Annotated in this window: 63 protein-coding genes and 1 riboswitch (2 of these 64 cut by a window edge); of the genes, 13 read left to right on the forward strand and 50 right to left on the reverse strand. The window is 43.6% G+C overall.

The window, feature by feature from the left end; all coding sequences use genetic code 11:
* The 12 genes from HCJ54_RS09635 to HCJ54_RS09690 form a co-directional block, all read right to left on the reverse strand.
* On the reverse strand, positions 1–1100 hold the 5' portion of the coding sequence (locus tag HCJ54_RS09635) for an immunoglobulin-like domain-containing protein (protein ID WP_187137486.1). 64 nt of this gene lie to the left of the window's left edge; 1100 of the gene's 1164 nt are visible here — the first part of the coding sequence; its start codon is at positions 1098–1100; the stop codon falls past the left edge of the window.
* Positions 1097–1327, reverse strand: a complete 231-nt coding sequence (locus HCJ54_RS09640; RefSeq protein WP_187137487.1) for a hypothetical protein — start codon at positions 1325–1327, stop codon at positions 1097–1099. The genes HCJ54_RS09635 and HCJ54_RS09640 overlap by 4 nt, the downstream gene beginning before the upstream one ends.
* A gap of 387 nt (positions 1328–1714) precedes the next feature.
* The gene (locus HCJ54_RS09645) at positions 1715–2482 is read right to left on the reverse strand and encodes a DeoR/GlpR family DNA-binding transcription regulator (RefSeq protein WP_187137488.1); all 768 of its coding nucleotides are present in this window, start codon (positions 2480–2482) and stop codon (positions 1715–1717) included.
* A gap of 169 nt (positions 2483–2651) precedes the next feature.
* Positions 2652–4655 carry a transketolase gene (tkt, locus tag HCJ54_RS09650; protein ID WP_187137489.1) on the reverse strand — a complete coding sequence of 668 codons (2004 nt, stop codon included), beginning with the start codon at positions 4653–4655 and terminating at the stop codon, positions 2652–2654.
* Between the two features lie 13 nt (positions 4656–4668).
* Positions 4669–5424 (reverse strand): SDR family oxidoreductase, encoded by a 756-nt coding sequence (locus HCJ54_RS09655; RefSeq protein WP_187137490.1) that lies wholly within the window; start codon positions 5422–5424, stop codon positions 4669–4671.
* Between the two features lie 24 nt (positions 5425–5448).
* Positions 5449–6096: a dihydroxyacetone kinase subunit DhaL gene (gene dhaL, locus HCJ54_RS09660; protein ID WP_187137491.1), complete on the reverse strand. Its 648-nt coding sequence runs from the start codon at positions 6094–6096 to the stop codon at positions 5449–5451.
* 9 nt (positions 6097–6105) lie between these two features.
* A complete protein-coding gene (locus HCJ54_RS09665) occupies positions 6106–7104 on the reverse strand; it encodes a dihydroxyacetone kinase subunit DhaK (RefSeq protein ID WP_187137492.1) in 999 nt (332 codons plus the stop codon).
* Positions 7101–7568 carry a ribose 5-phosphate isomerase B gene (gene rpiB, locus HCJ54_RS09670; protein ID WP_187137493.1) on the reverse strand — a complete coding sequence of 156 codons (468 nt, stop codon included), beginning with the start codon at positions 7566–7568 and terminating at the stop codon, positions 7101–7103. The genes HCJ54_RS09665 and rpiB overlap by 4 nt, the downstream gene beginning before the upstream one ends.
* Before the next feature lie 20 nt (positions 7569–7588).
* Positions 7589–8836, reverse strand: coding sequence for an MFS transporter (locus HCJ54_RS09675; protein ID WP_222713007.1), 1248 nt, complete (start codon positions 8834–8836; stop codon positions 7589–7591).
* Positions 8837–8854: 18 nt separating this feature from the next.
* Positions 8855–9967, reverse strand: a complete 1113-nt coding sequence (locus HCJ54_RS09680; RefSeq protein ID WP_185409921.1) for an MDR/zinc-dependent alcohol dehydrogenase-like family protein — start codon at positions 9965–9967, stop codon at positions 8855–8857.
* A gap of 210 nt (positions 9968–10177) precedes the next feature.
* Positions 10178–10612, reverse strand: a complete 435-nt coding sequence (locus HCJ54_RS09685; protein ID WP_187137494.1) for a hypothetical protein — start codon at positions 10610–10612, stop codon at positions 10178–10180.
* Positions 10613–10643: 31 nt separating this feature from the next.
* Positions 10644–10784, reverse strand: a complete 141-nt coding sequence (locus HCJ54_RS09690) for a hypothetical protein (protein ID WP_187137495.1) — start codon at positions 10782–10784, stop codon at positions 10644–10646.
* 449 nt (positions 10785–11233) lie between these two features.
* On the opposite strand from HCJ54_RS09690, the gene HCJ54_RS09695 reads away from it, so the two are divergent.
* Positions 11234–12106 carry a helix-turn-helix domain-containing protein gene (locus HCJ54_RS09695; protein WP_187137496.1) on the forward strand — a complete coding sequence of 291 codons (873 nt, stop codon included), beginning with the start codon at positions 11234–11236 and terminating at the stop codon, positions 12104–12106.
* A 239-nt stretch (positions 12107–12345) separates the two neighbouring features.
* Here HCJ54_RS09695 and HCJ54_RS15715 read toward each other — a convergent pair whose 3' ends face one another.
* From HCJ54_RS15715 to HCJ54_RS09715, 4 genes are all read right to left on the reverse strand, one after another.
* Positions 12346–12669, reverse strand: a complete 324-nt coding sequence (locus tag HCJ54_RS15715) for a VanZ family protein (protein WP_425324804.1) — start codon at positions 12667–12669, stop codon at positions 12346–12348.
* A gap of 131 nt (positions 12670–12800) precedes the next feature.
* Positions 12801–14459, reverse strand: coding sequence for a sugar phosphorylase (locus HCJ54_RS09705; RefSeq protein ID WP_187137560.1), 1659 nt, complete (start codon positions 14457–14459; stop codon positions 12801–12803).
* Between the two features lie 4 nt (positions 14460–14463).
* Positions 14464–17040: a glycoside hydrolase family 38 N-terminal domain-containing protein gene (locus HCJ54_RS09710; protein WP_187137498.1), complete on the reverse strand. Its 2577-nt coding sequence runs from the start codon at positions 17038–17040 to the stop codon at positions 14464–14466.
* A 68-nt stretch (positions 17041–17108) separates the two neighbouring features.
* Positions 17109–19112 (reverse strand): fructose-specific PTS transporter subunit EIIC, encoded by a 2004-nt coding sequence (locus tag HCJ54_RS09715; RefSeq protein ID WP_187137499.1) that lies wholly within the window; start codon positions 19110–19112, stop codon positions 17109–17111.
* A 182-nt stretch (positions 19113–19294) separates the two neighbouring features.
* On the opposite strand from HCJ54_RS09715, the gene HCJ54_RS15625 reads away from it, so the two are divergent.
* Positions 19295–20053: an SIS domain-containing protein gene (locus HCJ54_RS15625; RefSeq protein WP_187137500.1), complete on the forward strand. Its 759-nt coding sequence runs from the start codon at positions 19295–19297 to the stop codon at positions 20051–20053.
* 5 nt (positions 20054–20058) lie between these two features.
* Here the strand turns inward: HCJ54_RS15625 and HCJ54_RS09725 are convergent, their stop codons facing one another.
* A complete protein-coding gene (locus tag HCJ54_RS09725; RefSeq protein ID WP_187137501.1) occupies positions 20059–20892 on the reverse strand; it encodes a class I SAM-dependent methyltransferase in 834 nt (277 codons plus the stop codon).
* Positions 20893–21010: 118 nt separating this feature from the next.
* On the opposite strand from HCJ54_RS09725, the gene HCJ54_RS09730 reads away from it, so the two are divergent.
* Positions 21011–21904 carry a tyrosine-protein phosphatase gene (locus HCJ54_RS09730; RefSeq protein ID WP_187137502.1) on the forward strand — a complete coding sequence of 298 codons (894 nt, stop codon included), beginning with the start codon at positions 21011–21013 and terminating at the stop codon, positions 21902–21904.
* Between the two features lie 65 nt (positions 21905–21969).
* Here the strand turns inward: HCJ54_RS09730 and HCJ54_RS09735 are convergent, their stop codons facing one another.
* From HCJ54_RS09735 to HCJ54_RS09750, 4 genes are all read right to left on the reverse strand, one after another.
* Positions 21970–22227 carry a hypothetical protein gene (locus HCJ54_RS09735; RefSeq protein ID WP_187137503.1) on the reverse strand — a complete coding sequence of 86 codons (258 nt, stop codon included), beginning with the start codon at positions 22225–22227 and terminating at the stop codon, positions 21970–21972.
* Between the two features lie 49 nt (positions 22228–22276).
* Positions 22277–23092: a Cof-type HAD-IIB family hydrolase gene (locus tag HCJ54_RS09740; protein ID WP_187137504.1), complete on the reverse strand. Its 816-nt coding sequence runs from the start codon at positions 23090–23092 to the stop codon at positions 22277–22279.
* 142 nt (positions 23093–23234) lie between these two features.
* Complete coding sequence (locus HCJ54_RS09745) at positions 23235–23570, reverse strand: DUF1433 domain-containing protein (protein ID WP_187137505.1); 336 nt, start codon at positions 23568–23570, stop codon at positions 23235–23237.
* Positions 23571–23641: 71 nt separating this feature from the next.
* Positions 23642–23962 carry a DUF1433 domain-containing protein gene (locus HCJ54_RS09750; protein WP_187137506.1) on the reverse strand — a complete coding sequence of 107 codons (321 nt, stop codon included), beginning with the start codon at positions 23960–23962 and terminating at the stop codon, positions 23642–23644.
* A gap of 116 nt (positions 23963–24078) precedes the next feature.
* Between HCJ54_RS09750 and HCJ54_RS09755 the strand changes: the two genes are divergently transcribed.
* The 3 genes from HCJ54_RS09755 (at position 24079) to HCJ54_RS15585 (ending at position 27450) form a co-directional block, all read left to right on the forward strand.
* Positions 24079–25212, forward strand: coding sequence for a Tle-like phospholipase domain-containing protein (locus tag HCJ54_RS09755; RefSeq protein WP_187137507.1), 1134 nt, complete (start codon positions 24079–24081; stop codon positions 25210–25212).
* 27 nt (positions 25213–25239) lie between these two features.
* On the forward strand, positions 25240–25629 hold the full coding sequence (locus tag HCJ54_RS09760; RefSeq protein WP_187137508.1) for a hypothetical protein: 390 nt from the start codon (positions 25240–25242) through the stop codon (positions 25627–25629).
* Between the two features lie 297 nt (positions 25630–25926).
* The gene (locus HCJ54_RS15585) at positions 25927–27450 is read left to right on the forward strand and encodes an LPXTG cell wall anchor domain-containing protein (protein WP_187137509.1); all 1524 of its coding nucleotides are present in this window, start codon (positions 25927–25929) and stop codon (positions 27448–27450) included.
* A gap of 42 nt (positions 27451–27492) precedes the next feature.
* Here the strand turns inward: HCJ54_RS15585 and HCJ54_RS09770 are convergent, their stop codons facing one another.
* Positions 27493–27996 (reverse strand): hypothetical protein, encoded by a 504-nt coding sequence (locus HCJ54_RS09770; protein WP_187137510.1) that lies wholly within the window; start codon positions 27994–27996, stop codon positions 27493–27495.
* 121 nt (positions 27997–28117) lie between these two features.
* Here HCJ54_RS09770 and HCJ54_RS09775 point away from each other — a divergent pair, with 121 nt between their 5' ends.
* Together HCJ54_RS09775 and HCJ54_RS09780 are read left to right on the forward strand one after the other, a co-directional pair.
* The gene (locus tag HCJ54_RS09775) at positions 28118–28534 is read left to right on the forward strand and encodes a MarR family winged helix-turn-helix transcriptional regulator (RefSeq protein ID WP_187137511.1); all 417 of its coding nucleotides are present in this window, start codon (positions 28118–28120) and stop codon (positions 28532–28534) included.
* Positions 28527–29399, forward strand: coding sequence for an NmrA family NAD(P)-binding protein (locus tag HCJ54_RS09780; RefSeq protein WP_244966934.1), 873 nt, complete (start codon positions 28527–28529; stop codon positions 29397–29399). Before HCJ54_RS09775 ends, HCJ54_RS09780 begins: the two co-directional genes overlap by 8 nt.
* A 40-nt stretch (positions 29400–29439) precedes the next feature.
* Here HCJ54_RS09780 and fdhD read toward each other — a convergent pair whose 3' ends face one another.
* The 4 genes from fdhD to HCJ54_RS09800 form a co-directional block, all read right to left on the reverse strand.
* Positions 29440–30231: a formate dehydrogenase accessory sulfurtransferase FdhD gene (gene fdhD, locus HCJ54_RS09785; protein WP_187137513.1), complete on the reverse strand. Its 792-nt coding sequence runs from the start codon at positions 30229–30231 to the stop codon at positions 29440–29442.
* Positions 30232–30294: 63 nt separating this feature from the next.
* Positions 30295–30771 (reverse strand): helical membrane plugin domain-containing protein, encoded by a 477-nt coding sequence (locus HCJ54_RS09790; RefSeq protein WP_187137514.1) that lies wholly within the window; start codon positions 30769–30771, stop codon positions 30295–30297.
* On the reverse strand, positions 30771–33758 hold the full coding sequence (gene fdhF, locus HCJ54_RS09795) for a formate dehydrogenase subunit alpha (RefSeq protein ID WP_187137515.1): 2988 nt from the start codon (positions 33756–33758) through the stop codon (positions 30771–30773). Before fdhF ends, HCJ54_RS09790 begins: the two co-directional genes overlap by 1 nt.
* 275 nt (positions 33759–34033) lie before the next feature.
* Positions 34034–34603 (reverse strand): NAD(P)H-dependent oxidoreductase, encoded by a 570-nt coding sequence (locus HCJ54_RS09800; RefSeq protein WP_187137516.1) that lies wholly within the window; start codon positions 34601–34603, stop codon positions 34034–34036.
* Positions 34604–34785: 182 nt separating this feature from the next.
* Between HCJ54_RS09800 and HCJ54_RS09805 the strand changes: the two genes are divergently transcribed.
* Complete coding sequence (locus HCJ54_RS09805; protein ID WP_036060470.1) at positions 34786–35184, forward strand: BlaI/MecI/CopY family transcriptional regulator; 399 nt, start codon at positions 34786–34788, stop codon at positions 35182–35184.
* A 2-nt stretch (positions 35185–35186) separates the two neighbouring features.
* Complete coding sequence (locus tag HCJ54_RS09810) at positions 35187–36590, forward strand: M56 family metallopeptidase (RefSeq protein ID WP_187137517.1); 1404 nt, start codon at positions 35187–35189, stop codon at positions 36588–36590.
* Positions 36591–36679: 89 nt separating this feature from the next.
* Here the strand turns inward: HCJ54_RS09810 and HCJ54_RS09815 are convergent, their stop codons facing one another.
* On the reverse strand, positions 36680–37729 hold the full coding sequence (locus HCJ54_RS09815; RefSeq protein WP_187137518.1) for a hypothetical protein: 1050 nt from the start codon (positions 37727–37729) through the stop codon (positions 36680–36682).
* An 11-nt stretch (positions 37730–37740) separates the two neighbouring features.
* On the reverse strand, positions 37741–38361 hold the full coding sequence (locus HCJ54_RS09820) for a hypothetical protein (RefSeq protein WP_187137519.1): 621 nt from the start codon (positions 38359–38361) through the stop codon (positions 37741–37743).
* 647 nt (positions 38362–39008) lie between these two features.
* Positions 39009–39180, forward strand: a riboswitch (M-box (ykoK) riboswitch).
* A gap of 275 nt (positions 39181–39455) precedes the next feature.
* Here HCJ54_RS09820 and mgtA point away from each other — a divergent pair.
* Genes mgtA through HCJ54_RS09835 form a run of 3 tightly spaced genes read left to right on the forward strand, consistent with a single transcriptional unit; the run spans position 39456 to position 44308 of the window.
* On the forward strand, positions 39456–42053 hold the full coding sequence (gene mgtA / locus HCJ54_RS09825) for a magnesium-translocating P-type ATPase (RefSeq protein ID WP_187137520.1): 2598 nt from the start codon (positions 39456–39458) through the stop codon (positions 42051–42053).
* Positions 42054–42057: 4 nt separating this feature from the next.
* Positions 42058–43212: an FtsW/RodA/SpoVE family cell cycle protein gene (locus HCJ54_RS09830; protein WP_187137521.1), complete on the forward strand. Its 1155-nt coding sequence runs from the start codon at positions 42058–42060 to the stop codon at positions 43210–43212.
* Positions 43196–44308: an FtsW/RodA/SpoVE family cell cycle protein gene (locus HCJ54_RS09835; protein WP_187137522.1), complete on the forward strand. Its 1113-nt coding sequence runs from the start codon at positions 43196–43198 to the stop codon at positions 44306–44308. The genes HCJ54_RS09830 and HCJ54_RS09835 overlap by 17 nt, the downstream gene beginning before the upstream one ends.
* Positions 44309–44311: 3 nt before the next feature.
* Here HCJ54_RS09835 and HCJ54_RS09840 read toward each other — a convergent pair whose 3' ends face one another.
* The 22 genes from HCJ54_RS09840 to rpsQ all read right to left on the reverse strand — a co-directional run.
* Positions 44312–45628: an MFS transporter gene (locus tag HCJ54_RS09840; protein ID WP_244966935.1), complete on the reverse strand. Its 1317-nt coding sequence runs from the start codon at positions 45626–45628 to the stop codon at positions 44312–44314.
* A gap of 106 nt (positions 45629–45734) precedes the next feature.
* Positions 45735–46502: a type I 3-dehydroquinate dehydratase gene (gene aroD / locus HCJ54_RS09845; protein WP_187137523.1), complete on the reverse strand. Its 768-nt coding sequence runs from the start codon at positions 46500–46502 to the stop codon at positions 45735–45737.
* Positions 46503–46538: 36 nt separating this feature from the next.
* Positions 46539–47408, reverse strand: coding sequence for a shikimate dehydrogenase (locus HCJ54_RS09850; protein ID WP_187137524.1), 870 nt, complete (start codon positions 47406–47408; stop codon positions 46539–46541).
* A gap of 443 nt (positions 47409–47851) precedes the next feature.
* Complete coding sequence (gene rplQ, locus HCJ54_RS09855; protein WP_036065525.1) at positions 47852–48259, reverse strand: 50S ribosomal protein L17; 408 nt, start codon at positions 48257–48259, stop codon at positions 47852–47854.
* A gap of 27 nt (positions 48260–48286) precedes the next feature.
* Positions 48287–49231 carry a DNA-directed RNA polymerase subunit alpha gene (locus HCJ54_RS09860; RefSeq protein ID WP_036060308.1) on the reverse strand — a complete coding sequence of 315 codons (945 nt, stop codon included), beginning with the start codon at positions 49229–49231 and terminating at the stop codon, positions 48287–48289.
* Positions 49232–49325: 94 nt separating this feature from the next.
* Positions 49326–49715: a 30S ribosomal protein S11 gene (gene rpsK, locus HCJ54_RS09865; RefSeq protein WP_036065522.1), complete on the reverse strand. Its 390-nt coding sequence runs from the start codon at positions 49713–49715 to the stop codon at positions 49326–49328.
* Positions 49716–49745: 30 nt separating this feature from the next.
* Positions 49746–50111: a 30S ribosomal protein S13 gene (gene rpsM / locus HCJ54_RS09870; RefSeq protein WP_036060303.1), complete on the reverse strand. Its 366-nt coding sequence runs from the start codon at positions 50109–50111 to the stop codon at positions 49746–49748.
* Positions 50112–50129: 18 nt separating this feature from the next.
* Positions 50130–50243, reverse strand: coding sequence for a 50S ribosomal protein L36 (gene rpmJ / locus HCJ54_RS09875; protein ID WP_003156543.1), 114 nt, complete (start codon positions 50241–50243; stop codon positions 50130–50132).
* Positions 50244–50345: 102 nt separating this feature from the next.
* Positions 50346–50564, reverse strand: coding sequence for a translation initiation factor IF-1 (infA, locus tag HCJ54_RS09880; protein WP_036060296.1), 219 nt, complete (start codon positions 50562–50564; stop codon positions 50346–50348).
* A 381-nt stretch (positions 50565–50945) separates the two neighbouring features.
* Positions 50946–51593, reverse strand: coding sequence for an adenylate kinase (locus HCJ54_RS09885; RefSeq protein ID WP_187137525.1), 648 nt, complete (start codon positions 51591–51593; stop codon positions 50946–50948).
* A gap of 68 nt (positions 51594–51661) precedes the next feature.
* A complete protein-coding gene (secY, locus tag HCJ54_RS09890; RefSeq protein ID WP_185409891.1) occupies positions 51662–52963 on the reverse strand; it encodes a preprotein translocase subunit SecY in 1302 nt (433 codons plus the stop codon).
* On the reverse strand, positions 52963–53403 hold the full coding sequence (gene rplO, locus HCJ54_RS09895; RefSeq protein ID WP_036065517.1) for a 50S ribosomal protein L15: 441 nt from the start codon (positions 53401–53403) through the stop codon (positions 52963–52965). Before rplO ends, secY begins: the two co-directional genes overlap by 1 nt.
* 55 nt (positions 53404–53458) lie before the next feature.
* Complete coding sequence (gene rpmD / locus HCJ54_RS09900) at positions 53459–53638, reverse strand: 50S ribosomal protein L30 (RefSeq protein WP_003720933.1); 180 nt, start codon at positions 53636–53638, stop codon at positions 53459–53461.
* Between the two features lie 16 nt (positions 53639–53654).
* Entirely contained in the window at positions 53655–54158 is a 504-nt protein-coding gene (gene rpsE, locus HCJ54_RS09905) for a 30S ribosomal protein S5 (RefSeq protein ID WP_036060286.1), read from the reverse strand.
* A gap of 21 nt (positions 54159–54179) precedes the next feature.
* Positions 54180–54539 (reverse strand): 50S ribosomal protein L18, encoded by a 360-nt coding sequence (rplR, locus tag HCJ54_RS09910; protein WP_036065516.1) that lies wholly within the window; start codon positions 54537–54539, stop codon positions 54180–54182.
* A 33-nt stretch (positions 54540–54572) separates the two neighbouring features.
* Complete coding sequence (gene rplF / locus HCJ54_RS09915) at positions 54573–55109, reverse strand: 50S ribosomal protein L6 (protein WP_187137526.1); 537 nt, start codon at positions 55107–55109, stop codon at positions 54573–54575.
* A gap of 29 nt (positions 55110–55138) precedes the next feature.
* Positions 55139–55537 (reverse strand): 30S ribosomal protein S8, encoded by a 399-nt coding sequence (rpsH, locus tag HCJ54_RS09920; RefSeq protein ID WP_036065514.1) that lies wholly within the window; start codon positions 55535–55537, stop codon positions 55139–55141.
* A gap of 32 nt (positions 55538–55569) precedes the next feature.
* The gene (locus tag HCJ54_RS09925; protein WP_036065511.1) at positions 55570–55755 is read right to left on the reverse strand and encodes a type Z 30S ribosomal protein S14; all 186 of its coding nucleotides are present in this window, start codon (positions 55753–55755) and stop codon (positions 55570–55572) included.
* Positions 55756–55794: 39 nt separating this feature from the next.
* Positions 55795–56334: a 50S ribosomal protein L5 gene (rplE, locus tag HCJ54_RS09930; RefSeq protein ID WP_036065509.1), complete on the reverse strand. Its 540-nt coding sequence runs from the start codon at positions 56332–56334 to the stop codon at positions 55795–55797.
* Between the two features lie 29 nt (positions 56335–56363).
* Positions 56364–56684, reverse strand: coding sequence for a 50S ribosomal protein L24 (rplX, locus tag HCJ54_RS09935; protein WP_036065507.1), 321 nt, complete (start codon positions 56682–56684; stop codon positions 56364–56366).
* Between the two features lie 38 nt (positions 56685–56722).
* Positions 56723–57091 carry a 50S ribosomal protein L14 gene (gene rplN / locus HCJ54_RS09940; protein WP_036060275.1) on the reverse strand — a complete coding sequence of 123 codons (369 nt, stop codon included), beginning with the start codon at positions 57089–57091 and terminating at the stop codon, positions 56723–56725.
* Between the two features lie 77 nt (positions 57092–57168).
* A protein-coding gene (gene rpsQ / locus HCJ54_RS09945; RefSeq protein ID WP_036060273.1) for a 30S ribosomal protein S17 crosses the window boundary here: on the reverse strand, positions 57169–57221 show its 3' portion. The gene runs 211 nt beyond the window's last position; only the last 53 of its 264 coding nucleotides appear in the window; its start codon lies beyond the right edge, outside the window; its stop codon occupies positions 57169–57171.

Consider the following 57221-nt stretch of genomic DNA (forward strand, 5'->3'; position numbering starts at 1 on the left):
AACGAATCTACTGTCACATCACCGTTTGTCGTGCCCGTGCCTGTCGTTGCAAACGTCACTTTTTTGCTACTAACTGCTTCTCCAGCCGCGTTATAGCCTACCAAGTCCACACTGTCGGTCGTCTTCGTGATGTTTGGTTTCACGTAGTATTTGATGGTGCCACCTGTTACGCTAATGCGCTGTAATGGCTTTTCATGGATTTGTAATTCTACTTTGACGATGTCACCTGTAAAGGTTCCTGTGACATAGCTTTCTGTACCGATCTGGAATGGTGTTACAGAATTGATTATCCCCGTTGACAGCACTGGTTCGTCTTTTGTCACAGTGACTGTTTTTGTGACAAGGACTTTGCCGTTGATGTCATAGGCCGTTAGTATCACGAGATCTATTTGGTTGTAAATCACATTGCTTGCGTAGTACTTAAAGTCTGATCCGCTCACGCTGATTTTGCTACCTTCTACGTTTTTGACGGTCAAACTGATTTTTGCGATATCCCCAGAAAATTGTCCAGTGACATAGTTACCTTTACCAAGCTTGTATGGCGCTAGAGTTAGGCTAAAATTCGCTGGTGCCTGTGTTGCATTTAATAAGTTTTGTGCTTTGTCTAACTCTTGTTGCAAGCTGTCCCTTACGGCTAGAGTTTGGACCACATTAATCATATTTTGGGCCGTCATAGGGCTGAGTACATTTGAGGTAAGGTTGTTATCTTGGAACAGGGCCATAACTGCATTCACTGCCATGGTCTTCGCTAACGCTTCATTTGCTCCTGGTGCAAGCGGTCTTTCATTATTACTAACTTTTACTGTTTTTCGTGCTACTTCGTTCGTACCATTATATCCGGCTACTTCTACTTTTGAGCCTTGTGTGATGAAATCGTTTGTGGGAATGCTGTAGGTTCCGTCCGCATTCAGTGTCCCATTTGCCTTCACAACATCATCTATAAGTAGGCGCACACTTGTAATTCCTTTACCCACTGTTCCTGTAATGGTTGCTGATGTTATATCTGCGTCATCCGCAAGTAGGTTATAGTCTAGTGGTGTATTTCTTACTTTCAATAAATCTTTCGCCTGCACGATAGCTGCTTGCATGTTCGCTCTCACTGTTTCGGTAACCCCACCGCTGCGTCTACTAATTGTTGCGCAGAATCAATTGCCTGCTGATCAGTTGTCAGTTTAAGGACATTGGTGCTTGGGTTATTGTTTGCGAAAAGCGCTACTACTGCATCCGACGCCATTTTAGAGCTTACGGATGCCGCTTTTACTGGTGTTTCAAAAAGGATGTTAGATGGTATTACAATACTTGTTCCTATAATAGATGTTACTGTCAATACGCTGACTTTTTTTCATTTTGTTATTCAATTGATCATAGCCTCTTTCATTTCTCGGGATAGTAATATCTACTACTAAAAACGGATGACCTTGAATGGATATTCGTGTGTTGTTTATCAATTTGGCATCTCCATTGCTTTTTCATCATTATTTCGAATAGATTAATTACTAAGTTATCCTCTCATAATAAGAAAAACTATGAGAGCTAATTTGGTCATTTGTCACTAAAGGTTCATTTTTTGCGATTCTTTTTAATCTATCGTACAAATACGAGCGAAGTGCGACAACGAAAAGGCGGTCAAAACTCATACGCAAAAAAACACTGCATCCGTATACAAAACCGATAGTGAATTTAATCACATGAAGGTGCAAGGAGCTAGCTATTGCTAGTTCGCGATATCGATAGGAACTTTTGTAGCACTAAAATATGCCGCCAAGTCGGGTGATAGGGCTTGGTCTGTCACTAATAATTCGATGTCTTCAATTTTTGCAAATGTGGCGATGGAGCTTTTATCGATTTTGCTATTATCCACAAGTGCGATTGTTTTTCTGGCTGTGGCAACCATTTCTCGCTTTAATTCTACTTCATATAAACTAAAATCTGTGAGTCCATCTACTGCATTTAGCGCATAGGCCGATGTGAAAAGTATATCAACGTTTACTTTCTTCAATAACTCATGTCCGATGAGGCCTTCAATCGAATTGGAGCCGCTGCGCACGATTCCCCCGATAATGATAACTGTTAAATTCGGATTTTCTTTTAGCATGGTTGCTGTTGTTAATCCGCTAGTCACAATCGTGAGGCGTTTCGTTGATTCTTTGATGAATTTCGCGAGCTCAAAGCAGGTGGTGCTGGCGTCCAGTATGATGCATTGGTCATCCTCGATATATTCAAAAGCAGCCGCTGCAATACGTTGTTTCTCGGACCTATGCTTCTTTTCACGGACGGCGTATTTTTTGTCGATCTCATCCTTTTCCTTCATCATTGCGCCACCGTGTGTTCGAATTAACAATCCTTGTTTCTCCATAGCATTTAGATCCGCTCGAACGGTTGCTGCTGAAAAGTTAAGCTTCTCGCTCAACTCATTGACGGACACTGTTTTTTGTTCTTGAATCATATGAAGAATCTCACTTCTACGTTGATTTGCGAACATGGATTTTCACCTACTTTTTCATATTATGGTGTAATTCATCGTTTACTTCTATTTACTTTCAATAAATCACACTTTCAATTCTACCACATACAAACCAATATTTGTAGTATACAGTAAAGAAAAGAGAGTCTGAGTATGCCTACACATTTGCTTCTCAGACTCTCTTTATTCAGCTTTCTTGCAATGCGACTAAAACTTGATTGGCAATTTTTTCAGCGGAGAAGCCAAAATCTTCGGCAAGCTCTGCACCTGGACCAGATTTTCCGAATGTATCAATCGAAATGATCTTACCTTTGTCCCCAACGTATTTGTGCCAACCTTGGGATGAAGCCATCTCGATCGCTATCCGGTGTGTGATTTCGCTTGGGAGTATGGCCTCTTGGTAGTCTGCGGATTGGCGTTCAAATAGTTCCCAACTCGGCATACTAATAACACGGGCACCGATTTGTTCTGTCGCTAAGCGTTCGCGTACTTCCATTGCTAGGGAAACTTCTGAACCAGTTGCAATTAGGAGCATATCTGTCGTATCGGTTGGTGATTCGGCAAGGATGTAGGCTCCTTTTTCGACGTCTGTCGCAGCTTTTGTGTCGGTCGTTGGCAGTATTGGTAACGCTTGACGGCTGAGCACGAGCATCACTGGGTTTTCTTGTTGTGTTAGCGCGTATTTGTAGCTGGCAACCGTTTCATTCGCATCTGCTGGCCTTAAAACGACGAGGTTTGGCATCGCCCGGAATGAGGCTAAGTGCTCGATTGGCTCGTGTGTTGGACCATCTTCTCCAACCATGATCGAATCGTGCGTCATCACGTATGTTACTGGAAGATTCATGAGAGCAGCCGATCGAATCGCGCTCCTTGAGTAGTCTGAGAATACAAAAAAAGTTGCGCCATATGGCTTGATTCCACCGTGTAAAGCCATTCCATTCAAAATGCCACCCATCGCAAATTCGCGGACGCCAAACCAGATATTTTTGCCTTCATAGTGATTGGCGAGGAAGTCATCGCTGTTTTTAATCATCGTTTTGTTGGAAGATGACAGATCTGCCGAACCGCCAAATAGACTTGGTAACTGAGGCGCTAGCTCGTTTAAAAGCGTACCGGAAACGTCTCTTGTTGCTATCGGGGCATCGTTTGTCGTGTATGTCGGTAAAACGAGTGCTTGATCCGCGGTTTCTTGATTGTCGATAAGGCGTTGCAGTTTCTCAGCTTCTTCTGGGTAGTCGTTTCTGTATTTGTTGAACGCTTGGAGCCACTTCGATTCGCGATGATTTCCTTTGGATAAATAGTAGTCTTTTTGATAGCCGACTGTTTTTGGTAATTCGAATGGTTCTAATTCCCAGCCGTAGTTTTTCTTGATTTGAGCGATTTCTGCTTTGCCCAGTGGTGCGCCGTGTGCTGCGGCTGTGCCTGCCTTGCTTGGGCTTCCATCGCCAATTATAGTTTTAATCTCAATCAAAGTCGGCTTGTTAGTCTCGGCTTTTGCTAGGAGAATGGCGCTGTTGATCGCCTCGACGTCATTTCCATCAGGGACGCGCAAGGTTTGCCAGCCTGCTGAGCGAAATCGCAAATCTATATCTTCGGAAAAACTCTGCGCAAGATTGCCGTCTAGGGAAATATCGTTGGAATCATAGAGCACGATGAGTTTTCCGAGTTGCAGATGGCCAGCGAGCGAGCTTGCTTCATAGGAAATGCCCTCCATCAAGCAACCGTCGCCGCACAAGACGTACGTGTGGTGATCGATAACTTCGTGGGATTCCTTGTTGAATATCGCGGCAAGATGCGCTTCTGACATGGCCATTCCGACACCCATCGCGATACCTTGACCAAGTGGACCCGTTGTTGCGTCGACGCCAGGCGTGTGGCCAAATTCCGGATGACCTGGCGTGGCGCTGTCTTTTTGACGGAAGTTGCGCAGGTCTTCTTTGCTCACATCGTAGCCAAAAACGTGAAGCAGGCTGTACAGTAGCGCGGAGCCATGACCAGCGGACAAAATAAAGCGGTCACGGTTGAACCAGCTCGGATGCGCCGGATTAAATTTTAAATGATTTTTCCATAATGTAAAGGCCATTGGTGCCGCGCCCATCGGTAAGCCTGGGTGTCCTGAGTTCGCTTGTTCGACCATGTCCATTGATAGTACGCGTAACGTTTTTATCATTTGTTGATCCATGAGTGACATATGCGTCCTCCTTCTATTGAATGGTGTAGCCGCCGTCGATCACTAGATTTTCACCGGTGATTAGGTTCGCGGCGTCGCTTGCTAAAAATAACGCTGAGGCTGCGACCTCTTCTGGATAGCCAAAACGGCCAATCGGAATCTGTTTTTTCATCGCTTCGCCGACTTCTCCGGCCCATGCTTTTTTGCCGAGTTCTGTCAGGATAACGGTTGGCGAGATGGCGTTCACATTGATTTTATGCGGCGCCCATTCCATCGCCAAAACTTGTGTCATCGAGACGATCGCGGCTTTACTTGCACAGTACGCCACGTGTTTATCCAGCGCGACAACCGAAGCTTGGGAGGCAATATTGACGATTTTCCCGCCGCGGCCTTGTTTGATCATCACATTTCCCGCTGCTTGCGCGATGAGGAAGGATGCTTTTAGATTCAGCTCCATCGTCTTGTCCCAGTAGGACTCAGGAAGATCCGCTGCTTTTTCGAGAAGGGCAATACCTGCTGAATTCACCACGATATCGACACGACCGAATTGCTCTAAGACGGTTGCCATCACACGTTCTACGTTTTCTTTTTTCGTAATGTCGGCTTGGATGCCGAGCGTTCGTGCACCGCCAATGTGTTGCGCGATTTCGGCTACATCTGCCTTAATATCCACGAGTACGACCCGCGCGCCTTTTTCGAAAAACAGCTCCACGATCGCCCGGCCAATCCCACTTGCACCGCCAGTTACGACCGCTACTTGATCTGTTAATGCAAAATTTTTATCGAACATGTTCGTCACTCCTCGATTTGATTTTTAGTCCAATACGCTTTCTGGTAAACTCACGAGAAAATTCGTCAAAATAAGATAGGCTGATGTTGCGCCTGGATCTTGATTGCCAAGGGAACGATCGCCAAGTCTGCTAGAGCGACCACGTTTAGATAGCAAATCGACAGTCGAAATCATGCCTGCTTCTGCTGCAACCACTGCCACGCGGAATGCTTCTTCAAAGTTGCCAGATTCGGCAAATGCGCCTTCTAATGCGATCCGCGCTGGTTCCAGCGTGTCAATCATCGTTTTATCGCCAACTTCGGCCTGACCGCGTTCTTTCACACCGCCCATAAATGCCAACCAAAAAGCCGTCAAATCTGCGTCGCTAAGCATTTCTTTGCCCTTAATCGCCTTCGCCCCGCGCAAAAATCCCGTGGCGTAAAGCGGACCAACCGAAGATCCGACGGCTTCTAGGAAGGTTTTCCCCGCCAGAACCGCTAATTTTGAACAATCTAATTCGTCCTGTTGTGCCAACTCTTTCTTGATCGCCTGCCAACCAATCGACATCGTCACGCCATGATCCCCGTCGCCTAATTTTCGATCGAGTTCGCATAAATAATCTTTTTCCCGTTCCATCGTTTCTGTTACGATATTCAAAAAATCGCGAAAATTCTTCGCACTATACATACTCATCACGCCTCCTTATTTCTGCACATACATCGGGCAATCAGCTGGGTAATCGATGCATTCCTTTAGCTCCGCGTCCAATTTTATCAGCGTCACCGAACTGCCGCCCATCTCAAGTGACGTGCTGTAATCTCCAATAAATGACCGGTAAATACGAATACCACGCTCGCTCAAAAGTTGCTCCACACGCCGGAACATAATCAGCAGTTCCATTCGCGTCGTTGAGCCCAATCCATTGATTAGCACCGCAACTTCTTCTCCCGTCTCGATCGGCATATCTTCCAAAATAGCTGCAACGAGACGGTCTACCACTTTGTCCGCTGTCTCCAATTTATCTTTTTCGATACCGGGTTCGCCGTGATGGCCCAATCCGATTTCCATTTCATCTTCTGCGAGCGTGAAACTCGGCTTCCCAGTTTGCGGTAACGAACACGGTGACAAGCCTACCCCCATCGTCCGCGTCACGTCATTCGCATGGTTCGCAAGCCGCGTCACACCAGCCAAATCATGGCCCAGCGCCGACGCTACACTCGCCACTTTTGTCACGAAAAATTCACCCGCGATGCCGCGCCGTTTTGCCATCTCCGTTTTAGGAGCCGAAGCGACGTCATCCGTCACGACCACAGACGCCACCTCAATATCATGCTCCAAATCAGCCATCTCCGCGGCCATCCCGAAGTTCATAATATCCCCAGCATAATTCCCGTAAACATACACCACGCCTTTCCCCTGATCAATCGCCTCTGTCACGGCCACAATCGGACCCGGCGGCGGCGATGCGAAAATGTTCCCGACCGCCACACCATCCGCCATTCCCGCGCCAACGTAACCCATGAAAGCTGGCTCATGTCCCGAACCACCGCCAATCAAAACGCCGACCTTATCCGCATCCAGCGTCTGACGCACTAGCGCACGCGGATTTCCCAGTTGCTTCACATATTGCGGAAACGCCTTCACGTAGCCATCGATCATTTCCTCTACCACATGATCCGCATCATTGATTAACTTCTTCATCCTTCCACACTCCCCGTCTTCAAATAGGCTCTCTCCTGATCTGAAATTTGATCAATTTTCCGTTTCGACTGGCCGCCTGCAAACGCTACATCCAGATACGCGTCCACAATTTTCTTCGCCAATTCCAGCCCGATTACTTTTGCGCCGAGCGTTATAATTTGCGCGTCATTGCTCAGCTGGGCGCGCTCCGCCGAATACACATCGTGGCACTGCGCCGAACGGATACCCGGTACCTTATTCGCCGCAATCGACATACCGATTCCCGTTCCACAAACCAAGATGCCACGCTCAACTGTACCCGCCTGAATCGCCGTCCCCACTTGAAACGCGATATCCGGATAATCCACCTCATTCTCCGAGAAACAGCCAAAATCAATGACCTCATTCCCCGAATCCTCGATGTGCCGTCGCAGCGCCTCCTTCATTCCAAAAGCATTATGATCCGCACCAATTCCAATTTTCATTTTCCAACACTCCAATGCATTTAATCCACCGAACCAGCCGGCACTACTAAATTCTGATTTTTCGGCAAGGTCACAAATTTCATCAAGAAGGCGCTAAAAACGTAAAGTCCCGCGAACACCCAAATGACACCGACCGTACCCAAACTCCCGATAAAAATCCCCACGACAGCAGGCCCTAAAAACGTGCTCAGCCCTGCGCCTAAATTTAAAATCGACATCGCCGCACCCTTATTTTCAGGGGCAAGCGTTGGCATAATCGCCGAAAGTGGCACGTAAGCCGCCAAGCAAGCGCCGAAGCAACCCGCGATCAGCATCGTCAGCAAGAAGTTCGCGCCAGACCAAAGCGGTACGTAATAAAACAACACCGTAAACGTCGCGCAACCCATGCCGCCGAACCACATCACTGTATTCCGCCAGCCGAGCCGATCACTAATCACACCAAACAATAAGTTGAAAATAATATTCACCGACCAAAGGCACGCATAGATTTGTAGCCATTCCCCACGTGTAAAACCAATTTCCATGAAGAATAATGGCATAAACACCGTGAAACCGTACGCCGCCGATGTATTAATCGTCCGAACAATACCGCCCATCCCGATTTTCGGTTTTTCAAAAGCAATCGTGATTCCTTTCAATAAATAAGCCATCGTTGGCCGTTCGTCAGTCCCTTTTTTCGCTGCTTTTTCACGGTTCAAGAAAATCGCGATTGTCGCACCGATAACAACGAAGACTAGCGCACTCCACAGCGTTACCATTTCGCCCAAGTAAGGCAACGCAATGCTTGAGTAGAGCGCCCCCAACACATTCAGCCCACCGCTATAGCAAAACCAGAAAATTCCGACCGCTGAACCTAGTTTTTCCGTAGGCGCCTCATACGCCACCCAAACGAGGAACGAATAGGCAAATAACGGATAGCCAAACCCGCGAAGAGCATACGTCGGTATCATGACGTATAAATTATGACTTGGTAACCCAACAGAGATAAAAAACACCGAACCGATAATAAAAATAATTACACCAGCCGTCATTACTCGCTGCGCCCCAAACATTTCCGATAAAACACCGGAAAGCCAAGCCGCAAGCGCCGCCGCAATCCCATAAACGCTAAACAATAATGCCGACTGCTGAATCGAAAGTCCACCACTGACTAAGAACGGCGACAACCAGCCCTGCTCTAAGCCTTCACCCATCATGAAGACGACAAGTCCCGCGTACCCCATCATTAATTTCGGCGGCAAACCGATTCTGTTTGTTAAACTTTTCATGTCACGTTCCCCTTTCGATTATAGGTTTGGATTTAATACGACCTTCAGCGACTCCGCCCCACTTCTCACCAAGTCAAAACCAGCCTTAAAATCCTCGAGCGGCAATGTATGCGTAACGACGCCTTCTGTAGGTAAATCCCCATTTTGAATGCCTTCAATCACGAGCGGATAGCAATACGGACCCAAATGCGAACCAAGAACGTCGAGCTCCTTCCTATCACTAATAATACTCCAATCCACCGTCACCGGTTCCTTAAATACTGAAAACTCCACAAAAGTCCCAAGCTTACGAATCAGCGTCAAGCCTTGTTCCACCGACTTTTGCGCACCCGTCGCCTCAATGTAAATATCGCAACCATAGCCATCCGTCAAATCCTTAATAATCGTGATGACATCATCCTTAGCCGGGTTCAGCACCATATCCGCACCAAACTTCTTCGCAAGCTCCAACCGATCCTCAAACAAATCCAGCACAATCAATTTCTGCGGACCAGACTTCTTAATCGCGCCGATCATGCCAAGCCCAAGTGTCCCCGCCCCAGCCAGCACCACGACATCACCCAACTTAATATTCGCGCGTTGCACCGCATGGAACGAACACGCATAAGGCTCAATCAGAATCGCTTTTTCAATCGGCAAATCCTCCGGAACCAAATAATTTATCGCTTCTTTCGTAAATTTCATATATTCCGCCATGCCACCGTTTACATTCTTCTGGAAACCGTATAAATCATGTTTTTCACACATCCAATACTGACCGCGCTTACAAAAACGACAATCCCAACACGGCACAATCTGCTCCGAAATAACACGATTACCGAGCTCAAACTGCGTCACTTGGTCCCCATAACCAACGACGTGCCCAATAAACTCATGCCCTGGAATCATCGGTGCCTTTATGTATGCAGGTTGCTTCTCGTCACCCCAAAAACTAGGAGCCCCGTCAAAAGCCTTCAAATCCCCTGCACAAATTCCGCACGATTCCACCTTCACCAAAATTTCGTGAGGCCCAATCTCAGGAACAGCGACTTCCTCCAAACGATAATCACCAGGGGCATACGCAACAATAGCTTTCATTTTTTGAGGGATATCTTTGCCTAATACAACATTACCAGAACTCTTTTGACACATAAGAACATCTCCTTCTTTTTTAGTAAAGCGCTTTCTTGATTACCTCCCCATTATATTTTTATTTACTAACTTTGTCAATCATTTATTTTCGTTTATTTTCGTTTATTTTCAAATTTTGAAGATACTAATAAAAAATACAGACAAAAAAAGCCGAAACAATTATCGATTTTCAAGTCGATATCATGTTTCAGCTATCTAAATTTTCTATTTTTAAAGCACATTCATCAGCCAAATAATGAAGAACACGATGGAAAATGTTGCTGTTCCCCAAACAATCTTAGGATACTTCCAAACCAATTGTCCATTTGATCCCTGCTGCTGTTCCCGATACGTCTCTACATCCAAGCTAGCCGTCCCGGCCGTCACAATATTAACGACAATCGGCGCTTGATTACGCGTATCTATTTTTTCACGCAAAGGAAAGTGATATTCCTCACCACGAATCGTGAAATTCAGCTCGCACGCCGTTGAATTCGAGGCAGAAAGATACAAACTCCGCTTCTCTCCAACTTGAAAATCATTTCCCTGCTCACGCTGATCCCCACTTACCAAATATGTATCGAAAAGCGTATGCCTTGTCTTATTTTCTATTTTTATCTCATGAGCAACGGCCGACCCAGTAAACAAATGCGTCAAATTAGACATGCCTTCAACCCCTTCAATAGTTTACCCTTTCTTATTCTCGTAAGATTTGCCACCATGATGCGGACATCTCATTTGATATCGAATGAATAATCCCAACCAAGACATAACTTCCCGACATAGCACGATAGCTGTTACGACTAACTCCCGCAAGGCTCCACATAAACTCCCCCACATAAGCATTACCTCTCTTTATTTTTAGTGCTTTCTATAACAAAAGAGTCCAAAGCAAGTTCACTATATAACATAGAAAACTACCTGAACCCTTTTCATGAAACCCTATCACATTCATCTCAAAAATTAGTGATTTTATCTTTATTTAACAAATAAGACCCAAATATAGCATTTTTATTTACTTAAGTGCTAGCCGAAGTAAGTGTGTATGTTATATAATGGATTTAAGTCTTATTTTTCACTCAAATTTTTATTTAAGCTAATTTAATTCCACATAAACTAATTTCCAGCTAAATCATTGATCAATTACCCAAATCAGTGGATCTATCATGTGTATTCACCCCTTCTGTTGTTTAACCATTACAGGTTAATAATATAGCTATTCTATATAGTATTGTTGTTTTTGTTCCTTATTTCCATCAATTCACAATAAAAATTGGAGGCGTTATCATGAATTTTGGAGCAACCATTAAGAAAATTAGAAAAGATAAAAACCTCACACAGAAAGAGTTATCAGATGGCATACTTACACGCTCACATCTTTCTCAAATTGAAACTAATAATTATTTTCCATCCTACGATAAATTTTTCTTACTCCTTGATAGATTGAATGTTGTTTTTGAAGAATTCCTTTTTATTCAAAACGATCAAAAGATGCATTTCAAACAGCAAATACGCTCAAAGATTAGTGAAGCTGCAAACTTGAATGACACAGAAAAACTTAAAAATTTAGCTATTACAGCGAAAGATTTGCACGAAAAAACAGAAGATATTACGTATTATCATTATATGTTAATTTGTAAAGCATTGATTTCATATAATATGACCCACACGGTTAACGATGAGATGATCCAATTTGTGAATCCTATCAAGGAATATTTATTCAAGATGGATAACTGGTATTTGTATGAATTAAAATTATTTAATAATATTATCTACTCCTTAACGGTAGAAGAAGCTTTGTTATTTTCTCGTACTTCCTTGAAACGCTTGGATAACTTTCAATATTTTATGGAATTCCAACATACAGAACAGCACATTTATTTGAATTTATCTACACTTTGCATGGAATATGAAGATTTTGATGCTGCTAAGAATTTTGCGGAAACAGCAATTGAAAAAGCAAAGAAGTATACTCTTGTCTACGAGAAAGTTTGTTCAGAAATGAATCATGCGATTGCCTGTATCAAACTTGGGCAAGATTTACAAGCATATGAAACCATAAGGAAAAATATGCTTATCATCAATTATTTAGATTTTAATAGCTTACATTCACATTTTTCAAAGTTTCTGGAGAAGTTTAAAATTGAAGTGGAAATTTAAACCGGCTCCCTTTATGCCCTTCTTAGCCACAAATTAAAAACGATAATCGCTAAGCTTTTTCATGCTAGCGATTATCGTTTCTATTTACATACTTCCTAATCAAATCATCTACATAATGTGTCTAAATAGTATTGGAATTTGGAATGTTTCTCCACTATAAAAATATCTAAGGACTTTTCTAAACAATAGAAATAATACATACCCTATCATGCACCCTACAAAGTTGAATAGAATATCATCTACATCAAAAATTCTATACATATACCCAACGATGCGCCAATAATAAACTGGCTAGATTCGATTAATAACGTAAACAAAAAGCTTGCTATGACCATTTTTGACCATGATGCTTTTGTTAGAGATGGAAGGCCAACCCCAAAGGGAATCGTCATGCATATGTTCAAAATATATGTCTTAATATCTATAGTAGCGAAAGGAATCAGTGATAGTCCCTCCCTTATAGAGTTCCCTTGACCGGTCATACCTTCTGTTGCATAAATAGGAAATTGTGTTAAATTAACCACCCCTGCGAGATAGATATAAAAAACAGTAAAGTATATCATAAACACCCAATTTTTATTCAAAAAGAACTTAAATGCAATAGCGCATAGATGACTAACTTAAATATCCACGCAAAAAACAGAAGCTCGAACTCATGATTTTTTAAGAGTCCTAGCTTCTATTTCTAGTGTTGCTATTTCACCCAAACATAACCATACGGCGGCAAGTCACATTTACCATCGCTGATTTGTTCACCTGTGAGTATATTTTTCGTGCCCGCAGTTTCAATCGTAATCGCCTGATCGCTAACGTTTGTATAGCAGTAAACATCGCCTCTTTTCAGCGCGAAAATACGGCTATCACTCGGAAGCACTTCTTGCGGCTGGTAAGGATTGAACGAGGTTTCTTCTTGACGAACTTGCGCCAGTTTCTTTAATCCTATAAAAATGGCTTGGCGGTATGGGTTCATTTCGAGTTCGTTTTGTAATGTCGCTAAATCGAGTTTTTCGCGGTTGATTCGTCTTGGGATTCCGGATGTTTCGGCGGCTTTTTTGTCGTTTCTTGAGCCGAATAAGGAATGGTAATAAACCGCTGGAACGCCCATGACGGAGAATAGGATGTGATGGGCGGCGAGCATTTTTTGAATCGCTCGTTCGTCGGATTCGCCGGTGTTGCGTAGCGCATCACTGTAATTGATATTGAGTTCGTAGATGGATTTGCTACCATCTGGATTGTTTTTATAGGAAATTTGACCGCCGTTTTGCAGGACTTTTTCGGCTAGCTTTTCGCGGTCGTTGTCGGTTAGAATGCCTTCTGTTGGGCGCATGCCGATACCATCATGGGACGCGAGGAAGTTGAAATAGGTTGCGTTTTTTCCCACCCTCGTGATGGTTTTTGCCCAATTGCTCAGATGAGTCGCGTCGTGGGTCGTGAAGGCGTGCAACGTGAGTGGTGGCAACGGGAATTGGTAGACTTGATGGGCTTCGTTGTTGCCATCGCCAAAATAACTGATATTTTCTTTGTGCGGCACATTGGTTTCTGTGATGATTTGTGTGTTGGGCGCGAAATAGTCTGTGAGCAGGCGCCAAATTTGGATAACGGTATGGGTTTGCGGTAAATGAATGCAAGTCGTGCCAGATTCTTTCCAGAGAAAACCGATGGCGTCTAGTCGAATGGATGTGGCGCCGCGCGTGATGTACGTAAGTAGCGTTTCGGTTAGGCGGATGAACATCGCTGGGTCTTGGATATTGACGTCAACTTGGTCTTTGCTGAACGTGGACCAGACTTGTTTTTCAGATGTTCCATACGTGTGGAAAAGTGGGCTGGTTCTCGGGCGGACAACGTTTGTAGCGTCAAAACCTGACTCTTTTTCCACAAAAGCGTGTTCAAATCCTGGTTTTTCTTGCAAGAATTGTTGGAACCAGTCGCTTGATTCGGACATATGGTTCGCAACGAAATCGTACATGAGTCGATAATTCCCTGCAAGGTCGTCAATGTCAGACCAGTCGCCGAGTTCTGGGGCAATTTGCAGGTAATCTGTCACGGAAAAACCGTCGTCGGATGTGTAGGGAAACATTGGGAGTAAATGGACGTCCGTGATGATATCGGCAACGGTTTCGTCAAGCATCGTGTGCAAGGCTTGTAGCGGCTTTTGGCCTGGTGACTGAATGCTGTCGCCGTATGTGATTAGGTACATATTTTTTTCATTAAGCGCGGCGGATTGCGAAATCGTTTGTTGTTCTTGCGCATCGATGAGTTTTGCTAAACGATTCTTGATATCAGTGCGTTTTGGTTCGTCAAAAAGTGTGGCTAAGTGATCGTTTAGTTGCTTATTTAAATCGGATCGTTTCATCATTTTAAAGCTCCTTATATTTTATTGTCAAATGGCTTTGTGGTACTATTTCAGCTAGTTCATTTATCGGTAATTCGGCCATGTTTACGGCGATGCCTGCATGATTTGCTTTGATGCTGATTGGCTCATCCGTTGGGTTGAAAGCGCGTAATATGATGCCATCACCGTCTTCTGCTTGTTTCAACGTGCTGAAAAAGGCATTTTCGCTAATTGTGAGTAGGCTTGCAGATGTTGGTAAACCGTGCATTGCTTCTGGTTGTGGCAGTTCGAAACGTTCCACTCGTTCTTCAAAACTATTCAGCGTTTGAAGGTGATAGCTGAGTTGATGTGTGCGAACGCGTTCGGTTGCGTGGAACCAATCGGCAGTCGTGAAGCTTGCGGTGAAGCGATAATGGTAGCTGAATTCTAGGTCGCCGAGCATCTGCGCATCTGGTGTTTCCACGACTTTATTGTTGATACCGGAGGCACGGCCGGGACGCCAAGCGATATTGTCTTTGCCGAGCAATCCGACACTCCGGAAAAGCGTGAGGGCAAAGTAATCCGTGGTCGCCTCGTATTCTTTCAAACCTTGTGTCAGAACGCCAATCGCGCCTTTACTACTAAGACTTACCGCAAAATTTTCAAGCGGATAAATCGGGACTGGCGCTTCGGCAAAACGGCTTTCGCGCCAATTCGCAAAATGAGGATTCAGGTTGGCGCGCTTGATAGCAGTGAACGCTTGGTCGGCGTAACTTGCCTCGCTATTTGGCGCTTCGAACCTGACGCGGATGCGATGATTTTTCGTTTTATTCGTAAGGCGATGCTTAATGCCAAGCGTGTCTTCGCCTTTTTTGAGTGTGAAAGTCGTCTCGATTTCTGTGCCTTCGCCGCGCGTTAATGTATGGCGAATCGTCATTTCTGAAACGAGATCAGATTGCTTCACCGCGATGCATTCCGCCGTGCTCGCCAGTTCCGCAATGTCCCCTGCGAGCGGAGAAAAATCATACGAATCACCGTCATCGGCTACGTCTTCAAATAGCATGAAATTGGAGAGTTGCTCGCCAAATTTGGTCGTTAATTGTAATTTTCCTGCTACCACTTCGATGGTATAAAAGTCGTTCGCAATTTTAGTAGCATCGGTTGGCATTACTAAGTTTACAGCGCCCTCGATGATTTGCAAAACCTGATAACTAAGCGGTTCCATCGCGATTTCGGCACTTACAACCGTGCGATAATAGCCTGGAATTTCGACTTCTTGCTCCCCGTCCGCCGTCACGACAACCTTTTTCCCGCCAGAAATGTAGTCTTGAGACAAGATCGTTTGCGGTACAACAACGCCTGACACATCCGCCAAACACACCGTTTTTCCTTTCGTGAAAATGACCGTCTCGACTTGTTTTGTCATCGCTTTTGGCAGTAAGTGAAAAACAAGAACGGCTCCCAGCTCATATTCCGTCCCAATTCCGCGCGCGATTTGCTTTTTCAAAACGTTGATAAGGCTATCACAAATACGCTCAGCCTGCTCCAAACGGTGTATAATCGAGCGGTTCGTCTCGTCCGAATTACAACCACCGATAGAATCGTGCGCGTGGACATCAAATAACAGTTTAAAAACCTTATCCAGCCAGCGTTTCGGATACGGCGCGCCATACTTATTCGCCATCACCGCCAGCGGTTCCAGTTGATGATAGATTTTATCCTCGATTCGGCTATTCGCGAGTTTAATATCCACACGCTGCGACCGAATCGTATTATGAATCCGCGACTTCTGCGATGCGAGTAGTTCTCCCTCAATCACCGTCTCGAATTCCGCGTTCTCCCACGCCGCATCCATAAACGTCTCATAATCCGATAACACAAAGCGATAATCCGATTGTTGCGCATTCAACGCCCGCACGGTCTTCGGAAAATGTTCCCGCACCAACACCTGATCACCGCCCGCCGGAAGCAACATGTGCGGCGTCGATGCATTCATCCCCCGCAACGTATCCAAAATCGGCGTCAACGTCCCTGCTACATAATCCACATCCGTCGCCAAAAACTTCCCCGGCCCGTAGCCAAAATACATATAGTTCGTTTTCGCCATCACGCCATCCGGAGCTACCCAGCGAAAATTCAAATCCGTCGCGACATCTTCCGTGTACAGACCACGTTGCAAAATCGCGTATTCCATCCCAAAAGACTGAAAGATAGACGGCAAATACGCATTTTGTCCAAATATATCTGGCAAATAACCAATTTTCATGCTATGTCCCATTTCTGCCGCCGCGCGCGATCCGTACAATAAATTCCGAATCATCGACTCTTTATGCACAAGTAACGTGTCCGTCTGCGTATACCAAGGCCCGACAAAAAGCCGTTTTTGCGTAATAAGTTCCTGCAATTGTTCCTTTTTCTCCGGTAAAATCGCGAGAAAATCCTCGATTACCGACATCTGCGCGTCAAATACGAATGACTTGTACGCCTCATCCCGCTCCAAAACATCCATCAAATGACGCAAATTCTCGATCAGCATCACGTTCGAATCCTCTATTGTAAAATACCATTCACGATCCCAATGCGCATGCGGCACCACGTGAACTATTTTTTCTTCGTTTGTCATTTTTAAAACCTCACAATCTCTATAAAAACGGATTGGGACCCCAAATTGCTGAGTCCCAACATGTCTATTTAATAATCAATTTTTTCGCCATTGCGTTCTTTCCGTTTAATAATCGCGTACCGAATGAAAATATTACCGAACGCAATAATCGCGACGCCGACTAGTAGGCCGACAAGATACGCTGGCAAATTCTCAACAAGCGGCCACCCCCAGATAGCTGGAAGTGGTAGCCACTGTACCGCGCCAAGTGCTACACCTGTACATGCGCCAGCGATTGCACCGATTAGATTCAGCGGGATCGTGATCAGCGGGTTGCGAAGCATGAACGGAATCGCGCCTTCTGAAATCGCTAAAAACCCGAGCAAGAATGACGTATTTCCGAGCAAACGCAAATCTTGTGAAAAGACGCGGCGTCCAACGACGAAACGGTCAATAATCGTCGCCAAACCGATGCCTAGCGGTGGAATAACAATCGCCAACACACGCGGTGTCAACGGGAAAATACCATCCGCTGACAAGCCAATCGCAATCGCACCCGCCGCTTTATTCACCGGACCACCAAGATCAAATGCGGTTGCAGCAGCAATCATCGCCGAAAGACTAAGCGTCCCTGACGTACTCATACTCGCAATCGTGTCCGCAATCCATTTATTAAGATGCCCGAATACCGGATCAATAACATATAAATTCAAGATAAAAATAACCAAAACACTGATTCCCGGCACGATTAGCATTGGCTTCATCGCCACCAGATTTTTTGATAATTTAACACGTTGATTCAAGAATTTTGCAACGTAACCTGCTGTTAGACCTAAGATAAGCGCGCCTAGGAAACCGCTTGGAATACCGCCTTCAACTCCCCAGAACGTATAATGCAAGCCGCCTGCGAACAAACCACCCGCAAAACCGGCAATCAAGCCAACTCGGTCAGCAATCGCATACGCCACAAACATCCCAAACACAGGATAAATGAACTTGAAGAGCATATTGCCAAAACCATCAAGGTAATGTAAAAACTCTTGTAACCCGCCAACATTATTGTATGTCGGATCGCCAATCATGCCGATATCAAGACCAAGCGCGTAAACCCACGTCAGCTTCGCGATACCCAGCATCAAGCCTGCCGCAACGATGAGTGGAATCATGTAAGAAATTCCAGTCATGATAGCTGCCGTTACATCTGCACCAACTTTTTTCCAGCCAGTTTTTTGATTTTTGCTTGCAACAACGCCCTCCGATTCTGCGCTCGCCGTCACTGTACCATCTGGGTCTGACAGCGTCCGAATCAGGATTTCCTTCGCGTGTCGCAACGGATCAGCAACTTTGACTTTGACGTAATTTTTGCCGACAAAGCGTTCTTTCTCCTTCACTTTCGTATCCACGGCGAACAAAATCGCGTCTGCTTTTGCAATCGCTGCCGCGTCGTGTGTATCTTCCATCCCGTTCGCGCCCTGCTTTTCGACACGAACATCGATTCCTAACTCTTTACCTGCCTGTTCCAACGCTTCTGCGGCCATGTACGTGTGGGCAATACCCGTCGCGCAAGCCGTGATTGCCAACACCGATTTCCCAGCATAGGCTGAATCACCAGCCACGATTTCTGTCACCACTTCATCACCAAGCGCTGCAAAAAGGGCCTCCTTACTAGGCGCCGCAAGCAATCCGTCCAAATACGATGCGTTCATCAAACGGCCACTAAGTTCCGCCAACAGTTTCAAATGCGTCGTGCCTGCTTCCTCGTCTGGAATCGCTAACAAAAATACTAGCGAAACCTGATTCGTCGGGTCCACAGACTCCCAAGCGTTCGCCGCTAACGGTGTTTTCAATTTTGCCACAGTGAAAACAGCTTTATTCACGACACTCGATTTGCCGTGTGGAATTGCTAAACCGCGCTCCATTCCAGTTGCCGAATGCGCCTCACGCTCTAAAACAGCCTGTTGAAACGCCGCTTTATCCGATATATAGCCTTCCTTGTCTAAATGATCCACTAAAAATGAGATTACTTCTTCCTTTGACGTAGCTTCGATGTCATAGAAAACTAAATTTTGCGTTGTCATCTCTTTTAAATTCATCGTCAATCCTCTTTTCTAAGTTCATGAATTCGCTTACAGAATACCTTTCGAAAGTATAATCGCAGTATAGCATAAAGTCGAAAGCCTTTTCATACAGAATCCGTATAATTGTACAGTGCACACTATTATTCTCTTTCCAATCGTGATAAAGTAGGAAATGAAGCGATTGGAGGTTTTTTGAAGTGGGAAAAGTAGCAGAACGTTTTGTCGAGGATATTACGAATTTGAGTGACTCGGAGAAATATGTTTTTTATTACGCGGATAATCATATCGAACAGGTGAAAGATATCACGCTAACCAACTTGGCCGAGATACTAAATACGTCTAACACCACGATTATCCGGATGTGCCACAAGCTTGGTTTGCAAGGCTTTTCAGAATTCAAATTTATTTTAGCCAGTTTCAGCAATCAAAAAAAGACTCGCGAAAACGGGAGTCTCAAAGAAGATTATTTGGCCCAGCTGACCCAGACCATTCATGCCATTGACCTTCCAAAAATGGATTATATCGCCACGAAAATTCTGAACGCGAACACCGTTATTGTGGTTTCTGTTGGTTTGACTAAAATGATCGGTGAATACATTGGGAAACGGCTGATTCAAGTGCAGAAGCCGACGATGTACGCCTATGAATCGCATATTATTGACCTTTTGCCGAGTTTTATTAAGCCGAACGATGTTATTCTGTTTGTATCGATGAGCGGCGACACGAAAACGCTAGTTCAGGCCGCGCAGAAACTGGAGTATAGCGGTTGTTTTATGTTCGCGATTACGAACCATGGGGATAGCGCGCTCTCACAGCTCATGGATACGAATCTGAGCAGCGATATCCCGACCGTTTCTTACGCTGGATATGATATTACATCGCGTTCTGGACTGATGATTCAAGCGGATATTTTGCTAGAAGTATACCTGAAAAAGATGTTAGAGCGCGATAAATGATGTTTTTACCCCTCTATCACACAACAATACGAACTCATTGGCAGCACCGTGTCCACCTGAATCAGATTCGCCTGCGTCAACAGCAACTCTTTAAACTTCGCCGGTAGCGCCTCTTGTTTCGCGATTTCCTCCGCGATATGGTTGACGACAAACGACGCCTCCCACCCCGCATCTTGCATTTCCGGCGTCCAAATATCACCTTCGCTCATCACCCGCCACCCTTGACTCTGCGCCATTTCCGAGATATCATCCGGCGTGATAAACGTCCGCACATTCGATTCGGTTTCTGACTTAAACGCCTCATATTGCGCCTGCACCAACACCGCCAACAAATGCGATTCCTGTCGCGGATCCGTAATCTGCGGGTTCCACTCCGCAAAACAAATCCGTTTCGCCCATTTTTTCACAACTTGGAGCATTTCAAGAAGTTCGGCTTTGGAACTGAAATACCAGGACGCATGCGAGATAACTGCGACGTCAAACGCTTGGTCTTCAAACGCCAAATCACCACGCAAAATATCCGTTTCCAGCTTAAATTCAATGCGCGATCCGAGCTCCGACTGCAACAAATAATACGTCGATTGAGCGAGTGTGAATGGCGCGCCGTAATCTGGTGAAGCGATGTCGACCGCATAAACAGAGCCAGTTTTGCCAACATGATAGGCTAATACTGCCGTCGTGTCGCCTTGCCCACAGCCGACCTCTAGTACCTTGTCACCCTCTTTTATTCCCCAGAATTCCGCAAGCTTGATGCGATGCCCTGTTTGTACTGTTTGAACCTCGTCCGACGCCGCATCCCGAAGCATGCACGCCACAATTTTTTCCGTTTTTGCCTTCATATGTAACATCCTTTCCAACTTTACTTTTTTCGCGTGATTCTTTACACCCTCTTTACAGAACCTCAAAACGAATCGGCATTTTGCTCGCTATAATAAGGCGTATGAGGAGGGGAAAAATTTGAATAAATTCGTAACTGTTACTGGTGTTGTCGTTGTTGGAAGCTCTTTACTGCTCGCCGGGTGTGGTCCTAGTGACCTGAACTCGTTCGCCGCCAAACAAACCCAAACACAGGTCAAGCCGGGTGGTCAAATTAAGCTGGACGGTGCCGTAAATATTCGTGATCTTGGTGGCTACAAAACGACCGATGGCAAAACGATTAAGTCCCACAAACTAATCCGTGCCGCCGAACTTGCCAATCTTTCCAAAAACGATATCAAAAAACTGACTTCCACATATGGTCTGGCTGAAATTATCGATTTTCGTACCGATTCCGAGGTGAAAGCGAAACCTGATCCTGTCATCAAAAACGTCGATTATATTCATGACTCGATTATGAAAGACAACGGTTCATCGACAAGCGCACAAGATATGATGACCAGCCTCGCGAAAATGGACAATCCCGAGCAATTTCTAATCGACGCCAATAAAAGTTTCGTCACCGACCAGCAATCGATCGATGGCTACAAACTTTTCTTTCAAGAGTTGCTAGACAATAAAGATGGCGCTGTCCTTTGGCATTGTACCGCGGGTAAAGATCGTACCGGTTTTGGGACAGCACTCGTACTCGCAGCGCTTGGCGTCGATCAAAAAACGATTATGAACGACTATCTGCTTTCCAATAAATATCGCGCGGCCGAAAATCAGAAAACCCTCGATGCCCTTGCAAAACAAACCGATAATCCAAAAATTCTGGCTGGCATGAAAGCTATTCTCGACGTCCGCCCATCTTATTTGAATGCTGCGTTTGATGAAATCAAGGCGCAATACGGCAACACCGACGCGTTCCTCAAAAAAGGACTCGGCTTAACGAATAAAGATATCAAAACACTCAGAAAAGCCTATCTTCAATAAATATAAAAATGTGATCAGTCTCCGCCGAATTTAGCGCGAATTGCTGATCACATTTTCGTTCGTTGTTATTCGATTTTGTCCCCGTAAAATTTCGCTTTTGCCTTACAAATTGGGCATTTTATCTTGTGTTTCTCATGTGCACATGATCCGTCTCCGTTTGACGTCATCATCCGATAAGCTTTTTTCAGTAGTGGAATCGCGATCACGATTCCGATCAGTGTCATCAGCGCTATAAAGCCAATGAAAATAAGCCCAGCCGCGATACCAATCATGAAAATTTTCTTCACCGTGTGTCCTAGATCAAAGCGTTCTTCCTCTTCCATGTTGAATCAGCTCCCTAGATAAAATTTCTTCCAATTTCAGCATAACACGTTACTTCTCAAAATCAAGTAAAAACTGGCCGAGTCCGCCGGTATCGTGATGCCCTGCGACATGATCCGCAATCGCCAACGTCTCTGGAATGCTGTTCTCCATCGCCACGCCCATTTTGGCAAGTTCGATCATGCCGATATCATTCTCATTATCGCCAAACGCAATCGTCGTCTCCAAATTAAGCCAGCCAGCTTCATCCAAATACGCGAGGCCATGCGATTTATCGATGCCAACATTCATAATATCAATCAGCGTCGTGCCAGAAGCCATCACAGAAAGCGGTAATTTCGCCAAAGCTTCGCGCACCGCCACACGTTTATCCGCATCATCCGAAAGCACCAGAACCTTCAGCGCAAACTCGCCGGAACGCTCGATTTCCCCAACAACATCCGCCGTCACAGTAAGCGGCACTTGCTCATTTTCAGGAAGTGTTTTATTCGCCTCGACAAACCCAGCAATTTTCCCCGTTACAGTAGGGCCAACAATTCGCTCCGTCGTATACACGTGATAATCCACGCCAAACCCGCGCACCAACTCAATCACCTGACCCAACAAATCATACGAAATATCGCTTTTCATCAAAATTTCATTCTTTCCAAAATCGCGAACAAGCGCACCGTTACAAGAAATAACCGGCATCGTGATCCCGAGCTCATGAATAAATGGCATAATCGCCAAATCCAAACGCCCAGTCGCCAGCACCAATTTCTTGCCGCGCTTCTGCCAATCCAGCAACACCTCTTTATTCAGCGGCTGAATCACCGCACCGCCCTTAGCCAGTAGCGTTCCGTCCATATCCGTTACAACCGTTTCCATTACAAAATCACCCTTCCAAACTTATCTAAAAGCGCCTCATCAGCGGACGCCATTACTACTCGAATTATAAAGGAGTTTTGGTGAGTTGTCACGGCTTGCGCTACAAAAAAACACAGCATAAAAATCACCGTCGCTTTACATACTATTCCCGTTTCTCTATCTCTTCAATTTCTGAAACTGACAGCACCTCCTGATTGGGGCTCTTTGCATGAGGAAATGATTCACCACTTATAATCAAAGCCCCTTCATAATGCTCATCATATACACCAGCATCAAAAGATAGTTTCCTATCCCCATTCACATATCCTTTAATATGCGGGATTCCTGTCGGATTAATATCCACCCCTGTAATTACAACAGAATCTATATTTTCATAGTTATACTTTAAATATTTTTCTACCCTTGGGCTTTCTTCCACGATCAATTTATCAACCGCTGCCTCTCTCGCTAATTTTCGCTCATCTATTTCTTTCTTCACAAAGATGAAACTGCCTACGATAATAAATAACCAGAATGCTACTAGCACTAGGAAAATAAATCTACTCGTTCTCATTCCTTGTCTCCCTGTTCATGCTCTTCAATCTCCGAAACAGACAAATCACTTTTCTGCCTCTCCTCCAGCCCATACGGAATACTCAAATCCCCTTCAAAATGATCTTTATGTACTGCTGCATTAAAATATAAATCTTTATCATTATTCACATAACCTTTGATATGTGGTATACCAGTTGGATGAATCTCTGCCCCAGTCACAGTTATCTGATTCACTCCTGTAAAATTATACTTGAAATATTTTTCAATACGCGGTTTTTCTGTAGCAATCAACTCTGCTAATTCATCTTCCGCTTTTTGATTTTCTTTTTCTTTCATAATGTATACTCCTCCTGTTATAATGAAAATAAATACCAGTAAGATACTAGAAACAATTAACCATTTTTTCATGTAATCACCCCACCATATCATAACATAAAGGGAGCAAAATGGAGATGAAAATAACAGAAGAAACTAATTTTTATTTAGCCGATGCTGTGTATGATAGTGAAGTACTAAGAAAATACAACGTACTAACACTGAAAGATATCGGTAAAACAAAATGGATTACAGTAAATTCGATAGATAATAAAAACGGCTTACAAGCAGCCGCTGTTGTCCCGCTTGGTGAATACAAAACATGGAAAGCAGGGTCTATCAAAGAGTTTAGCCATATGGTCTTCATGTCGAGAGGCTCTGAGGAAGGAGCTGACTGGAACCAGAACACCAAATTAGCAACTACATCCCCTGCAAAAAAAGACGATCAGTTTACAACCTACAATAATTTCGTAAACACCACACTATCCAAACACACAACCAAAAACTACAGCTTCACAGGCCACAGTCTCGGCGGCGCACTCGCTCAATACGAAGCTGTCAAACATACCAAACCCGCCATAACCTTCGCCGCTGCCCGTTCATTCAACAAACTAACACCCGACGAACAGGCAAAAGCAAAGGATGGCGCGTACTTCCATCTCATCAAAGATTTCCGACACCATGGCGATGTTGTAGGATTACTACCTCCCGATGCTTTCGTATTTTACCAACAATATTATTCCAAAAACGGCGCGGCCAGCGATCCACTAAATGCTCACTTAACAGAAGGTTTCCGCAACCAGTTCGGTAGCAATGGCGCCACGAAACTTGCCATTTCTCCTGATGAAATTAAAGCGCTTGCGAATCGAATGAAAGATGTAGCGGCAGACATTGATCGCATGGTTCGCCTCATTGAAGATTTTCGTCAAGCCGAAAGCGATGCAGTCCAGAAAATGGTGCGTAAATTCAACGATGCTACATATGGAGGTGAATACGATTTACTGAACGAAAACGATGTAGACGATGTGATGCACGACCTCGCTGTCAAAAAAACAGAAGGTGTCTACCGTTTCCACGACGAAGAAATTTTGCATGATTTACTTAATAAGTTGTTAGAACGGCAGTACCACCTGCAACAATTCGCAAATGAAATCGGCAATGCGGGGCACCAAATGCAGCAAACAGATATCCATCTCGGTCATGATTTAGACCGCACAATTGGCAGCTTAGTTGGCATTGCGGCCGGTAACGCGGTTAATTTTTTGAAATAAACAAATAGATAAAAACGGGGGAACAAAATGGATTTATTTCATGAAATTAGACAAATAGAAGTAGAGATTGCTAAGGCGATTCTAGCTGGTGCGGATGCAACGGTCGGCGCTTTAAAATCTCAAAAAACAGAATTCGAAAGGCAACTTCAACTCGCAGCTTTGAAACGTGATATACTACGTGATGCTAACAATTTAGCAGAAGATTCTGCTCACATCCTGCACGGTAAGGAAACAATGTTTGACGATTGGGGACGCGAACTTACCCGAATTCAAAGTCAACTCGGTATCTCCTTCGAAAGTAAAACTGGCGACGCGATTAGTTCACAATTACAAAATGAAATACGAAAGCTTTGCACAGATCGCGAAGAAGATTTCCAAGAACTCAAAAAAAGCTGCAAAATCAATTTTCACATATAATATATACGACAAAAAATCCTGATATATTTCCCAATTATATCAACTATTCCAAAGTAAATAAGCATATATCCTAACTTCAATTACCAAAAAAAGCCTCAAAACTGTTGGCATATCTCAAATAACAAACTCCAAAACATAGCAAAACTCTAGTTTTAAATCCAATTCCTACATTAAAAGAAAATGTGAACAAACTGTGAACTCGATAAATTTCACCTTAAAATGTACATTTTTTTGCTAGCCAAAGAAATTGATACCTTGTACAATAGAAAATAAGCATATTAAAAAGGGGAGACATTCATGTACTTAAAAGAAAAAACGATTAGCATCGCGCTAGTATTTGGACTAACGTTTTCAACTGTAAGTCCTGTATTCGCCGAGGAAATGACATCCCAACAGGACGCACAGCAACAACTTGCTTGGGAAACTACTGACGTCGCAGCAAAACCTAATGTTCATGTAACACAAGGTTATCACATTATTCCAGCTGATTTTGTGCAAATTTTTAGCCAAGATCGCGCTCCAGTCTTAACTTACAAGGATGATGTAGCCGCTGAGAACGACACAGTAGGTACTTTCGAAACAACGATTGTAGTTACCTACAACGACGGATCATCGGAAGAAATCACGGTCAGCTATACAGTTGACGCAGACCCGAACGTAACACCGACGCCAGATCCTGAACCTGTAACACCGGATCCTGAAACACCTGTGACTCCTGATCCTGAGACAGAAAATCCGGTAACGCCGAATCCAGATCCAGTGGAACCTGTAAAACCAGATCCTGAAACACCAACGAAACCGGATCCTGTGAAACCAGTAAAACCTGATCCTGGAACAACAGATCCTGAGCAACCAACGAAACCAGATCCAGGTAAGACAGATCCAAAACCAGAAACAACTGTACTTGCTACAGCAAAAAACAACGTCACATTAGAACTAAATGATGCGACAGCTACACCAAGTACTTTTGTAACTAAAGGTGCCGCGAATCTGACACTTTCCTTCAAAACACAGCCAGTAACAAACAAACTTGGCGCACAATCCGTAGAAATTTCAGCATCAAATGGTTCCACTACAAGCACTATCACAGTTAATTACAAAGTGGTAGACACAACGAAGCCATTCATCAGTCAAGATGACGATGTTTTCTACGTATGGCCCGGTGAAGAATGGACAGCTGAAGAGCTTGTGAATGCAACAGATAACTCTGGCTACGTTAAAGTCTATTTCCAAAATGGTGATAAATATTTAGACACTGCAAATATTGGTGCGGGAAGTACCGTTATCGTAGCTGAAGACGCTAGTGGTAACATTTCTACGCTTAATTTCCAGTATCAAGTTATCTCTGTTATGGGCATCATGCTTTACTCTGCCCCATCTGTTAACTTCGATATGAGTACAGATACAGACATTTATGGTGGTACAGAGCCCGATACAACACTTTTCGTTATTACAGAAGACACTGAAGAAGTTCTAGCTGAAACACGCGTGGACTACTCTGGTAGCTACCATGCCGTTCTTGATCGCCCGCTACAACCAGGTGAAACAGCTTATCTAATTGCTGTCGATGATAACGGTGGTGTCAGTGATGTCACACATTATACGTACGGCACGAAACAAATTCAAGAAGTGAAATCATCTACTATTTCTAAAGCCCCAGCGAATTCAGAAACAGGACAAGCACAAGCAACTGGGAATGAAATCGTACCTGCAAGAGTAGAAGAATTGCCAAAAACAGGAGATTCAAGCACAAACGGGTTTGTTGTCTTCGGTCTACTGCTTTCTGCAACAGCTTTATTGTATTTGAGAAAACGTTCCTAAGAATAAAAAGGCGCAAAATCAGATTTTGCGCCTTTTTTGCGTTTATTGAAAACTAATCAATTTCTCCCGCCACTCTTCCCCGACTCCAATTGCATGTGTCTTACTTCCGTCCTGATTGAAAAATAGCAATAAATCCTCATTTGCCAAATCTATAACCATTTGAGAGATCACCTTTTTCCGCATCAAAACTGGCGTCATCACCTCTTCTTCTAACCAGCGGTATTTCAACTCATCCGTTAAAAAAAGATACATCTCCAATCCCGAATTCTTATAAATCTCCATCAAATGTAGCATTTTGGGATAATTGGACGGCACATTTTTCACGAATATGTATTTCTTTTTGAGCTGCATTTCTTCACATTCCAATTCAGGAAACTCCATCTGAAAATCGGCTAGCTTCCAAATCTTCGTTGTGAACAAAATGGATATCCGACTCTCATGAAAAGCTTGGTGTTGCAGTTTTTTCAAAATATGTGGCTCGGAAGAAATGACGTGAAATAGACTTTTCTCAATCCCGAATGGAAAATAATTTTCTAACTGACTCACAATCCAACCTCCCAACAGTTTATCTTTTCATTATAGTACATAGTCAGTAAAGCTTGTAATAAAAGCATATAGTTAGTATACTAACTATATGCTTTTATTACTTTTTTGGAAAGGTGATACCATGGACGATTTTGGTTATTTATTAATGAATAGTGCGAAAAAACTGCGTCATGATTTGAATCAAGCGTTAGAAAAGCACGACGTAACGAGCGCACAATGGGCCATTTTGAAACATCTCCAACTACTTGAGAACCATCAAGTAACAAGTGCTCTTCTGTCAGAGCGACTCGGTTTTGATAAACCCACTACATCTGGTATTATTTCTCGGCTTGAGAAAAAAGGATTTCTAGTGAAACATGCCAGCACTCAGGATAAACGCTCCTTTTCTTTGAAACTAACACCCCAAGCTTATAAGATTATCCCACAACTAGAATCTTCGAGCCAAGAAGTAACGTCCTCTTTTTTATCCACCTATACACCAGAAGAACAGCGCCTTTTTGTGGATTTACTAAAGAAAAAATTAGAAAGGAATGACTGATTTGGAGAAAATACTAGTGCTTGGCGCCACAGGAAATATCGGCTTTTCCGTTGTTCAAACGCTAACTGAACATGGAGTAGCTGTACGTGCAGGCGTGTCGAATCCTGAAAAAAGTAAAGCTTTGTGGGAAGATAATTCATTGGTAGACGTTATGCATTTCGACTTTTTAGATAGCAGTACTTTCCCTGACACATTAGAAGGAGTTACAAAAGTCTTTTTTGTCCGTCCCCCGCAGCTATCAACGCCTAAAGAAGACATGTTTCCATTTTTACACTTTTTAAAAGCGCAATCTATCGCTCATGTGCTATTCGTCTCTTTAATTGGCGTCGAGAAAAATCCAGTCACGCCTCATCATAAAATCGAGAAAGAAATGATGCGTCTCGAGTTGCCATATACTTTCTTGCGGCCTAGTTTCTTTATGCAGAACCTGAATACGACCCACCAAATGGACATTCAGAAAAACCAGGATTTATTTATCCCGGCCGGCAAAGCAAAAACTAGTTTTATTGATACACGCGATATTGGCGAAATTGCCGCAATTTGTCTCATGAATACCCCTCAGCACCTTCAGCAAAAATATAGTATTACTGGGAAAGAAGCGGTGAGTTACTATGAAGTTGCTAATAGAATGACCACTATTTTAGGCAAAAAAATAACCTATAGTAAGCCGTCACTATGGCATTTCAGATCAACGATGATGAAGCGTGGCACCCCGAAAGCCTATGCGAATGTCATGACGATGCTATATTTGATTACACAATTAGGCAACGCGAAAAAAGTCACCCCCACTGCGAAAGAGCTTTTAAAGCGAGAACCTACTTCAATAAGTCAATATATTGAGGATTACCGCACATCGTTTCTATGATAAAAGCGCCAAATCTCTAACACGAGGTTCGGCGCTTTTTCTAACCCTCCAAAATCCGCTGTTGCCCGCTATAAACACTAAAACCGTCCCCTCGAATAAACCCGACAGCCGTAATATTAAGCTCCCGCGCCATTTCTATCGCAAGCTCCGTGGGTGCCGAACGCGATAAAATAATGCCGCAGCCGATTTTCGCGGTCTTTACTAAAATCTCCGAGGAAATCCGACCGCTAAAAATAATCGCCTTGTCGCTCATCGAAATTTCGGACTTCAAGCAATGCCCGTAAATTTTATCAAGCGCGTTGTGCCGACCAATGTCCATCCGCACACAAATCACCTCATCACGACTACAAAGCGCAGCGTTATGCACACCGCCAGTCTTACGAAACGTATCCGAATCCGCCTCAAATCGTGACATCAAATCGAAAATCTCCGCTGGGCGCAACACCAAATCCGTCTCATTTCGCGTCTCCACAAGCGATGCATCCGACTGAAAATAGAAGTTCTCCCGCGATTTCCCGCAACAAGACGTGATGTAGCGTTTCGCACGGTATTTGGCATTAAATTTATTCACAAAATTAGCCGTCACCTTCGCATGCCCCGTCGCCTCAACGATTTCCACACGGTCAATATCCGCCACACCGCGCACAATTCCCTCCGAAGTCAGAAAACCAATCACCAAATCCTCGGCATATTCCGGCGTACAGACAATCGTCACCAGCTCCTCCTCATTCACATAAATCGTCAGCGGATACTCAACTGCCACCGTCGCCACATCATCAAACATATGCCCCTCTTTAAAACGCCGAATCCCAATCCCAGCCGTCGTTTCCATCCTCGTCCCCACCTAACGAAAACCCCAGATGCGCGTTTGTAAGCAGCATCTGGAGTCTCATTTTTATTTCAATTCCTGTCCGACACCTTTCAGAAATGCCAAACCATAACGCAACGCCCGATTCACATCAGGGTCCTTCATCGCTTTTGCCAGTCCGAATAGTCCAAGCGTCGCGTCCTCTTTCAAACTCTCATTCGCCTTCGCCTGCGCGTTCGCAAGCCCCTCCAACATTTTCTCCGTCTGCTCCGGCTTCGTCTCCGTCAATAATTTACTAGTCATCATCAAATTATTAATCGCATTCGTCGCAGGTTCCTTCCGAGCTTCATTCAAAAATGTCGTCGCGATGTCCTCTTTCGCCTTCAAAGCACTGTTCAACATATCCAGCGCCCCAGAATCATGCAACGCCTTCACTAACTCCAAAACTTCCATGAAAGCCGCGTCATCCGTCGCAATCTGGTCTTTTATTGCCGTCATTTTATCCTGTTTTATCTGATCATCCGTCTTTTCCACACGGCGTATTTTAGAAATAGGTTCTGCCATCACGCCTCACTCCCTTTCTTACACGCACAGTTTCCACCACAAGCACAATTATGTTTCGAAATCGGTTTGTAGTCCGCACGCGCCCACTTGCGCTCGATTTCCACACCATTTTGCGGGAATCTTGCCGCATTTCGTGGATTATGTTTCGGTAGTGGATTTTCGCCACATTTTTGCAATACTTCCAAGTTTACCTTCGTTTGTTTGTAGGCCGGTGTCTTCGTCCGCACATCGCCCGCGCTAGACGTCAATAAGTTGACCGCCGTTTCGTGGCTGACCGAGTGCATTGGCAAGTAAACCTCATTCGCGCGAACCCGATCCGTCACGACCGCATGCACCTTAATGTGACCGTATGGCGACGTCAACCGCACAAGCGAACCATCCTCAATGCCACGTTTCTGCGCCAATTCCTTCGATACCTCTACAAAAACTTCTGGTAATTTGTAGTCTAGACCTTTCGTTTTATGCGTCATATTTCCTTCATGGAACTGCTCCAACAAACGGCCATTGTTCAGCGTTAAATCAAACTCTTTCGGGAACTCAATCGGCGCAATGTATGGCAATACCGAAAGTTTTGCCTTGCCATCAGGGAAATTAAAACGCTCCTCATAAAGCAGCGGCATATCGACACCATCCGCCGAAACCGGCCAAACAAGACTATCAAAACCTTCCATCCGGTCATAGCTCACACCCGCAAAGAATGGCGCAAGACTAGCAACCTCATCCATAATCTCGCTCGGATGCGTAAAGTTCCAATTTCCACCACACGCGTTCGCCACTTCTTGAATGATCCACCAATCCGGTTTCGAATCACCAAGCGGCTCCAACACTTCATACAGGCGCTGCACACGACGCTCCGTATTCGTAAATGTCCCCTCTTTTTCAAGCGAAGGCGATGCCGGTAAAACAACATCAGCAAATTGCGCCGTCTTCGATAAAAAGACATCCTGAACTACGAAGAAATCGAGTTTTGCAAGTGTATCTTGAACATGGTTCGTATTTGAATCCACCCAAGCCATCTCTTCCCCAATCAAGTACATTGCTTTAAGCGTCCCAGCCTCGATTGCGTCTAGCATTTCATTATTTTTAAGCCCAGGCACTTCTGAAATTTCCACGCCATACGCTTCCGAAAAACGCGCGCGAACTTCTGGGTTTAGAATCGACTGCACGCCTGGCAATACGTTTGGCAAGGATCCCATATCACAAGCCCCTTGCACGTTATTGTGCCCACGAAGCGGATACGCGCCCGCGCCATGACGACCAAAGTTCCCCGTCACAAGCAGCAAGTTCGAAATCGCCGCCGACGTATGCGAGCCCGCAATGTTTTGCGTCACACCCATACCCCAACAAATTGCCGTCCCGTCAGCCTCATGCACCATTTTCGCCACATTCTCAAGCGTCTCAATCGAAAGCCCCGTTTCTTTTTCCGCATATTCTAGCGTAAACGGCGCAAGGAACGTCATGTAATCCTCCACATTCGAAATCCGCGCCTCCATAAACGGCGCATCATGCCAACCCATATCAATCATGTACTTCGCAACCGCCGTCAACCATACAAAATCCGTGCCCTGTTTCGGACGAATAAACAAGTCCGCGCGCTCCGCCATCTCATGTTTCCGAAGATCCGAAACCATCAATTTCTGACCGTTCAATTTCTGCGCACGCTTCATACGACTAGCAAGAACCGGATGCCCATCCGCAGGCGAACAACCGACCAAAATGACAAGTCCAGCCGTCTCAATATCCTCCGCCGTTCCCGAATCCGCCCCAATTCCGACCGTATTCGTCAAACCATCCGAAGCCGGCGCTTGGCAATAACGCGAACAATTATCCACATTATTCGTCTCAAACACTTGGCGAGACAATTTTTGCATCAAATAATTCTCCTCATTCGTCGTCTTAGAAGAAGAAATAAAACCAAGCGAATCATTGCCGAACTCCTCGCGTAAACTACCCAAACGCTCCGCAATAAACGCTATCGCTTCCTGCCACGACGCCTCAACAAACTCATCACCTTGGCGAATCAGCGGCGACGTCAAACGTTGGTCACTATTCACAAAGTCCCAACCAAATTTACCCTTCACACACGTCGCAAACTTGTTCACAGGACCTTCACCAGTCGGCTCCACTTTCAAGATTTGACGACCTTTCGTCCAAACCTCAAACGTACACCCGACTCCGCAGAACGTACAAACCGTTTTTGTCTTCTTCGTCCGTGTATCCCGCATCGATTTTTCCATTTCCGACAACGCGAAAACCGTTTGATACGGCGGCTCCACTTTTTTAACCATATCGATCATTGGCTCCAGCACTTCCTCGCCAATTCCCGTCATAAACCCAGCTTGACCAAGCATCGATTTCTCCATCAACGCATTACAAGGACATACCGTAGCACAAAGTCCGCACGACACGCACGACGACATATTCGCCGGACGATCATCATCCCAAATAACACGAGGCTGCGGGCGATCCCAATCGATCGAAAGCGTCTCATTCACCTGCACACTCTGACACGCCTCGACACAGCGCCCACAAAGAATACACTGATCCGGATCATAACGATAGAACGGATGCGAGAAGTCATTGATATAGCCCTTCTCACGGAATGGCCGTTCCTGCGAATCCACCTCAAGCAGTTCCGCCGTATTATGTACCCGACAGTTCCCATTATTATTATCACACACCGTACAATACAACATATGATTCTCCAAAATCCGGTCCATCGCCTCGAGCTGTGCCTCTTTCGCCTTTTCCGAATCCAGCTTAATCTCCATTGCATCCTTGAAATCCGTACTACAAGCCCGCATCAACTCGCCGTCAACTTCACACATACACGTATCACACGACTGAATCGCGCCCATCTGCTTACTATAACAAATATGCGGATGATGCACGCCCTCCTCATTCAAATAATCTAAAATTCGCGTTCCTTCTTCCACATCATGCGCCTTGCCGTTAATCTTCACCGTGACTTTCACCTTCGCACCCATCCAAAAATCCCTCCTTGAAAACTAAGAACTCATGCCATTCTAGGAAAACCATTAGGAAGCGTTTCCACTCTTTTACATTATATCAGTTATTGTGAAAATTGAATAGCAAAAAGCCAACTGATAATCGTTCTCAATCATGCGTTGGCGCCCTTTTAGAGCCGTCCCATAGATTGTGAAATCCGTTCTAAGCAAGACTTAATCACCATCACATAAATCCGTCCAAATTCGGCATCTAATTTCCCTTTCGAACAAACATCCTGAGCACATTCCCCATATCAAATCGTACTACTAATCTTAGCAATTTTTTGCAGGAACTTATTTATTTTGACTTCATTAGAACCTTTTACATAAGCTAGAGAAGTATGCTTATAGGTCGAAATACCGCACATTTTCAGAATCTGCTTACTCAAAACCCGCCCATAATCCTTCTGAATAAAATTCGCATAAACCGCCGGCGTATCGTGCGTATTAATAATCCACGCGCGCTTCCCTTTCAGCAACCCAATCGGCCGAATCCCTTTATACTTATACGCAAAATCCTTCGCAAACACCTTATCAATAAATCCCTTCAAAATCGCCGGCGTACTACTCCACCAAATCGGATAAATAAAAATCAAAAAATCCGCCCAAACAACCTGATCCCGATACTCCTTCGTGTACGGATCTTTAAATAAATCACGACGCTTATTCACACTATCGAAACGCAATACTGGATCGAATTCCTCTTTATAAAGGTCAATTTCTCTGATCTTATTTTTCTTGCCCAACTCTTTTTCCACCGTCTCCTTTATAGCGTAATTTAACCCTTCATGATTTGGATATGTATAAATTAGTAGTACATTCATCTTCCATCGCTCTCCTTGCTTGCTTTGTATTTTGTGCATGATAGACATTTATACATGCTACTCTACTCCATAAAACAGCCAGATGCAACACAAGTATCAAAAAGGGGGTTGACTTCCAATAACGATACATGTTAATATTTATTCACGGATTACAAATGTAGTCCATAGAGAGGAGGAATAAAATGGGGCATTTACCTAAAATATCAGAAGCTGAATTAGAAGTCATCCAAGTTATTTGGAACGAATCTCCACTGACAGCCGGTGAAATAATTCAAGCCCTGGAAAAAGAACACGATTGGAGTCCCAAAACAATACGAACGTTACTCAACCGACTAGTCCAAAAAGAAGCTATTTCCTCCCACCAAGAAAAAGGAAAACTGCACACGTACACCGCATTAGTATCTCGAGAAGATTACATGCAAAGCGAAACAAAATCCTTGTTAAACCGCTTTTACGGCGCAGCTTTCAAACCACTACTCGTGAATTTTATAAAAGAGGAAAAACTATCATCCGAGGACATCGATGAACTCAAACAACTCCTAGATGATAAAGCTGAATCCAATCCCAGAAAGGATAGATAGTTATGTTCCATACGCTATGGCATACGTACCTTCCCTCTATTTTTAACTGGGTCATCGAAACGTCTATTTTGGCAAGCGTGTTGGTCGTATTCATTCTGTGCATCCGCTTCGTCTTAAGAAATTGGCTAACACCGCAATGGAAATACGCATTATGGCTCATTCTTGTGATCAGACTCGTACTACCTTGGTTTCCAGAAAGCTCCTTTAGCATCTATTCCTTGCTACCCATCACCCCAGTTGCTAGCCAAGAAAGTACAACGATAGCACCAGAAACCATCGAGAAAGTACCAGTAATAGCCAAGGAAGTACCTGCCGAAATTGACATATACACTGTCTTTCTATTGATTTGGATACTAGGAATCCTGTTTGCCGGAATTTTCATAATAATGACAAACAGGCGTTTATATACCTATATAAGCAAGCAACCACTAATAACTGAAAAAAGAGTTTTGGATATTTATCAGCAATGCAAGCAAAATATGTCCATCGAAAAAGATATCCCGTTACACTATTCCGGAAAAATTTCAGCTCCAACCCTATTCGGAATGAACAAACCTAGGATTTTACTTGATAAAAAACACGTAAAGCATCTAAAAGACGAGCAACTAAAATACATTTTTTATCATGAATTATCCCATTATAAACGAAAAGATATCGGCATTAATTTACTGATGAATTGCCTGCTCATTGTCCACTGGTTCAATCCTATGCTTTGGTACGCCTGTCGTGCCATGCGTGAAGATCAAGAAATGGCCTGCGATAATCTGGCTCTGACTTTTATCAATCCCGCAGAAAGAATCGCCTACGGACACACCATTATTACATTAGTCGAGCAATATTCTAAGTATTATCAGCCATCCACATTGGCACATTTCAGTAAAAACAAAATAAGATTAAAGAGGAGAATCATTATGATCAAAAAATTCAATAAAAAATCCCAACTATTAACCGCAGTAGGTTTCATCGCAATTTTGGGAGTATCCGCGTTCTCTCTAGTAGACGTAAGAGCAGAGACAACCGAATCACAAAAACAAGAAATAGCATCTAAAATGAAACAAGAAGATGCCATAAAACAAGAAGCAGCAGATAAAGTGGCAAGCGGAGAGTATGACGAAAAAATGGCTGCCGATTACAAAGCAAAAATGGCCGGAGAAAATGTAACTGCTAATGCAACAGACGCAGAGATCGACCAAAAAATCGCTGCTGCTACCGCTGAAAAGAATAGACAAATGGCTGAGGAAAAAGCCACTCAATCAGATATTGATAAAAAAATGGCTGTTGCTACTGAAGAAAAGAAAAAACAGATGGCCGAAGAAAATGCAGCGAATAAGTCGACTGATAAAGAATACAACGAAAAAGCGGCTGCTGATTACAAATTAAAAATGTCCCAAGAAAACGCAAAATAAGGCTTGAATAACTAAAAACAGACGATACTCCCCATCTAATGTTCACCCCAAAATCTAGACTAATAATCTGATTTTGGGGTGTTTTATTATCATTTTCCCGACCACTGCAAAGCATCCTGATTCATCCAAATAATCTCCTCATGCTCGCCAACATTCGCGATAAAAAGCAAGGATTGAATCCGTTCTGCCGTTGAAAAACGATGATTATCCGGATACTCCGACTCGATTGTATTACTATGCCGAATCCCATCCAAACGCTCTATTTTATACGACATCTGCTCCGTAACGATAAGCCCCTTCCCATCATAATTCGCCTTAATCCCATTATCCGCACCATTCAACAACACCGATTTTTGCAGTTTCGTATCGTACAAGTAAAGCCCGTTACCCTTGGAATAAGCCACCAAATTATCACCGACTGGCTTCAAATCACTATAATCCACACCTAAATCATATATTTCGTAATTCCCAGACCTCAGATCATAACGCTTCAAATGCCCGCTTCCTCGCCGAATATCCCGATACCACATTTTATGCTCGGAGAAAGCCAGAACCGTCCCTTCCGCTCCAACCTCATCAAGCTGCTCCTCCTCAGCCGTTTTCAAATCATACGACATAACCAATCCCGTCTTCCCGCTAGACTCCAACCAATAAACCCGATGACCCATCACATGAAAATCGAAAAATGAATGCGCATCACTCCCCTTCCATTTCTTCATAATTTTCCCCTGCTCGATATCATAAATAACCGTCCGCGTTGCATAATCCGCGTCCGCCTCCACCCAACCAAGATAAACCTCGTTTCCAAAAGTAGACTCAATCCCGTCCATGCCAAACTTCATCTTGCTAGAACCAGGCACTATCTCCATTTCCCCAGTCTTCTTATCAATCGCATAAACCTCCTTTGCGATTCTATATGCATCCGTATCCCCCTCGGTATCCACTAACGTATAAATCTTATCCCGCGTATCCACCATTGAATAAAAAGAGATTCCGTCCTCTCCAATATACCGCGTCCTATCCTTCTCTGCCTTCACCTGCACACGTATAATTTTGCTATTCTTCACTATTTTATCTATCGTAACGCCTGCTCCCATAACTAATAAAACAACTATCGCAGCCACAACTATCTTCTTCATAGCCGTCCTCCTCATTCCCTCACAACTTTAAAAATATACTCTCCATCAATTTGCGCAGGATATGTCTCTTTAATCGCTACTTCATCCGAAAAATATATTTTCAACTTATCACCCTTTTTAATCTCATCCACGTCAATCTTTTTCCCATCCGAATCAAAAATATCACTACTCTTATGTAACACATACTTCCCACCGTCCAGCCCAGATTCCACACCAGTAAACAACTTCAAATGATACACATAAAGCGACGACCCCCCATCCTCATAAGCTTCTCCGTAATACAAATTAAAATCATCCTCCGTTTTCTCAGGTGGATACTTCACATCCGGTTCAGCACTCGTAGACGAATACGGCATAAACAACACATCCCCCGTCCCCGCAATAAAAAGATACTCATAAACAATATCCGCCGAATCACCGCGTACCTTAAAGCGCTTTATATAGTCCCCGCTCTTCTGCCAATCCCACACCATTTTTTCATCATAAATGGCCTTACTCGGCACCCCCTGTTCACTAACAAACGCATCGATTTCCCTTTGCGCGTAAGCCTTCGTATAATAATGTTTCCCAACTAAAAATCCGGTCACAATCACAGCGAGCCCAAGCAACATCCAACTATACTTATTCCTCATTTCATCCGCCCCTCACACTTCATGAATTTTCCAAAACCCACCCTAAACGTATCACATATCCCAATTCCAGACAATGACAATCCGCATATCTTTAGAAAATATTTAATCCCCCACACATTCCTTAACAAACCTTAAAGAACCCGATACAATCCCATACATCCACAAAGCAAAAAATAAAAATTTTTAAAGTCCCGTCCAATCCCCCGAACCCTTCCCACGCCCCTCCTCCCCCAACAAACATCTTGCCCTCACGCAACATTTTTAGGGAAACCCCCTTGACACAAAAAAACATCGATGCTAACCTAGGGAGTGTAAGAACAATAATAACTAAAAAATCAGCAAGCCAAAAAGTCCCTTCCAAACGCCCAATCAGACCGCACCTCCAAACTTCAGCGTGCCGACAAATGCTTAGATTCTAGGCACGGCATGCTCTGATGGACTACAGATTCACTTTTTTCATCTGCATATTGAGGCTCTAAATCGCTTATGCTCAAAGTGCCTCAACAAAGCGGAGTGTACGACTGTACATCAACTGAAAACAGGGAGGGAGTATCTTCCCCGACCATGTGAGAAGTTATGCGAAACATAGTGTAGAAGAGCATCGGAACGCAGACTTTAACGACGAAGATGAGTATTTGTCGGCACGCTGAACGACCTGTATAGTGAGGCTCCTATATGAAAATATGCCACTGCCCAAAAATGTCCAAAGACGCCAATGGGTTGAACAGGGATTGTCGGATTAAGGCTTTCCATAATGTGGCTAAGAAACTAGTTTTCTTTACGTTGTATAGTGCCAAATCTTTAGCGAGGGGAATACTATGTTTTTTATGTGCATAAAATTCTGGATCTCTGCCAAAGTCACTAGACAGGTAGGGATTTTTTGTGTGAAATAAAGCATGAAATGAAAATTCTGCTATTATGTTTATTATTGTCAAATTATATAGAACGGAGGTGGAGTAGCATGCCACAATTTCTAGAGGACGACCCTGCAGAACCTGAATCATCGAACTTAATAACGGACTGGAATGGCTTTTACTCCACCAGAAACCTAAAAAAAGCCGTGACAGTTTAGAACTGAATCGGAGGATAATACAATGAAAAAAGCACTAAACAAGCTACGCAATGAACAAGAAGTGAACCGGATACTACTCCAAGATTCCACATCCCAGAAAGACGCGGCTATCGCAAAATACAAAACAACGACCAAAGGCCTAAAAGAAGCAGAAGTAACGAGACGACGCACTAAATTCGGCGATAACATCACCGCTGAACAAAAACCAACACCTTGGTACATCAATCTAGCCAAGGCTTTCCACAATCCATTTATTTATATTCTTGCCTTCCTTATGATTATTTCTTACGTGACTTCTGACATCGAGGCGACCATCATTATGGCTCTGATGATCCTATTTAGCGTCATCCTCAGCTTCGTTCAATCGATGCGCGCCCAAAAAGCCAGTCTCTCCCTGAAAAGCATGATTGAAAATACGACCGCGATTATTCGTGACGGTATGCAAAGAGAAATCCCGATTGCCGATGTCGTTCCAGGCGATATCGTTTTCCTTTCAACCGGCGACATCATCCCTGCAGACGCGCGAATCATCGAAGCCAAAGACCTATTTATCAACCAATCACCACTCACCGGTGAATCCATTCCCGTTGAAAAATTTGTCGAAGCTACCGAAAAAAGTCTCAGCATTTTTGAACGAGACAATTTGGCATTTATGGGGACTGATGTCATTAGCGGTCAAGGAAAAGCGTTGATTCTAAAGACTGGCGATAATACGATTTTCGGTTCACTATCCCAAGAAGCCCTCACCAAACGCGATGAAACCAGTTTTGATAAAGGCGTCAAATCCATTTCCAAACTACTGATGTACCTCATGCTCGTGATGGTTCCGATCGTCTTTTTGATCAATGGTATTATGAAAGGTAATTGGACCGAAGCACTTCTATTCGCTGTAGCTGTGGCTGTAGGGCTTACACCTGAAATGCTGCCAATGATCGTCAACACCAACCTCGCAAAAGGCGCCGTTCGCATGGCAAAAAAGAAAGTCATCATCAAAGAACTATCCGCGATTCAAAACATTGGAGCGATGGATGTTCTCTGTACAGACAAAACCGGCACGCTAACCAAAGATAAAGTGGAACTTATCGAACACATTGATACGACTGGTGCAACATCCAATAAAGTGTTAGCCCTCGCCTTCCAAAATAGTCATTTTCAAACTGGCTGGAAAAATATCATGGATCACGCAATTATTTCACACATGGAAAAAATCGATGATAGCAAACGTTTCACAACACCAGAAAAAATCGATGAAATCCCGTTCGATTTTGCCCGCCGCCGCCTCAGTGTAATTTTACGCAAAAAAGACAGCATTCAAATGATTACGAAAGGCGCCATTGCCGAAATGTTCGACGTTTGTTCTCAGCTTGAAGAAAATGGAACTATCATTGAACTAACCGATGCCATCAAGAAACGCCTTCACACACAATGTGAAATTATGAACCGTAACGGTATGCGCGTTATCGCCATCGCCACGAAAACCAAGACAGAAAAAGAATCCTTTTCCGTCATCGATGAGCAAAATATGACACTGATCGGCTTCCTCGGCTTCTTAGATCCCGCCAAGCCATCCGCCAAACCCGCGATTGCATCTCTACACGACCACGGTGTTACCGTCAAAGTCCTTACCGGAGACAATGAAATCGTTGCCCAAACAATTTGCAACCAAGTCGGCATTCCATCCGAGAAATTCCTACTCGGCTCCGATATTGATTTCCTATACGATGACGAACTAACCGAAGCAACGAGAACCCATCACATCTTTGCTAAGCTCACGCCAACACAGAAATCTCGCATTATTCACCTCATTCGAAATGACGGTCACACAGTTGGTTTTATGGGCGATGGAATCAATGATGCCCCAGCCTTGCGCAAAGCAGATGTTGGTATTTCCGTTGATACTGCCGCCGATATAACCAAAGATGCAAGCTCGGTCATTCTACTCGAAAAGAGTTTAACCATCCTAAACGACGCCGTAACGGAAGGAAGAAACGTCTTCGGAAACATCTTGAAATACATGAAAATGACAGCCAGCTCCAATTTTGGGAACGTGTTTAGTGTCCTTGTTGCCAGCGCCTTCTTGCCATTTTTACCGATGCTATCGATTCACCTACTCTTACAAAATCTCATGTATGATGTCTCCCAAATGACGCTACCGTGGGATAAAATGGACGAATCCTTCTTGAAAAAGCCGCGTAAATGGGATCGTAAAAACATGTTGCGCTTCATTCTTCTGATTGGACCAGTCAGCTCGATTTTCGATATTCTCACGTTCGCCATCATGTGGTTCGTCTTTAGCGCGAATACTATCGCCGAACAAGCACTGTTCCAAAGTGGCTGGTTCGTGGTCGGCCTGCTCACACAAACGCTCGTCGTACACATGATCCGTACTGAAAAAATTCCATTTATCCAAAGTCGTGCGGCTGCACCAGTGATGATTTCCACTCTTATCGTGATGGGCATCGGTATTATCATTCCATTCACGACGCTTGGTCATAATATCGGACTTGTTAGCCTACCGCTCAGCTACTTCCCATGGCTTATCGCGATTCTTGCGGGCTACATGGTAACCGTCCAAATCGCCAAAAATCTCTACATCAAGAAATTCCACGATTGGATTTAAAGCTATGTTTACAAAGCAGAGCAGCATCACTATTCTCGTCTATATCGCCATCGGGATTTGGAGTTGTCTCCTCGTTTACAGCGCCAGTTATGCATCCGCTGGCAATCGCTACGAGGTCACAAACCAGTATTTCGTCATCCGGCAAGCCCTTTTTTACGCGATCGGCATCGCTTGCCTACTCTTCTTTGCAAAACTAAAAACGGCACCATTCTGTTCTAAAAAAACGATGAAATTAGCAGGCGGCATCGCTGTCCTCCTGCTAGTCCTCATCCTACTTACTGGTACTGCAACAAACAATGCCCAGCGTTGGATTCAACTAGGTAGCGCCACACTCCAACCAACGGAGCTCGTCAAAAGCCTACTCATCATTGTTACCGGCAACTTCATCGTGCATTACTTTTCAAAAATGATGCGCTCAAATCGCGTCACTTACTTACTCATCGCCTATATTTTATTTTGCGTAGGCCTCATTATTTTGCAACCAGATTTAGGAACCAGTTTTATCGTTCTATGTATTTTTGCCGCACAATTGCTCACATCAGGGCTCTCAGCACGCCGAATCAGCCAACTCGCGCTTACCGTCATGCTCTTCATAGCGCTTAGTCTCGGCGTGATTTATCTGGTTCATCCCGATTTTTTCAGCCAGACAAGACTCGGGCGATTCGCCTTTCTTGATCCGTTTAACGAAGCTAATCTCGACGCATCTTATCAGCTAAGAAATGGCTATTACGCGATTGCAGACGGCGGTATTTTTGGCAAAGGGTTTGGAAACAGCGTCCAAAAACTCGGATTTTTGCCTGAATCCCATACCGATTTTATCAGTGCTGTCATCTCGGAAGAACTCGGCATCATCGGTATTCTCGTGACCTTGAGCCTCATCCTGTTTTTCATCTGGAAAGCTTTTCACATCGCGCTTCGCAGTCAATCAGCCTTCGACACTTCCATCTGCATCGGCTTCGCGACCTGGATTGCCGCCCAAACCTTCCTAAACCTCGGCGGCGTTAGCGGTATGATTCCCCTTACCGGTGTCCCGCTACCATTTATAAGTTTTGGCGGTACCTCTATTATCACCCTATCATGCGGCGTCGGATTTCTCATCAGTGCCGAACGCCAAATAACCCTCACAGAAAGTAGGAATACTCATGCAAACCAACAATAGACTCCGCGAAAGCCTAGTCGTCATCATCTGCATACTATCCATAATTAGCTGCCTCGCGATTTTCATGGCTCAACAAACCAATCAATACAACACCAACTTCTTCCGTATGCAAGTCGTCTACATTATCATCGGCTTCGGTACTGTATTTCTCCTATCGAAACTCAATATGACCTTCGTTCGCGCCAACATTCTATGGGTGTATCTCGCCATGGTTATCCTGCTTGTCGGCATCCTAATACCAAACCCACTCGTATCAACAATTAATGGTGCGACACGTTGGTATCAGTTCCCTGGGATCTCCCTACAACCATCAGAGGTCGCCAAATCGATGTTCATCATCGTTATCGCCCACTTTGCGGCAAAATACGAACGCGTCATTTGGAAACAGCTACTCATTACCTGGTCGCTCGTAGCAGTCATCCTGCTTTTAATTATGAAGCAACCCGATCTTGGCACAACGATCGTCTACTTCGTCAGCGCCTTCACGATTAGCATCCTAGCCCTGAAATCCACCAAACTCATCATCACGATCTTAGCATCACTCGTTGTAGCTGTCAGCGGTGGGCTCTACCTAGTCGTCTATCACGTCACCTTACTCGAAAAAATTGGCTTCAAGAGCTACCAATTCCGACGCATCCATACATGGCTTGATCCAGCAAGCGATCCAAATTCCTTCTATCAAGTGGACCGCTCCCTAAAGGCAATCGGCGCAGGAACGATGTCTGGCAACAACTCGTCTTCCGTCTACATTCCCGAAAGCCATACCGACATGATTTTCAGCACCATCGCCAACCAATTCGGCTTCATCGGCGCCAGTCTACTACTTATCCTGTTCATGCTCTTCATCCACCAACTCATCATCGCTGCACTACACATGAAAAATAGTTTTTCTACCTATGTCATCGCTGGTTTTGCGATGATGTTCGCCTTCAATATTTTCGAAAATATCGCGATGACTATTGGTCTGATGCCACTCACCGGTATCCCACTACCATTTATCAGTTACGGCGGTAGCTCGACACTCGGAAACATGATTGCACTCGGCACCATTCTCGCCGTTATCAAAAATGACGATACCAGCCTGAGTCGAACTTAGCAATCAATCTAAAATCGCCTTTTTCTCCTCATCTGGAATTTTTTCAATGCGGCCTAAGAAGATCGTAATCGACAAAATCCCGATCAGCATCACGACACCTGCCACAACAAAAGCAATCGAGAAACTTCCCGTCGCACCGACAATAAAACCCGTCACAATCGGAGCAGCAATCGCCGTCAGATTCCCAATAAAGTTCATAAATCCGCCCACAGTCCCAACCAAGCCATTCGGCGCTAAAATCGACGGCATTGACCAATTAATCGTAGACGCGATACAAATTCCCGATACCGCAATACTAAAGAATATAATCGCCGTCTGCGTATCCTTCGTCGTTGCCGCACCAATAACCGCAAGCCCTAGCAACATTCCAATCGTCAGAAACAACTTCCGAACCTTCGACGGATCAAATCCACGCTTAATCAGAAAATCAACGAGCAAGCCACCAATTAAAACACTAGATAGCGCCCCACAAGCCCATGGTATCGCCGTATATAATCCCGATTTCATAATATCTAAATGAAGCTCCTGCATCAAATAATTTGGCAACCACGTCAAAAACAAGAAGAACGAATAATTATACGCCGCGGCACCAATGGCAAGCGCCCACAACTTGCGCTGCTTCATCAAATAAAGCAAACTACTCCCTTTACCAGGCGCGACCTGTTTTTGTGCATCGCCCGACTGGATATAATCCAACTCCTCTTTCGAAAGCCGCGGATGTTCCTCAGGGTCCCGATAAAGCACCCAAAACCAAACACAGTACACAATACTAATAATCGCCGTCACAATGAAAGCCTCACGCCAGCCCCATTTGGCAATAATAAAAGCAACCATTGGCACTCCAATCACATTCGATAGTTTGGACGACATATCAAACATCGCCGTCGCAAATCCCCGTTCTTTCAGCGGAAACCAATATCCCGTCGCCTTCGAAGCCGCACTAAACGCCGGCGCTTCCGCCACACCCAGCGATAATCTCAAAATAAATAATGGCAGTAATCCACTAATAAAAGCCGTCAATCCCGTCGCGAAAACCCAAACAATCGAGCAAACCCGATTCAACCACTTCACACCGATCCGATCCAACACCAAGCCCATAGGAATCTGCATTAACGCATACGTCCAAGAAAAAGAAGATAATAAAATACCGAACATCGCTGGCGTAATACTGAGTTCATCCATTAAAACTTGTCCCGCTACCGTCAAATTAATTCGATCAAAATAGTTCACTAAACAACCAAACCCAAGCAACAGGCCGATCCAATATCTAAATTTTTTCTTTGTTGCGACAACTCTCTTTGGTTTCATCTGCTGTTCCATCCTTTTCCCTCCCAGGTGCATTCAAGTATTACTAATAGGGCTCCATTACATAATAAAAATGCCCAAACCTCTCAGAAAATAAATGATTTCCCAAGAGGCTCTATTTTCATCCATTCAAGCTTTTATGCAACAACGTCAACACTTGGCGTAACTCACCCACCGGAACCTGTCCAGGCGCGGAAACCTTTTTCGCTGCTCCGAACGTCAATGCCGAGCCAAAAATTTCTCCAGCCAAGCGCGAAATAACGCCAGTCCCTGCCATCGACATCGTGATAATCGGGCGATCCGCATACTTTTCACGCATCGTATTCGTTGCACTAAGTAATGTCAACACATCCGCCGCCGATTGTGGCATCACCGCTATTTTAGGTAGATCTGCATCATAATCTTGCATCTTCACAAGTCGCGCCACGATCTCATCCTCACTCGGCGTCTTATCGAAATCATGATTCGACATAATGACCTTCGCACCCGCCTGATGCACAGCCTCCACAAGTTGTGCCACTTCCTCATCTCCTGTAAACAGCTCCACATCCACGATATCCACCATGCCAGTCGCCGCAATTGCCCTATTCAGCTCCACATAACTCGCCACAGGAAATGCAAGCTCACCGCCCTCTTTTGCACTCCGAAATGTAAAAATCAGCGGTATATTGTTCAAAATGCCTCGAATCGCATGCAGCGTTTCCTTTACTTTCTCAGTATTCGCCACATCTTCATAGAAATCGACTCGCCATTCCACAATATCCAAATCAATCCCCATCAGCATACGCGCTTCCTCGACTAATTGCACAGCCGTCTTACCAACCATAGGAACACAAATACTAGGCGCACCCTCACCAATCACGATATCTCTTACTAAAACACTTTTCATATCCGCTTTCCTCTCTACTATCCATTCTCAATCGCCCTATTTTTTAAACAGTAATTCCTTGATATCCCCAACTGGCATTTCTTCTCCAGTCCAAATTTCAAAAGCTTTCGCACCTTGCCACAACATCATTCCCAGGCCATTAACCGTTGTACACCCTGCCTCGTCTGCCATTTCCAACAAGCGCGTCTTCGCAGGGACATACACAACATCCGACACAATCAGTTCTGGACGTAGATAAGACACATCCGGTACAACACTTTGGCCAACAAGTGGTTCCATGCCAACCGAAGTCGCATTGACAAAAATAACACTAGCCATCATCTCATTCCGAAGCGCTTCCAAATCAGCTAAATCAAAAAGTTGCGCCTTACAATCTGTTTTGGCATTAATGTCACGCACCATCTGTTCTCCTCGATTGTAAAATTCGTCTTTCCTATTAAAAATCGAGATTTCCTCTACACCATCAAGTGCCGCCTGGATACAAATCGCTGTAGCAGCACCACCAGCACCTGCAATCGTCATTTTCTTACCGATAATATCAACCTTTGCTTCCTCAAGCGCCCGCATATATCCCGTTCCATCCGTAATATGCCCTGTCAAAACACCATTATCATTCACAACGGTATTCACCGCACCCGCAAGTTCGGCAGCAGGAGATAGCTTATCCAAATATTCCTTCACCAACACCTTATTCGGCATCGTCACATTACAACCCCGAATCCCCATTGCCCGATATCCCTTCATAACATCGGCTAGCTGCTCGGTTCCAACATCAAACGCCAAATAAACATAGTCCAATCCTAACTTGGAAAATGCTTCATTATGCATTTTTGGTGATAAACTGTGAGAAATCGGCGTACCTAACAACCCAATTAACTTCGTCTTCCCTGAAATCCGCTCTGTCATACTTAAAAAACACCCTTCCTAATTTATGTATCCATACTATTCTTTTATCAGCAAAATCAGTAAATTCATCCAACCTCACAATCATACCAGAAATAGACTCCCTTTTTCCAGTCAATTTATTTATTCACATCCAGAAAAATATTCTCATAGCTCATTCAAACACCAACTATCCATTCTTCCATCTCATTATATCCGACTGTAGCTATTTAAACAAGAAAGCTTCCCAACTATTCTCTCACCTCGCACAACCACAAAAAAGACCTATCGAATAACAACGATAAGTCTTTTTAGCATATGTAAGATCGTGAATAAGGGTTACCCCTTGATTCACAACAAAAAAAAGCCTGCGTTCCTCCTCGCCACCGCGAAGAGGAAACACACAGAGCTAGACAGAGGCGGCGAACCGCTCTATCATAACACTCCACTTGCTTTAAACACATGAATTATACTAATTCAATGATAACCATTGGTGCACCGTCGCCGCGACGAGGACCTTTTTTCAAGATACGAGTATATCCGCCTTGACGTTCCGCGTAACGTGGAGCAACATCATCAAATAATTTTTGTAAAGCGTAAACTGGACGATTTTTTGTCACAGTGTTACCATCTTTATCTTTCACTTCTTTTTGTACCACGTTAACAACTTCGTGACGTACAAAGGCAGCTGCTTGACGACGAGAATGCAAATCTCCTTTTTTACCAGAAGTGATCAGTTTTTCAACGATTGAACGGATCTCTTTAGCTTTCGCTTCAGTTGTTTCGATACGTTCGAAAACGATTAAATCAGTCGCTAGATCACGTAGCAATGCTTTACGTTGCGATTTAGTACGACCTAATTTTCTGTAACCCATGGATTTCCCTCCTTCACAAAGTAAAAATTAATTTTCGTTTCGTAAACCTAAGCCAAGGTCAGACAGTTTCACTTTAACTTCTTCTAGAGATTTACGACCCAAGTTACGAACTTTCATCATATCATCCTCAGATTTGTCAGCTAATTCCTGTACTGTATTGATTCCAGCGCGTTTCAAGCAGTTGTAAGAACGAACAGATAAGTCTAATTCTTCAATTGTCATTTCAAGCACTTTCTCTTTATGGCTTTCTTCTTTTTCGATCATGATTTCTGCTTTTTGGGCTTCATCTGTTAAGTCAACAAAAATATTCAAATGCTCTGTAAGAATTTTTGCTCCCAAGGAAACAGCTTCTTCAGGGCTGATACTTCCGTCTGTCAAAACATCAAAAGTAAGCTTATCATAATTTGTGGATTGTCCAACACGTGTTGTTTCCACTTGATAGTTAACGCGGATAACCGGGCTAAAAATCGAGTCAACTGGTAACACACCGATTGGCATATTCTCACGTTTATTTTGATCCGCAGGTGTATAACCACGACCACGAGCCGCGTTTAAGCGAACATGGAATTTTGCGTTATCGCTAAGAGTGGCAATGTGAAGATCTGGATTTAGAATTTCAACATCACTATCATAGTTAATATCGCCAGCAGTTACAACGCCAGGACCTTGCATATCAATTTCCAAAGTTTTATCATCTTCGGCATACACTTTAAGTGCAAGTTTCTTGATATTTAAAATCATGCTTGTTACATCTTCTACTACACCTTCTATTACAGAAAACTCATGTAACGCTCCATCGATTTGGATAGATGTCACTGCAGCACCAGGAAGAGAAGATAACAGAATACGACGTAAGGAGTTACCCAAAGTTGTACCATATCCACGCTCTAGTGGCTCTACAACAAATTTTCCATACTTGGCATCATCGCTGATCTCAATCGTCTCGATTTTCGGTTTTTCAATTTCGATCATTCAAATTTACCCTCCTTCAAAACGTCTCTTTGGCTAAGATCCTTATGAAGAATCTCGTGACAATAGTTCAAAGTTGCGAACAAAATACGACTACTTAGACACGACGACGTTTTGGAGGACGACATCCGTTATGAGGAACTGGAGTCACATCTTTAATAGCAGTTACATCTAGACCAGCAGCTTGAAGAGCACGAATCGCAGCTTCACGTCCTGCACCAGGTCCTTTAACTGTTACTTCCAAAGTTTTCAAGCCATGTTCTTGCGCAGCTTTTGCACATGTTTCAGCAGCTAATTGCGCCGCGAAAGGAGTCGATTTACGAGATCCTTTGAAACCAAGAGAGCCTGCACTTGACCATGCTACCGCATTACCGTGAGTGTCAGTAATCGTTACAATTGTATTATTGAATGTAGAACGAATGTGTGCAATACCAGCTTCGATATTCTTTTTCACACGACGTTTACGAGTATTTGTTTTACGAGCCATTCACTAACTACCTCCTTTACTTACTAATAATTATTTCTTCTTACCTGCGACCGTTTTTAATGGGCCTTTACGAGTACGTGCGTTGTTCTTCGTGTTTTGTCCACGAACTGGTAGACCACGACGATGACGCATGCCACGATAAGAACCGATTTCGATCAAACGTTTGATATTCAAGTTCACTTCACGACGAAGATCACCCTCAACCTTAATTTTATCAACTAGTTCACGGATTTTACCAAGTTCTTCTTCAGTCAAATCACGAGTACGAGTATTTTCAGAAACTCCTGCTTCTTTTAATACATCTTTAGCCGTTTGGTTACCGATACCATAGATGTAAGTCAAAGATATTACGATACGCTTTTCGCGCGGAACATCAACACCTGCAATACGTGCCATTTATAAAAGCACCTCCTCTTATCCTTGTTTTTGTTTATGTTTCGGATTTTCACAAATTACCATTACTTTACCTTTTCTGCGAATAACTTTACATTTCTCACAGATTGGTTTTACTGATGGTCTTACTTTCATGTAGATATACCTCCTTGTTTACTAGAGAAAATGTCTCTATAAACCGATTGAAAAACAGCTGGCGAACCAGACCGGTATATAATTTCATTTCCGAGTCAATTATTATTTAAAACGGTAAGTGATTCTGCCACGTGTTAAGTCATACGGGGAAAGTTCCACCGTTACTTTATCACCTGGTAAAATACGAATATAGTGCATACGGATTTTGCCAGAAACTGTAGCTAAAACAGTATGACCATTTTCTAGTACAACTTTGAACATCGCGTTAGGCAATGTGTCTTCCACTGTACCTTCCACTTCGATTACATCTTCTTTTGCCATAAGTTGCTACCTCCTTACTTCTTCTAACTGGACCATTTACAGGTCTGCCATTTCTTTTCGCGTAAAATTTTATTACATGAAAAAACGCTAGACATACCAAAATCGTTCCCCACGACAAGGAATTAATTTTATACATCTTCAGACAATCGGTAAAAGTACGGTCCCGCAAAAATGGAAGTACAAGTGCATCTGGCCCTTACGAACGCCTTCATATCACTATTTCCAGTAGCATTCCTATTTATCCAGATGATCTTCAGACAATCTCTCGTTCATCATGTTTCGCATAGTTGTTACTCATTCGCACTGCCAATTACCCATTATACTACAAAACAAAACATTTTGCACCACATAGGTACCGACTGTGAATAAGCGATGATCTCATTAAAATGAAGCGAGAATCTTATCTACGTCTTCGAACACGACATCAATATCTTGCTCTCCATTTACCGCAAATAATGTTCCTTTTTCACCATAAAAATCTAATAATGGTTGGGTTTGTTTGATATTAACATTTAGGCGATTTTCCACAGTTTCTGCTTTATCGTCTTCGCGTTGGTAAAGTGTATCACCATCGATGTCACAAATCCCCGCTTGTTTCGGAGGATTGAAAACTTCGTGATACGTTTTACCACATGTCGGACAAATGAAGCGACCGGTTAGACGTTTCATCAGACTGCTTTTATCTACTTGAATGTTAACAACAGCATCAAGCTTTGTTCCGAGGTCCGAAAGAATTTTCTCAAGTTCCTCAGCCTGCTCAACGGTACGTGGAAATCCATCAAGCAAGAAACCATTCTTAGCATCATCTTCGGCTAAGCGTTCACGAACGATACCGTTTGTCACATCATCAGGTACCAAATTACCGCTATCCATGAAGGATTTGGCTTTTAGTCCTAATTCCGTGCCATTTTTTATTGCTGCGCGGAACATATCCCCAGTTGAAATGTGAGGAATATTGTATTTCGCAACAATTTTTTCAGCTTGCGTACCCTTACCGGCACCGGGCAGTCCCATTAACACTAGTTTCAACTGTATCGCCCCTTTATTAGGTAGCACGTTGGGACTTCCGAGGGTTGATCCTCAGCCGACCCACGTGTTTATTTGATAAATCCTCGATAATTTCGTTTCACAAGTTGTCCTTCTAATTGTTTTGTTGTATCCAGGGCAACCCCGATAACAATCAGCAAGCTCGTACCACCGATGGCAACAGATTGCGGAAGATCGAATACAGACGCTCCGATTGTAGGCATGATTGCAACTACAGAAAGGAAGATCGCACCAACAAAAGTTAGACGATAAAGCACACTCGTAAGATACGCTTGTGTTTCACGACCAGGACGTTTACTTGGAATATACCCACCTTGTTTCTTCAAGTTATCTGCAACTTTCTCAGGGTTCACTTGGATAAACGCATAGAAGTAAGTAAATGCGATAATCAAGGCAACATATAGACACATACCAATCGGTTGCGTATAGTCAAAAATTTGTTTTAAGACTTTTACAACTTGACTGGATGAATCAACGAAGGCAAAGCTCAAAATAGTTTGCGGTGTAATGATAAATGCACTTGCAAAGATTACCGGTATAACCCCAGCAGAGTTAAGTTTCAGCGGTAAATGTGTTGCTTGTGCCCCACCAGTTTTTGCACCAGCGACACGTTTTGAGTATTGAATTGGAATCTTACGCAATGCTTGTTGGAAGTAAATAACGAGCACAATGATCGCTAAAACTGCCACAGCAATGGCGATAAGAATCAGGACGCGCATGAACAACTGATCACCAGCGTCTTCAATTTGTGATGCGTATAGAGAACGCAACCCATCTGGAATCTGTGCTACAATTCCAGCAAAGATAATAATAGAAATCCCATTACCAACGCCACTCACAGTAATTTGTTCACCTAGCCACATTAAGAACATTGTACCAGTAGTAAGAACAACTGCAATTGCCAGATATTGAGCGATGGAAGGATTCACAATGAAACCTGAACCACTCAATCTATTGAACCCAAATGCCATACCGAATGCTTCGACAAGCCCTAGTCCAATCGTTAAGTAACGCGTCAATTGATTTGATTTCTTACGTCCCATCTCACCTTGCTTGGACCACTCAGTAAGTTTTGGCACAACATCCATTTGTAACAATTGCACAATAATCGATGCAGTGATGTATGGCATTACGCCCATCGCAAAGATCGAGAAATTCTTCAGTGCACCACCGTTGAAAGTGTTCAAGAATCCAAGAATTCCTGATTCCATCGATTTTTGGATAGCTGCTGCGTCCACTCCCGGTACAGGAATAAATGTTCCGATACGGAAAATGACAAGCATAGCTAACGTAAACATGATTTTCTTACGAATATCAGCAACTTTGAAAAAATTGATCAACGTCGAAAACATTAGATCACCTCAGTTTTTCCACCAGCAGCCTCTATAGCCTCTTTAGCAGCCGATGAGAATTTGTTAGCTTTCACTGTAAGTTTTTTCTCGATTGCACCGTTAGACAAAATCTTAATTCCGGATTTTGCGTTACGAACGATACCTGTTTCAATTAATAATTCAGGTGTTACTTCTGTACCTTCTTCAAAGCGATTTAAAACATCAATGTTCACAACAGCATACTCTTTGCGGTTGATGTTTGTGAAACCACGTTTTGGAATACGACGGAACAATGGTAATTGTCCACCTTCGAAGCCTAGGCGTACACCGCCACCTGAACGTGCTTTTTGACCTTTGTGACCGCGTCCTGATGTTTTACCGTTACCAGAACTCATACCACGACCAACACGATTACGCTCTTTACGAGAACCTTCTGCAGGTTTAAGTTCGTGAAGTTTCATGTCAAGCACCTCCTCCTAATTTACGATTTTATTCATTTTAAAATTCATTAATAGCTTAAACTTCTTTAACGTCCACTAAATGACTAACTTTAGTGATCATCCCACGAATTGCAGGATTATCTTCTTTTACAACAACAGAATTAGTTTTTCCCAAGCCTAGAGCTTGAACTGTTTTGCGTTGTGGTTGAGGGCGTCCGATTAAGCTACGTTTTAGAGTAATTTCTAATTTCGCCATAACGTTTATTCCCTCCTTATCCTAGTAATTCTTCAACTGTTTTGCCGCGTAATTTCGCAACATCTTCAGCTTTTTTAAGTTGTTTGATACCGTCGAATGTAGCGCGAACCATGTTGATTGGTGTGTTAGAACCTAGTGATTTACTAGACACATCAGCAACACCGGCAAGCTCAAGGACAGCACGAACTGGACCACCAGCAGTTACACCAGAACCGGCGCTTGCAGGTTTTAGGAGAATTTCTCCACCACCAAAATGACCGATTGCTGTGTGTGGGATTGTAGTGTCAACAGTTGGTACGAAGATCATATTCTTCTTAGCATCGTCAATTGCTTTACGGATCGCATCTGGAACTTCTTGCGCTTTACCAGTACCGAATCCAACATGACCGTTTTTATCTCCAACGACTACGAGCGCTGAAAAACGGAAACGACGACCACCCTTAACTACTTTCGCAACACGGTTGATAGTAACTACGCGTTCTTCTAATTCTAATTTGTTTCCATCGATTTGTTGAGGCATGTAAGTTGTCCCTCCTTCTTATTAAAATTCCAATCCATTTTCACGAGCAGATTCAGCTAAAGCTTTTACACGACCATGATACAAATAACCACCGCGGTCAAATACAACAGCTTTAACGCCTTTTTCTGTAGCGCGTTTTGCAACGATTTCGCCTACTTTTGTAGCTGCGTCAACTTTGGACTCAGCTTTAGGGAAATCTTTATCTACGTTAGATGCGCTAGCGATTGTTACACCGTTAACATCATCAATAAGTTGAGCATAAATGTTCTTGTTTGAACGGAATACGTTCAAGCGTGGACGGGCTGCTGTTCCAGAAATCTTAGAACGAACACGACCATGTCTTTTTTTACGCACTTTATTTTTGTCGATTTTGGTAATCACACGACTCACCTCTTCTCTTAGCTTTATGCGGCATTATTTACCGGTTTTACCTTCTTTACGACGTACAAATTCGCCTTCGTAACGGATACCTTTACCTTTGTAAGGCTCTGGTGGACGTACAGAACGGATATTTGCAGCCAATTCGCCAACGTGTTCTTTGTTAATACCGCGCACGATAACTTTCGTGTTTGCTGGTACTTCCACTTCAACACCTGGACGAGCTTCGAATTCTACTGGATGCGAGTAACCTACGTTTAAAACAAGAGTAGTACCTTGTTTTGCAGCACGGTAACCGACACCAATAAGCTCAAGAGTTTTTTCGTAGCCTTCAGATACGCCGACAATCATGTTATTTAAAATAGCACGTGTCGTACCATGAAGCGCACGGTGTGTTTTATTGTCAGAAGGACGAGTCACATTGATCTCGCTTCCTTCGATATTGATTGAGATATCTGGGTTAAAAGTTTTTACTAATTCACCTTTAGGGCCCTTAACAGTTGCTGTTGAACCATCTAATGTTACAGTAACACCAGCTGGGATAACAATTGTTTTTTTACCTATACGGGACATTTATTGCACCTCCTTGTGATTTTCTGTTCTTACCAAACGTATGCTAGAACTTCTCCGCCCACTTGTTTCGCGCGAGCTTCTTTGTCAGTTAACAAACCTTGAGAAGTAGATACAATTGCAATACCTAAACCGTTAAGTACTTTTGGTACCTCATCAGCTTTAGCGTAAACACGAAGACCTGGCTTACTGATACGCTTAAGTCCAGTAATTACACGCTCGTTAGCTGCACCATATTTAAGGAAAACACGGATTGTACCTTGTTTATCATCTTGAATATATTCAACATCACGTACGAAACCTTCTCTTTTAAGGATTTCAGCGACTTCTTTTTTGATTTTTGAAGCAGGAACTTCTAACTTATCGTGACGTACCATATTGGCGTTACGAATACGAGTTAGAAAATCTGCGATAGGATCTGTCATCACCATGAAAAATTTACCTCCTTCCCATTATTGGGTTTTTACCAGCTTGCTTTTCTGACGCCGGGAATTTGTCCTTTATAGGCAAGTTCACGGAAGCAGATACGGCATAGTTTAAATTTGCGAATAACGGAATGTGGACGACCACAACGTTCACAACGAGTGTAAGCTTGAACAGGATGTTTCGGTGTGCGTTTTTGCTTCGCGATCATTGATTTTTTAGCCACGTTTGCGCCTCCCTACTTATTTATTGATTACCATTTGGATTACTTTTGAAAAGGCATTCCAACATGTGTCAGTAATTCTTTTGACTCTTCATCGGATTTAGCTGTAGTAACGATTACTACGTCCATTCCGCGAACTTTACTTACTTTATCGTAATCAATTTCAGGGAAAATTAATTGCTCTCTAACACCTAGCGTGTAGTTACCGCGACCGTCGAAGGCTTTTTTAGAAACCCCACGGAAGTCACGAACACGTGGTAGGGAAACAGTAATTAATTTGTCTAAGAAATCATACATGCGATCTCCACGTAGCGTTACTTTCGCACCGATTGGCATTCCTTCACGAAGACGGAAACCAGCGATTGAATTTTTCGCTTTTGTGATTACAGGTTTTTGACCAGTGATTAGAGCTAACTCTTCCACTGCACTATCCAAAACTTTCGCATTTGCTGTTGCGTCACCAACACCAGTGTTGATTACGATTTTATCGATTTTTGGTACCTCCATTACGGAGTCATAATTGAATTTGCTCATTAAAGCAGGAACAATTTCCTTAAGATATCTATCTTTAAGGCGATTCATGTAATATTCCCTCCTTCCTCAAATACTTTTTATTTAGTTGCGTCTTTAATAACTTCACCGGATTTTTTAGCTACGCGTACTTTTTTACCGTCCTTGATTTCATAGTTCACACGAGTTGGTTCACCAGTTTTAGGATCGATAAGCATTACGTTAGATACGTGAATCGGTGCTTCAACATTTAAAATTCCACCTTGCGGGTTAACGTTTGATGGTTTTGTATGTTTTTTAACCATGTTAAGTCCTTCAACGATCACGCGGTCCTTTTTAGGGAAAGCAGCGATGATTTTGCCGGATTTACCTTTATCTTTACCAGTAATAACTTGAACTTTATCACCTTTTTTGACATGCATTGGGTCTAGCACCTCCTTGATTTTGAAACTACTGTATTTTAAAGAACTTCTGGAGCTAAAGAAACGATCTTCATAAAGTTGCTTTCACGAAGTTCGCGTGCAACAGGTCCAAAAATACGTGTTCCACGAGGACTTTTATCGTCACGGATTATTACACATGCATTTTCATCAAATTTGATGTAAGAACCATCTTGACGACGTGCTCCACTCTTAGTACGAACGATAACCGCTCTAACTACTTCACCTTTTTTGACAACGCCACCTGGTGTTGCTTGTTTAACAGTACACACGATTACGTCGCCAATGTTCGCAGTTTTGCGTCCTGATCCGCCTAGTACTTTAATTGTCAATACTTCACGAGCACCAGAGTTATCAGCCACTTTCAAACGACTTTCTTGTTGAATCATTAGGACACCCTCCTTCCAGATAAACAATCGGGAAATTTATTTTTCCTATTAAAACTTATATTATTACGGTTCACGATTTAAACTACTACAGCTTCTTCAACAACTTCTAGTAAGCGGAAACGTTTAGTCG

Origin of the sequence: Listeria grandensis (genome assembly GCF_014322885.1) — a bacterium.
GTDB lineage: Bacteria > Bacillota > Bacilli > Lactobacillales > Listeriaceae > Listeria_A > Listeria_A grandensis.

What these genes read in the sequence shown, in the direction of transcription:
- HCJ54_RS09645 (WP_187137488.1), bottom strand. Translation starts at nt 2,482, where the DNA reads ATGTTCGCAAATCAACGTAGAAGTGAGATTCTTCATATGATTCAAGAA.
- tkt (WP_187137489.1), bottom strand. Translation starts at nt 4,655, where the DNA reads ATGTCACTCATGGATCAACAAATGATAAAAACGTTACGCGTACTATCA.
- HCJ54_RS09655 (WP_187137490.1), bottom strand. Translation starts at nt 5,424, where the DNA reads ATGTTCGATAAAAATTTTGCATTAACAGATCAAGTAGCGGTCGTAACT.
- dhaL (WP_187137491.1), bottom strand. Translation starts at nt 6,096, where the DNA reads ATGAGTATGTATAGTGCGAAGAATTTTCGCGATTTTTTGAATATCGTA.
- HCJ54_RS09665 (WP_187137492.1), bottom strand. Translation starts at nt 7,104, where the DNA reads ATGAAGAAGTTAATCAATGATGCGGATCATGTGGTAGAGGAAATGATC.
- rpiB (WP_187137493.1), bottom strand. Translation starts at nt 7,568, where the DNA reads ATGAAAATTGGAATTGGTGCGGATCATAATGCTTTTGGAATGAAGGAG.
- HCJ54_RS09675 (WP_222713007.1), bottom strand. Translation starts at nt 8,836, where the DNA reads ATGAAAAGTTTAACAAACAGAATCGGTTTGCCGCCGAAATTAATGATG.
- HCJ54_RS09680 (WP_185409921.1), bottom strand. Translation starts at nt 9,967, where the DNA reads ATGTGTCAAAAGAGTTCTGGTAATGTTGTATTAGGCAAAGATATCCCT.
- HCJ54_RS09685 (WP_187137494.1), bottom strand. Translation starts at nt 10,612, where the DNA reads ATGTCTAATTTGACGCATTTGTTTACTGGGTCGGCCGTTGCTCATGAG.
- HCJ54_RS09695 (WP_187137496.1), top strand. Translation starts at nt 11,234, where the DNA reads ATGAATTTTGGAGCAACCATTAAGAAAATTAGAAAAGATAAAAACCTC.
- HCJ54_RS15715 (WP_425324804.1), bottom strand. Translation starts at nt 12,669, where the DNA reads ATGATATACTTTACTGTTTTTTATATCTATCTCGCAGGGGTGGTTAAT.
- HCJ54_RS09705 (WP_187137560.1), bottom strand. Translation starts at nt 14,459, where the DNA reads ATGAAACGATCCGATTTAAATAAGCAACTAAACGATCACTTAGCCACA.
- HCJ54_RS09710 (WP_187137498.1), bottom strand. Translation starts at nt 17,040, where the DNA reads ATGACAAACGAAGAAAAAATAGTTCACGTGGTGCCGCATGCGCATTGG.
- HCJ54_RS09715 (WP_187137499.1), bottom strand. Translation starts at nt 19,112, where the DNA reads ATGAATTTAAAAGAGATGACAACGCAAAATTTAGTTTTCTATGACATC.
- HCJ54_RS09725 (WP_187137501.1), bottom strand. Translation starts at nt 20,892, where the DNA reads ATGAAGGCAAAAACGGAAAAAATTGTGGCGTGCATGCTTCGGGATGCG.
- HCJ54_RS09735 (WP_187137503.1), bottom strand. Translation starts at nt 22,227, where the DNA reads ATGGAAGAGGAAGAACGCTTTGATCTAGGACACACGGTGAAGAAAATT.
- HCJ54_RS09740 (WP_187137504.1), bottom strand. Translation starts at nt 23,092, where the DNA reads ATGGAAACGGTTGTAACGGATATGGACGGAACGCTACTGGCTAAGGGC.
- HCJ54_RS09750 (WP_187137506.1), bottom strand. Translation starts at nt 23,962, where the DNA reads ATGAAAGAAAAAGAAAATCAAAAAGCGGAAGATGAATTAGCAGAGTTG.
- HCJ54_RS09755 (WP_187137507.1), top strand. Translation starts at nt 24,079, where the DNA reads ATGAAAATAACAGAAGAAACTAATTTTTATTTAGCCGATGCTGTGTAT.
- HCJ54_RS09760 (WP_187137508.1), top strand. Translation starts at nt 25,240, where the DNA reads ATGGATTTATTTCATGAAATTAGACAAATAGAAGTAGAGATTGCTAAG.
- HCJ54_RS15585 (WP_187137509.1), top strand. Translation starts at nt 25,927, where the DNA reads ATGTACTTAAAAGAAAAAACGATTAGCATCGCGCTAGTATTTGGACTA.
- HCJ54_RS09775 (WP_187137511.1), top strand. Translation starts at nt 28,118, where the DNA reads ATGGACGATTTTGGTTATTTATTAATGAATAGTGCGAAAAAACTGCGT.
- HCJ54_RS09780 (WP_244966934.1), top strand. Translation starts at nt 28,527, where the DNA reads ATGACTGATTTGGAGAAAATACTAGTGCTTGGCGCCACAGGAAATATC.
- fdhD (WP_187137513.1), bottom strand. Translation starts at nt 30,231, where the DNA reads ATGGAAACGACGGCTGGGATTGGGATTCGGCGTTTTAAAGAGGGGCAT.
- HCJ54_RS09790 (WP_187137514.1), bottom strand. Translation starts at nt 30,771, where the DNA reads ATGGCAGAACCTATTTCTAAAATACGCCGTGTGGAAAAGACGGATGAT.
- fdhF (WP_187137515.1), bottom strand. Translation starts at nt 33,758, where the DNA reads ATGGGTGCGAAGGTGAAAGTCACGGTGAAGATTAACGGCAAGGCGCAT.
- HCJ54_RS09800 (WP_187137516.1), bottom strand. Translation starts at nt 34,603, where the DNA reads ATGAATGTACTACTAATTTATACATATCCAAATCATGAAGGGTTAAAT.
- HCJ54_RS09805 (WP_036060470.1), top strand. Translation starts at nt 34,786, where the DNA reads ATGGGGCATTTACCTAAAATATCAGAAGCTGAATTAGAAGTCATCCAA.
- HCJ54_RS09810 (WP_187137517.1), top strand. Translation starts at nt 35,187, where the DNA reads ATGTTCCATACGCTATGGCATACGTACCTTCCCTCTATTTTTAACTGG.
- HCJ54_RS09815 (WP_187137518.1), bottom strand. Translation starts at nt 37,729, where the DNA reads ATGAAGAAGATAGTTGTGGCTGCGATAGTTGTTTTATTAGTTATGGGA.
- HCJ54_RS09820 (WP_187137519.1), bottom strand. Translation starts at nt 38,361, where the DNA reads ATGAGGAATAAGTATAGTTGGATGTTGCTTGGGCTCGCTGTGATTGTG.
- mgtA (WP_187137520.1), top strand. Translation starts at nt 39,456, where the DNA reads ATGAAAAAAGCACTAAACAAGCTACGCAATGAACAAGAAGTGAACCGG.
- HCJ54_RS09830 (WP_187137521.1), top strand. Translation starts at nt 42,058, where the DNA reads ATGTTTACAAAGCAGAGCAGCATCACTATTCTCGTCTATATCGCCATC.
- HCJ54_RS09835 (WP_187137522.1), top strand. Translation starts at nt 43,196, where the DNA reads ATGCAAACCAACAATAGACTCCGCGAAAGCCTAGTCGTCATCATCTGC.
- HCJ54_RS09840 (WP_244966935.1), bottom strand. Translation starts at nt 45,628, where the DNA reads ATGGAACAGCAGATGAAACCAAAGAGAGTTGTCGCAACAAAGAAAAAA.
- aroD (WP_187137523.1), bottom strand. Translation starts at nt 46,502, where the DNA reads ATGAAAAGTGTTTTAGTAAGAGATATCGTGATTGGTGAGGGTGCGCCT.
- HCJ54_RS09850 (WP_187137524.1), bottom strand. Translation starts at nt 47,408, where the DNA reads ATGACAGAGCGGATTTCAGGGAAGACGAAGTTAATTGGGTTGTTAGGT.
- rplQ (WP_036065525.1), bottom strand. Translation starts at nt 48,259, where the DNA reads ATGGGTTACAGAAAATTAGGTCGTACTAAATCGCAACGTAAAGCATTG.
- HCJ54_RS09860 (WP_036060308.1), bottom strand. Translation starts at nt 49,231, where the DNA reads ATGATCGAAATTGAAAAACCGAAAATCGAGACGATTGAGATCAGCGAT.
- rpsK (WP_036065522.1), bottom strand. Translation starts at nt 49,715, where the DNA reads ATGGCTCGTAAAACAAATACTCGTAAACGTCGTGTGAAAAAGAATATC.
- rpsM (WP_036060303.1), bottom strand. Translation starts at nt 50,111, where the DNA reads ATGGCACGTATTGCAGGTGTTGATGTTCCGCGCGAAAAGCGTATCGTA.
- rpmJ (WP_003156543.1), bottom strand. Translation starts at nt 50,243, where the DNA reads ATGAAAGTAAGACCATCAGTAAAACCAATCTGTGAGAAATGTAAAGTT.
- infA (WP_036060296.1), bottom strand. Translation starts at nt 50,564, where the DNA reads ATGGCAAAAGAAGATGTAATCGAAGTGGAAGGTACAGTGGAAGACACA.
- secY (WP_185409891.1), bottom strand. Translation starts at nt 52,963, where the DNA reads ATGTTTTCGACGTTGATCAATTTTTTCAAAGTTGCTGATATTCGTAAG.
- rplO (WP_036065517.1), bottom strand. Translation starts at nt 53,403, where the DNA reads ATGAAACTTCACGAACTTAAACCTGCAGAAGGTTCTCGTAAAGAGCGT.
- rpmD (WP_003720933.1), bottom strand. Translation starts at nt 53,638, where the DNA reads ATGGCGAAATTAGAAATTACTCTAAAACGTAGCTTAATCGGACGCCCT.
- rpsE (WP_036060286.1), bottom strand. Translation starts at nt 54,158, where the DNA reads ATGCCTCAACAAATCGATGGAAACAAATTAGAATTAGAAGAACGCGTA.
- rplF (WP_187137526.1), bottom strand. Translation starts at nt 55,109, where the DNA reads ATGTCCCGTATAGGTAAAAAAACAATTGTTATCCCAGCTGGTGTTACT.
- rpsH (WP_036065514.1), bottom strand. Translation starts at nt 55,537, where the DNA reads ATGGTGATGACAGATCCTATCGCAGATTTTCTAACTCGTATTCGTAAC.
- rplE (WP_036065509.1), bottom strand. Translation starts at nt 56,334, where the DNA reads ATGAATCGCCTTAAAGATAGATATCTTAAGGAAATTGTTCCTGCTTTA.
- rplX (WP_036065507.1), bottom strand. Translation starts at nt 56,684, where the DNA reads ATGCATGTCAAAAAAGGTGATAAAGTTCAAGTTATTACTGGTAAAGAT.
- rplN (WP_036060275.1), bottom strand. Translation starts at nt 57,091, where the DNA reads ATGATTCAACAAGAAAGTCGTTTGAAAGTGGCTGATAACTCTGGTGCT.